This window comes from Streptomyces sp. NRRL S-1813, from assembly GCF_000719605.1.
In the GTDB taxonomy this organism is placed as follows: Bacteria; Actinomycetota; Actinomycetes; order Streptomycetales; family Streptomycetaceae; genus Streptomyces; species Streptomyces decoyicus.
This window is the reverse complement of record NZ_JOHB01000028.1, coordinates 1-56612: the sequence shown is the minus strand read 5'-3', so window position 1 is coordinate 56612 and position 56612 is coordinate 1. Positions and strand designations below refer to the sequence as shown.

The following is a 56612-nucleotide window of genomic DNA, read 5'->3' as shown; positions in this document are numbered from 1 at the left end:
CGCTGCCGACGCCCCCTGCCGCGGCGTGCACGAGCAGGGTCTCGCCCGCCTGGAGACGGGCCCGGCGGTGCAGTCCGAACCAGCCGGTCTGGTAGCCGATGTGCAGCGCCGCGGCCTCGGCGTCGTCCAGCGCCTCGGGGGCCGGGCGCACCGTCGCCGCGTCGACGACCGCGAGCTCGGCGAACCCGCCGTCGGGCAGCGGCGGCTGGGCCAGCACCCGCGCCCCGATCTCACCGGCCGCCCCCTCCCCCACGGCGAGCACCTCGCCGCAGATCTCCACGCCGGGGGTGAACGGCAGCGGCGGCCGCACCTGGTACTGGCCGCGGCACAGCAGGGCGTCGGGGAAGTTGACGTTGGCGGCCCGCACCCGCAGCAGCAGCTGCCCCGGTCCCGGCTGCGGGTCCGGCACCTCCTCCAGCCGCATCACTTCACGCGGCTCGCCGTTCGCGTGTACGCGCCATGCCTTCACCTGGTGCCTCCACAACCTTGGATACGCGGGTGGGGCGGAGGGCGCAGCGGCGCCCTCGCCAGCGACATACTAAGCGGTCGGTATCCCGCAGGGAACAGTCTCCGCCACATCACGGCGAGACGCCTCGGCACGGCCCTCGACGCCCGTACCCGGGCACTCCTCCCCCGGGCGGGCCCCGGATCCTGGCAATGACAGGGTCAGGTTCCCGCCCGCCCGATGCCGCAGACTGGGCGGCATGGACTCATCCGCCCTGGACTCCCCCGCCGAGCTGGGAAACTTCCTGCGCACCCGCCGCGCCCGGCTCCGGCCGGAGGACGTCGGACTGGTCTCCTACGGGGCCCGCCGCCGTGTCCCCGGTCTGCGCCGTGAGGAGCTGGCCCAGCTGTCCGGCGTCAGCGTCGCGTACTACACACGCCTGGAACAGGGGCAGAGCCACCACGCCTCGGAGGGGGTGCTGGACGCGCTGGCGCGGGCGCTGCGGCTGACCGACGACGAGCGGGCGCACCTGCGCGCGCCGGCCCGTCCCGCCACGGCTCGCCGCCCCGCGGTGCGCCATGACAAGGCCCGCCCCGGCGTACGGCAGTTGCTCGCCGCCGTGGCGGACGTACCGGCCCTCGCGCTCGGACCGCGCTTCGAGATCCTGGCGTGGAATCGCCTGGGGCACGACCTGATCGCCGGACACCTCGACTTCGACAGCCCCGGCCGCCCGCAGGACCGTCCCAACGCCCAGCGGCTGCTCTTCCTCGACCGGCACACCCGCGAGCTGTACCCGGACCGCGAGGAGGAGATCCGGCGGGCCGTCTCCTCCCTGCGGGTGGCCGCGGGGCAGCGCCCCGACGATCCGCAACTGGCGGCGCTGATCGGCGAGTTGTCGATGAAGAGCACCGAGTTCAGCAGCCTGTGGTCCCGGCATGTCGTCCACACCTGCACCTTCGGGACCAAGCGGTTCCACCATCCGCTGGTGGGCGGCCTGGAGCTGGACTTCGAGATGATGCAGACGCCGGACGGCTCCGGGCACGGGGTGATGATGTACACCGCGGCGCCGGGCTCACCGTCCGAGGCGGCGCTGCGGCTACTCGCCGCGGAGCGCGGACCAGAAGTCCGGGTCCTCGAACCCGAGCGCCCATAGGCCGGTGCCCCGCACCCCGTACTTCCTCAGCAGCGGCAGCTGCTCGCGGACCCCGCGCCCGTCCTGGTACCAGACCTCGTGCTCCTCACCGTCCTTGCGATAGGTGAAGTGCGGGGTGCCTGACACCTCGTCGAAGAGGTATTCGGCGTCCTCCCGCTCGCGCAGCGCCTCGGCCTCCCTCCAGGTCAGATGGGCGGCGTGGCCGGTGACCCCGCTGATCCAGTCCCAGCCGTAGCCCGGGAAGGCGACCTCGATCTTGTGCCGGGGAACGGTGTCGGTGGCGTAGCGCAGAAACTCGTCGTACCAGTCCCTGGCGGACAGCGGACCGGCCTCGCCGCCCGACCAGTGCAGGTCGTAGCCCATGATGCGGAACCGGTCGGCGTACCTGCCGAGCTGCTCGTAGTCGAAGGCCTGGCCGCTGCCGCGGACCCGGGCCAGCACCGTGACCACACACTGCTTGTCACGGTCGTGCAGCCGCGCGCACAGTTCCTTGACGAGCGCGTTGTATCCGGTGCGCACCCGGTCGCGGTCCTCCCGGTCACCGGTGAGAGCCATCGCCTCGTAGTCCAGGTCGATCCCGTCGTAGGAACGGCTCTCGACCAGCTCCAGCAGGGTGTCGACGTGGTCCCGCCGCCGCTGCGGATCGTGCATCAGGTCGGCCATCTTCTCGGCGCCGAGGGTCTCGGTCACGGTGGGCACGACATCGATCCCGGCGTCGTGCAGTCCGTCGATGATGTCGCGGCGTCCCGCGCCCGCGTGCCCCTTGATGCCGGTGCCGGAGGAGGCCTCGTACCAGAAGGGGCTGACGGTGTGCAGCTGGGAGGCGTGCCGCAGCGCGTCGCGGTAGGCGGCGTCGACGTCGCCCCAGTAGGGCAGCCAGGCCGAGCCGGTACGTCCGCCGCTCCTCGGGTCCGCCGTCGCCGTGGCCGCCGGGGCCCAGAACACGGTGAGCATGGCCACGGCCAGCAGTAGCGCAAGCCCGGTGCGCGCCCGGGTTCCTGATGCATGATCCATTTCCCGAGCGCTACCCGGTTTCTTTCCTGACGTACCGTCAGTTCCGCCGAACGGCCGCGCGGCCGGGGGCGGGCCCGGCACAAGGCCGGGCCCGGTGCACCACCGGCCCCCGGCGCTACGTCCGCCCGGCCCGCTGCTGGGCGTCCCGCAGGGTGTCGGACGGCGTCACCCATCGGGCCCGTATCACCGGGAAACCGGCTTTCTCGCATGCGTCGCAGACGAGTTCGTCGTCATCGACGACATGGCGGATCTCGCGGTCGCGGGCGATGCGGCGCAGGATCTCCAGTTTGGTGTGCCGGGCCGGGCGCCGGTCACTGTTGGGGCGCATCCACAACCGGCCCTTGGGCAGCCCGTGCCGGTCCAGCCAGGCCAGCGCGTCGCGGCGGCAGCGCTCCGGGCGGCCGGTGAGGTAGACGACCTCGCAGTCCTCGGTGCTGCGCAGCGCCAGGGCCACCCCCTCGGCGAGCGGAGGGTCCTCGGTGGCGGCCGCGAAGAAGGCCTTCCAGTCGCGTGGGGTGCGTTGCAGCAGATGCTGCCGGTGGGTGGAGTCGGCGAGCGTGCCGTCCAGGTCGAAGACCGCCAGTGGGCGTGCCGTCATGCCGTTGTCGTCCTCTTCCGTCGCCGTTGTCCGCCGGACACCTCGGGCACCGTGACCCTGACGCGGCCGGATTCGATCCCCTGTGCGAGGGAGAGGCGATCGTACGCGATCTCGGCGCAGGTCGCGGTGTCCATGCGCAGACGGATGTCGGGGCGCTCGGCCGGGCCGTCCGCGTAGCCGGGGCCGTCGTCCGGTCCGCCGGGGTCCGGACTGCCGGCGGCCGCCCCGTCGCCCCCGAGGACGACATGGAACTCGCCCTCGTCGAGGGCGATGCCGACCACCTCGATGCCGTCGGCGAAGTGCCGGGCCAGCCGCGCGACGAGGGGCACGGCGAACCAGTGGGCCCGCACCGCGTCCGTCGGGCGCTTCTCGTCGAGGGCGGGGGCGCCCCAGTCGGCGAGGGCGGCGAGTGCCGGCAGCAGCGCACGGCCGCGGGGGGTGAGCTCGTAGACGAAGGCGGCTGCGGGCGGGGCGAGCCGGCGGCGGGCGACCAGCTCGTCCCGCTCCATGTCCTTGAGGCGGGAGGCGAGCATGTCGGTACTGACGCCCGGCAGATCGGCGTGCAGGTCGGTGTAGCGGCGGGAGCCGCCCAGCAGTTCCCGGACGATCAGGAGCGTCCAGCGGTCGCCGACGGCGTCCAGGGCTCGGGCGACGGCGCAGTACTGGTCATAACTTCGACGCGGCATGACACCAGCATAGACAGAAGTTGGACTTTCCAAGTCCCCACTTGGTAAAACCAAGTACGGTGTCAACAAGTGCTGCCGCGCCGCGCGGTGAGCCAGGACCGGGAGGCCGCCGCATGCAGTTCAAGCAGTCCAGCAAGATGGCCGATGTCTGCTATGAGATCCGCGGGCCGGTGATCGAGCACGCCGACGCGCTGGAAGAGGCGGGCCACAGCGTGCTGCGGCTGAACACCGGCAATCCGGCCCTGTTCGGCTTCGAGTGCCCCGACGAGATCCTCCAGGACGTGATGCGCAACCTCTCCCGCGCGCACGGCTACACGGAGTCCCGCGGCATCCTCTCCGCCCGCCGCGCGGTGGCCCAGCACTACCAGCAGAGCGGGCTGCCGGAGGTCGACGTCGACGACGTCTACCTCGGCAACGGCGTCTCCGAACTCGTCTCGATGGCGGTCCAGGCGCTGCTCGACGACGGCGACGAGGTCCTCATCCCGGCCCCCGACTTCCCGCTGTGGACGGCCGTCACCACGCTCGCGGGCGGCAAGGCCGTCCACTATCTCTGCGACGAGTCCGCCGACTGGCTGCCGGATCTCGACGATCTCGCCTCGAAGATCACCGACCGGACCCGGGCCATGGTCATCATCAACCCGAACAACCCGACCGGCGCCGTCTATCCGCGCGAGCTGCTGGAGGGCATGCTCGATCTCGCCCGGCGCCACGGGCTGATGGTCTTCGCCGACGAGATCTACGACCGCATCCTGTACGACGACGAGGTGCACCACCACGCCGCGGTGCTCGCCCCCGACCTGGTCGTCCTGACCTTCAGCGGGCTGTCCAAGTCCTACCGCGTGGCCGGATTCCGCTCCGGCTGGCTGGTGGTCTCCGGCCCCCAGCAGCACGCCGCCGACTATCTGGAGGGCCTGGGCACCCTCGCCTCCATGCGGCTGTGCCCGAACGCGCCCGCCCAGTACGCCATCCAGGCGGCGCTCGGCGGCCGGCAGACCATCCAGGACCTGGTCCTGCCGGGCGGCCGGCTGCGCGAGCAGCGCGACATGGCCTGGGAGCGGCTGAACGAGATTCCGGGCGTCTCCTGCGTCAAGCCCAAGGGCGCGCTGTACGCCTTCCCCCGCCTCGATCCGGCCGTTCACAAGATCCACGACGACGAGAAGTTCGTCCTCGATCTCCTGCTGCGGGAGAAGATCCAGGTCGTCCAGGGCACCGGTTTCAACTGGCCGCACCCGGACCACTTCCGCATCCTCACCCTTCCGCACGCCGATGACCTCGACGCGGCGATCAGCCGGATCGGCCGCTTCCTGGCGGGCTACCGCCAGTGACACCGGGCAGCGGAGGTGCCGTGCCGCCGCGGCGGCAAAAAGCACCCCGCCCGGCACTCACTCGAACGGCCGTACCCCTCTCCCGCCCCCGTCCGCCGCTCGCCGGACCGGTCGCCGGTCCCGTCGGCCGGGCGGGAAAGCCGTCCAGGCGCCGGGAGGACGCCGGGGCGCCGTCCGTGGTCTCCCGGCCCGGACGGCCCGCTCGCCCCGTGGAAGCCCGTCCCACCGGCCGCGGCACAAACGCGCCCTTGAGCGCATCGCCCGCAGCAGATTAGGTGGAGGGCGGCAATCCTGCCGCCACCCCACCAGGGAGAGGGATTCCATGCCCGTACGGCCTGCGGAAACAGAAGCGGAGCTGGAAGCTCACCTGCGCGGAATATGCTTCAAGACGGGGCCGCCGCGCCGCATCGGAGTCGAGATCGAATGGCTGGTCCATGACGCGCGCAACCCCCGATGTCCGGTCGAACCGGCCCGGCTGCACAACGCGGCCACGACCTTGCGCGCACTTCCCCTCGCCTCCCTGCTGACCTTCGAGCCCGGCGGCCAGCTGGAGCTCAGCTCGCTCCCCGCCCGCTCCCTCACCGAGTGCATCGAATCGGTCACCGCCGACCTCGCGCTGGTCCGCCCCGCCATGCTGGCCATGGGCCTGGGCATGGCCGGCCACGGTCACAATCCGTGGCACGGCCCGCAGCGGGTGCTGACCGAGCCGCGCTACAACGCCATGGAGGAGTACTTCGACCGCTGGGGCTCCGCCGGGCGGTCCATGATGTGCGCCACCGCATCCGTGCAGGTGTGTGTGGACGCCGGGTACGAGGAGCCGGGGCCGCTCGGACACGGCCGGCGCTGGCTGCTGGCCCATCTGCTGGGCGCGGTGCTGGCCGCGGCCTTCGCCAATTCCCCGACCAGCGAGGGCTGCCCCACCGGTTACCGCACCACCCGCCAGGTCGTCTGGTCGCAGCTCGACCCGGACCGTACGCTCGCCCCGCCGCCGGGGCCCGATCCGCGCACCGCCTGGGTGAACTACGTCCTGGACGCTCCGGTGATGTGCATCCGCGCCGAGGAAGGCCCCTGGCACTCGCCGGAAGGGCTCACCTTCCGCGAGTGGATCCGGACCGGCGTGCCCCGACCGCCCACCCGGGAGGATCTGGACTACCACGTCACCACCCTCTTCCCGCCGGTACGGCCGCGCGGCCATCTGGAACTGCGCATGATCGACGCACAGTCGGGTGATGCCGGGTGGGTCGTGCCGCTGGCCGTCACGGCCGCGCTGTTCGACGACCCGGAGGCCACGGAACGGGCGTACCGCGTCGTCAAACCCCTTGCGGAGACGGCGGGTTCCCGCCCCGCGCCGCGCAATCCGCTGTGGCGGCGGGCCGCCCGCGGCGCGCTGACCGACCCGGAGCTGCACGCGGCGGCGGTGGCCTGCTTCGCCGCCGCACAGGAGGCGCTGCCACGGCTCGGCGCCTCCCCCGAGGTGCTCACGGCGGTCGCGGAGTTCACCGAGCGCTATGTGGCACGCGGCCGCTGCCCCGCGGACGATCATCTCGAGGCCCTGTACGCCGCGGAGGGCGACCTCATAGTTGGGAAGGAAAGCCAGTGACCCTCGACCCCGAGCTCCTTCGTGAACGCGCGGCCTCGGCGCTGCTCGCCGCTCGCGACCGCACCCGCCTGCTCACCACCTGCGTCGAGGATCCCGACCTCATTGCGCAGCACTCCCCGCTGATGTCCCCACTGGTGTGGGACCTGGCCCACATAGGCAACCAGGAGGAGCAGTGGCTGCTGCGCACCGTCGGCGGCCGGGACGCGCTGCGCCCGGACATCGACTCCGTCTACGACGCCTTCGAACACCCCCGCGCCACGCGCCCCTCGCTGCCGCTGCTGGCACCCGACGAGGCGCACGGCTATGTCGCCGACGTCCGCGGCCGGGTGCTGGACATCCTGGAGCGCACCCCGCTGCACGGCGCTCCGCTGCTCGACTCCGGCTTCGCCTTCGGCATGATCGCGCAGCATGAGCAGCAGCACGACGAGACCATGCTCATCACGCACCAACTGCGCCACGGCCCCGCGGTGCTCACCGCGCCCGAGCCGCCGCCCGCCCCCGACGACATCCTGCCGGCCGAAGTCCTCGTCCCCGGCGGCCCGTTCACCATGGGCACCGCCACCGAGCCCTGGGCGCTGGACAACGAGCGGCCCGCACACCGCCGGCTGGTGCCCTCCTTCCTGATCGACACCACACCCGTCAGCAACGGTGCCTACCAGCGGTTCATCGAGGCCGGCGGCTACGAGGACCCGCGCTGGTGGGCCACGGAGGGCTGGGCGCAGGTGCAGAAGCACACGCTGCGCGCGCCGCTCTTCTGGAAGCGCGACGGCGGCCAGTGGCTGCGCCGGAGGTTCGGGGTGACCGAACCGGTGCCGCCGGACGAGCCCGTGCTGCATGTGAGCTGGTACGAGGCCGACGCCTATGCGCGCTGGGCCGGACGGCGGCTGCCGTCCGAGGCCGAGTGGGAGAAGGCCGCCCGGCACGACCCGGCGACCGGGCGGGCCAGGCGCTTCCCCTGGGGCGACGAGGACCCCACACCGGCGCACGCCAACCTCGGCCAGCGGCATCTGCGGCCCGCCGCCATCGGCAGCTACCCGGACGGCCAGTCGCCGCTCGGCGTACGGCAGCTGATCGGCGATGTGTGGGAGTGGACGTCGAGCGACTTCCTGCCGTATCCGGGCTTTGCCGCCTTCCCCTACCGGGAGTACTCGGAGGTGTTCTTCGGCGACGAGTACAAGGTGCTGCGCGGCGGTTCGTTCGCGGTCGGCGAGGTCGCCTGCCGGGGCACCTTCCGCAACTGGGACCTGCCGGTCCGCCGCCAGATCTTCTCCGGGTTCCGTACCGCCCGGGACGCCGACCCGGCGGCGGACGCGTGAGGGCCCCGGCCAGGACACCCCGGGAGGCCGCTGCCTGATGTGCCGTCATCTTGCTTACCTGGGGCCGGAAGTGCCCTTCGGCCAGGTGGTCCTGGCCCCGCCGCACAGCCTGTACCGGCAGTCGTGGGAGCCGCGCCGGCAGCGGCACGGCACGGTCAACGCGGACGGGTTCGGCGTCGGCTGGTACGCGCCGGGCGACCCGGTGCCCGCCCGCTACCGGCGGGCCGGGCCGATCTGGGGCGACGATCTGCTGCCCGATCTGGCGCGGGTGGTGCGCACCGGCGCGCTGCTGGCTGCCGTACGGGATGCCACCGTCGCCGGTGCGGACGCCGAGGCCGCGGCCGCGCCGTACGCCGCCGGGCGCTATCTGTTCAGCCACAACGGCGCGGTGACCGGCTGGCCGGACTCGCTCGCCCCGCTGGCCGCCGAACTGCCGCCGCGGGAGCTGCTGCGGCTGCCGGCCCGCTGCGACGCGGCGTTCCTGTGGGCGCTGGTCCAGCACCGGCTGGCGCGCGGTGACGAGCTCGGCGACGCGCTGGCCGGCACCGTCACGGCGGTCGCCGCGGCCGCGCCCGGCTCGCGGCTCAATCTGCTGCTGACCGACGGCACCGCCATCGCCGCCACCACCTGGGGCGACACGCTGTTTCACCTGGCCGTTCCCGGAGGCGGCACGGTTGTCGCCTCCGAACCGTACGACGATTCCCCCCACTGGACCGAGGTCCCGGACCGCACCCTGCTGCGCGCCACCCGGACCGACGTCCACCTGACCCCGCTCAAGGAGTCCGCCACGTGAGCCCGCTCAGCATCACCCGCACCCTCCCTGCCGACGCCACCGCGGCCGCGCTGCGCGCCGATGTCGCCACGGGCCTGACCCGCACCCCCAAACAGCTGCCGCCCAAGTGGTTCTACGACGCGCGGGGCAGCGAGCTGTTCGAGGACATCACCAAGCTGCCCGACTACTACCCGACCCGCGCCGAGCGGGAGATCCTGCTCACCCGCGCCGATCACATCGCCGCCGCCACCCAGGCCCGCACCCTGATCGAGCTGGGGTCGGGCTCCTCCGACAAGACCCGCCACCTCATCGGCGCGCTGGGCGAACTGCACACCTATCTGCCCATCGACGTCAGCGAATCCGCGCTGGCCGCGGCGGGCGAGGCGCTGCTCACCGAGCACCCCGGCCTCAGCGTGCATGCGCTGGTCGCCGACTTCCAGCAGGGCATCGAACTCCCCGACACCCCCGGTCCGCGGCTGCTCGCCTTCCTCGGCGGCACCATCGGCAATCTGCTCCCCGAGGAGCGCTCGGCGTTCCTGCACTCCGTGCACGGCATGCTCTCCCCGGGGGATGCGCTGCTGCTCGGCACCGACCTGGTCAAGGACGAGGCCACGCTGGTCGCCGCCTACGACGATCCGCAGGGTGTGACGGCCGCGTTCAACAAGAACGTCCTGGAGGTCATCAACCGCGAGCTGGGCGGCGATTTCGACCCCGCGGACTTCGACCATGTCGCGGTGTGGAACGCCGACCGCGAGTGGATCGAGATGCGGCTGCGGGCCCGTAAGGACCTGGGCGTCAAGATCCCCGGAGTGGACCTGGCCGTGAGCTTCGCCGCGGGCGAGGAACTGCGGACCGAGGTGTCGGCCAAGTTCCGCCAGGAGGGCGTGAGGGCCGAACTCGCCGCGGCCGGAATGGAGTTGAACAACTGGTGGACGGACAGCGCGGACCGCTTCGCGCTGTCGCTGTCCTTCCGCGTCTGATTTCCGCCCCTTCCCGGCCGGCGTGACCATCCGGTCCGCCGGCCGGGTGCCGTCCGCACGCTCCCTGTGGTTCGATGCCCCGACCGCAGGTGCGCACCGGGCACGCCGCCGCGCACACACGCAGACTCGACGGACAGGGGAAGCGGCATGGGGCTGGGACTGGATCGGCGGGGTTTCCTCCGGGGCGCGGCCGGGCTGTCGGCCGCCGGGGTGCTGGCGGGCGTCGGCAGCGGGCAGTTCACGGCCGGGGCGGCCCAGCGCCGGGCGCCCGCCGTGTCCGTACAGGACTGGATGTCGGCGCTCGGCGACGCCACCCCCGTCCAGCGGCTGACGATCCCCGGCACGCATGACTCGGGCGCCCGGATGGGCGGGCCCTGGGTCGCCTGCCAGAACACCTCCGTCGATGCCCAACTCACCAGCGGTGTCCGCTTCCTGGACGTCCGCTGCCGGGCCATCGACAATGTCTTCGCCATTCATCACGGCGCCTTCTACCAGGAGCTGATGTTCGGCGATGTGCTCAACGCCTGCCGGGCGTTCCTGACGGCCCACCCCTCCGAGACGGTGCTGATGCGGGTCAAGCAGGAGTACTCGGAGGTCGGCGCCGAGGAGTTCCGCCGGATCTTCGACCTCTACCTGGACGACAAGGGCTACCGGTCGCTGTTCCGGCTCGACGCCGGCCTGCCGACGCTCGGTCAGGCCCGCGGCAGGGTGGTCCTGCTGGCGGACTCCGACGGGCTGGGCGGCGTCCGCTACGCCGATCCGCAGCTGTTCGACATCCAGGACGACTACATGGCGGAGCCGTTCGGGAAGTACCCGAAGATCGAGGCCCAGTTCCGCAAGGCCGTGACCCAGCCCGGCAAGCTCTTCGTCAACTACGTCAGCACCGCGGCCCTGCTGCCGCCCCGCTCCAACGCGGACCGCCTCAACCCGCAGGTCAAGAATCTGCTGACGGGATCGGAAGGGAGCGCCTGGACGGGCCTGGGCATCGTCCCGATGGACTTCCCGAACGAGTTCGGCCTGGCCGAGACGCTGATCCGGCACCACCTCGCGGGCCGGGGAGTGCGGCTCACGGCCTGAGCGGGAGCCACCGGGCACGCACTGGAGGGCGCGCCGGGGAAGGCCGGGTTCGGCCTCGACGGGGCACCGCGCGGTTCACCCGACCGGCCCAGCGGAGCGCGTTCCGGCGGCGCGGCCCGCCCGCTCCGCTCGGCCCGGCCCTCGGGCCCCTCGAATGGCGGGTGTGCCGGGTGTTCCGGTGCGGTTTGTGCCGTGATCTTCGACGCCTGTGCGGAATGATCCGCCAACTGACCGAACCACGGCGCGCACCCCTGCATCAGACTGGGTGAAATGTCTGGTTCCGGTGTTGCCCCCGCATCCGACGGGGTTTCGCCGGCTGATGCGGGGAGGCGGTGGCTGGTGGCGACGAGCGAACGCGGGACCGCGCCGGCGGACGGCGCCGGGGCGGACCAGGACGCCGGGATACCTTCGGCCGCGGACTGCCTCGGCCCCGGTGCGCCGACCTGCACGGGTCGCGGCCGGGCCGGCGTCCCGCTGCGGGCGACCCTGGCGCTCGGGGTGCTGACCGTGGTCGTGGGCAGCACGGCGCTGGCGCTGGGGTCCCCGTCGCGCGATCCGTTGCTGGCCGCAGGGGACACCGCCACCGGCTCCTATCTCGCGACCCGGGCCGACGGCGACCAGGCCGCCGCCGCGGTGCTCGCCGGCCCCTACCAGGAGCGTCCGGGGCCGCCGGTGACGGCACGGTACGGCGGCGGGACGGCGGCCCCGCTGGCGGCGTCCCGGCCGTTGCAGGCGGCCCCGGCGGCGCCCTCTCCGGCGGTCGGCGCGCTCTTCTCCCCCGCCGACGACGACGGTGAGCCGTTCCACCACTGCACGGCCAGCGTGGTGCACGCCCCGGCGGGCGACCTCGTCGTCACGGCCGCGCACTGTGTGCACGACGGCGGCTTCCGTACCCGGCTGGTGTTCGCGCCCGGCCTGCACGACGGGTTCGCGCCGTACGGCCTGTGGGTGCCGACCCGCATCCAGGTCCATCCGCGCTGGATCAGCGACCGGGACCCCGATCACGATGTGGCGTTCCTGCGGGTGCGCCGGGCGGGGCGGGCGGGGGGCCGTATAGAGGACGTCACCGGGGCCGAACGGATCCGGTTCGACGCGCCGGCCGGGCGCCCGGCACAGCTGACCGGCTACCCCGAGGACCAGGACACACCGGTCAGCTGCCGGCACACGGCGGACGCCCAGAGCCCGACCCAACTCCGCTTCGCCTGCCCGGGGTTCCCGAACGGGACGAGCGGCGGCCCGATGCTCACCGACCTCGACCCGGCCACCGGCACCGGGTCGCTGATCGGCGTGATAGGCGGTCTCGAAGGAGGCGGTGACGACCTCGTCTCGTACAGCAGCCGGTTCGGCAAGGACATTGCCGCGCTCTACCGGCGGGCGATCACGAAGCCGGTCCCGGGGGCCGCACAGCCCGGCTCCCGGGCCGCCGCGTCCGGTGTCATGCCCCGCGCGGCACCACGGTCCTGAGGACCGACGGCAGCGGATACCAGTCGGCGGTGGCGAAGCTCGCATGCGCCGCGGCCAGTTGGCCGACCCGGGCCAGCGCCTCCGCCTCGGTCGGGCGGGTGCCGTCGATGACCGGCGGCACGTTGTGCGCGTCGGTCATGATGAGCAGATAGTGGCGGGAGTCGTACCAGGAGGTGTCGATACTGCCGTTCAGATAGGTCGCGGCGTCACCGTCGAAGACCACGAACCAGGGGCGCAGCGCCGGGTCGGCGTAGCGCTCACGGGGGTCGCCGGGAGCGGCGCCGTGCACGGCGGGGAACGCCGTCGACTGCGCCAGTTTTCCTTGCGCCGCGAGGTCCTTGAGGTGGCCGGCGTACTCCACGTCCGTCCACAGCTTGTCGAACGGGTTCTTCTCCTCGACCGTGCCGGGTATGAGCTCGAACAGGAACTTGCCGGCCAGGTCGGCGCGCGAGGGCCAGCCGCCGGCCCGCACCGCCTCGTCGGCGGTGGCATGTCCGCCGGTGAGGTCCCCGGGGCCGTAGACCGCGTCGCCCAGCTGCTGCCGCACCAGCGCATCGAACTCGGCGGGGCCGCGGCCGCCCTTGGCGTTGAAGCCGTCCTTCATCTCGACCTTGAGCAGGATCGGACGGTGGCCGGGGTGCGCGTCGTGCCAGGCCTTCATGTCGGCCAGGCAGCCGGCGAAGTCCTGGTCCCGCTTCTTGGTGCGCAGTTCCGATGCGTTCGCGGCACCCTCGCAGTTGCTGTTGTTCCCGAGCGGGTTGCTGTGCGAGACCCGCCAGGAGCGGCCCAGCCCGTTGGACCAGAGATCGAGTTCCAGCAGGGCGGCGCCGGAGTCCAGGGCGTCCGCGAAGTAGCGGTACTTCTCCTTGTCATAGGCGTTGTGAACGCCCACGGACGTGCTGGTGCCGTATGTCGTGCCGGCCGGCTCGGCGCCCGCCGGCCCGCTCACCGCGATCACTGCCGCCGCCGCGACGGCGACCGTCCCCACACACCGCTTCCCGTTCATGTGCCCCGCTTTCCCTAGGTCTTCGGCCGTCCGGCAACCGGCTCGGACGGCCGCTTCGACCGGTCGGTCGCCCGGTCGATCGGGCAGCAGCGTACGGGAGTTCGACACAGGAGGGAGTGCGGGGGCAACGGCGGGTAGGAGAACGGCGGATCACTGGGACCGGCCGGGGAGGGCACATGACCGACAAGCACCGTACCGACAGAGCACCACGCACCGGACTGACGCTCGCGGCGACCGTACTCACCGGGACGGTCGCCCTCTACCTCTCACTCGTCGCCTTCGGCAATATCACCGACTTCGACACCAACCGGCAGTTCGTCCGCCATGTCCTGGCCATGGACACCACGTTCAAGGACCCGGAGCTGATGTGGCGGGCCCTGACCTCGCACGCGGTGCAGGACGCCGCATACCTGGCGATCATCGCCTGGGAGACGGCGGCCTCGGTGGTGCTGCTCGCGGCCACCGCGCTGTGGGCCGTCGGCGCACGACGCGGCAGCTTCGCCCGTGCCCGGCAGGTGAGCACGGTGGGGCTGCTGATGGTGCTGCTGCTGTTCGGCGCGGGCTTCCTCGCGATAGGCGGCGAGTGGTTCGCGATGTGGCAGTCCAAGGACTGGAACGGGCTGGAGGCGGCGACCCGCAACGTCACGCTGGCCGGGATCGCGCTGGTGGTCGTCCATCTGCCGGGGGCGGCGGCACAGCACGAGGGCGGGGAGTAACGCGCACGGTGCCACGGCTCGGCGCACCGCCCCACCGCGGTGCGATGATCAGGGCCTTGGTCGTGCCGTTGCCCCCGGGTCGGGCCGCCGGCCCGGTCGTGGCCTGCGGACGGTGCGCCCCCGGTGGCCGCACCACCCCGCCTCGGCCCCGGCGGGCCGGAAGATCCGGCCCGCCGGGAGCGGGCCGGGCATCAGCCCGCCGCGTACACATCCTCGATGTAGCGCCCGGAGGCGGTCAGTTCGCGCAGCCAGGCCTCGGACTCCTGCGGCGACGCGCCGGTGCACGCGCCGTGCAGCTCACGGAAGGCGGCCCGTACACCGGGCGCCATCCGGCTGCCGTCACCGCAGACATACACCCGCGCACCGGCCTGGAGCAGCTCCCACACCTCGGCGGCCTCGGCGGCGATCCGGTGCTGGACGAAACGGTGGCCGTTCTCGGGGCGCGCACTGAAGACGGGGCGCATGGAGATGACGCCGGCGGCTTCGGCCGCGGCGAACTCCGCGGCGTGCAGGAAGTCGGCGGTGGGGTCGTCGCAGCCGAAGTAGAGCCGGGCGGGGGCCCGCCGGCCCGCGGCGAGACGGTCGGCGACGGCGCCGCGGAACGGCGCGAGACCGGTGCCCGCAGCGATCAGGATGACGGGGGTGTCATCGGCCGCATCGAGGCGGAAGGCCTCACGGCAGGGCTGGACGCGGGCCAGGACGGTGTCGCCGGGCCGCAGCGCGTGCAGATGGGCCGAGCCGGTGCCACCGGGCAGCAGCGAGACCATCAGATCGGCGTGCCGGGGGTCGGCCGCGGGTGAGGACGACAGGGAGTAGTGCCGGATGCGCAGCGGCGGCAGCAGCTCCAGGACCGTCGGCCAGGGCAGGGCGCCGCGCAGCGCCGGGTGCGCCTCGATCAGGCCGATCAGGGTGCGCGGATCGTCCTCGGCGAGGTTTTCCAGCGCGAGGCGCTCGGGCGGGCAGGGGTTGTGGGCGGCGAGCTGCGCGACCTGCCCGGGTGTCGGGCGCATGCCCAACTCCAGGTGATGGGTGAGCAGTTCACGCACCGTCAGGGGCCGGTCGACGGGCAGGCTGTCGCGGCTCGCGCGGCGGCCGGAGTGCAGCGCGAGGACGGTGTCCAGGTCGGCGCCGAGGGCCTGGGCGGCCCGCTCGACGGCGGCCGGGGCGTTGGCCGGCAGCACCGCGAGATGGTCGGCGGTGCGGTAGCCGACGCCGTCCGGCAGCGCGATGCGCAGGAAGCGCTTGGGCCGCGGCCAGTCCTGTGCGGTGAGGTCATAGGCCTCGGTGACGGTCATCGGGACGAGGTCGTGGCGGGCGGCGAGCGCGTCCAGCGGGCCGCCGGTGATCTCGGTGACGGTGTAGCCGGTGTCCTCGGCGTCCGGTGCGCTCGCGCCGACGCTCTCCGGGTCGCCGTAGTGCGTGAGCAGCTGGGTGCGCAGCGCCGCGGTGAACTCCTTGACGGTGCCGCTGAGGTCGCCGGAGGCGTCGGCCTCGGCGCGCGGCAGCAGCCGGTGGGCGCCGAGTGCGTCGAGCCGGTCGTCGATCAGGGTCGGTATGTGCTGGTAGGTGGCGGCCCAGTTGCGGTCGCCGACGCCGAGGACGGCGAACGGGAGGCCGGTGGCGGCGCCGTCCTGCGCGGTGTTCAGCCAGTCGACGAAGGCGGCGGCGTCATCGGTGGGCCGGCCGTTGTAGGAGGCGGCGACGATGACCACGGGCCGGTCGGCGGGCAGCGCACCGGCGTAGGCGTCCAGTGGCGCCACATCGGCGGCGAAGCCCAGGCCGGTGGCCTCGTCGGCGAGCCGCTCGGCGAACTCGCGGCAGGTGCCGTAGTTGCTGCCGTGCAACAGCAGCAGACCGGTGCCCTGGAGGACGCGGGTCGGCAGCCCGTCATCGGTCGCGGTGTCGTCCACCGTGCCGGCGTCGCTGCCGGGGAGCACGGCCAGCGCGGCGCGGACCGCGGCCCGGTCGGCGGGCGTACGGGCGGCCAGGGTGAAGGTGAACCCGTCGGGCTTGAGGGTCAGCGTCTCCTTGATGCGCAGCCGGTAGTCGCAGTCGTCGACCAGCCGGTAGCGGTGCACCAGGAGGGCGAGCAGCATGGTCGCCTCGTGGAGCGCGAACTGCCGCCCGATGCAGGCACGTTCACCTGTCCCGAACGGCTTGTACGCATGCGGCGAACGGGCCGCCTCGGCCTCCGGGCTGAAGCGCGACGGGTCGAAGAGCTCGGGGTTGTCGCCCCAGGCCGGGTCGCGGTGCAGCATCGGGGTGAGCACCGTGACCAGTTCCCCGGCCTTGACCGGGTAGCGGCCGCCGAGCAGCGTGTCCTCGCGGGCCTGACGGCTGAAGGCAGCGGCGGTGGGCCACAGCCGCAGCGCCTCGTTGAGGACCTGGCGGGTGAACGGCAGCCGTCCGATGTCCTCGAACGAGGGGTCGGGGTCGCTCCGGTCGCCCCACAGTTCGTCCGCCTCGCGCTGGACCATGCGCAGGGCGAGCGGGTCCTTGAGCAGGTGGTAGAGGGCGAAGGAGAGCGCCCCCGAGGTGGTCTCGTGGCCGGCGATCAGGAACGTGATGACCTGGTTGCGGATGTTGGCGAGGTCGAGGGCGGGTCCGTCGTCCCCCTCGCCGCCGGCGCCGAGCATCAGCCCCAGCAGGTCGTCGTCACCGGTCTCCCCGCTCTCCGTCCGGGCGGCGATGACCTCGTCGACGACCGACGCGAGGTAGTCGGCGTCGCGCTGGAAGGCCGCGTCCGCCGCGGAGTGGTCCGCGTCGGGGTCGCGGGAGAACTTCGTCATGCTCCATTCGAGGCAGCGCACCATCGCCTCGACGAACGGGTGCGGGGTGTCGCCGCGGGAGAACGACTCGAAGTCGAAGCCGAACCCGGCGAGCCCGATGGTGTCCAGGGTCATCCGGGTCATGTCCTCGGCGACCTGGACGGGCGTGCCGTCGGCCACCCGCCGGTCCCAGGCGGCCATGACCCGGCGGGCGACCTTGAGCATCGCCGGGTGGTAGGTGCGCATCGAGCCGAGCGCGAAGGCCGGCATCAGGACCTCGTGTGCCTTGGCCCAGTTCGGCTCGTCGTTGTAGGCGGTGAACAGACCGTCACCGGCGAACTCTCTGACGTTCTCCAGGACGACCGACACGCCCTTGGCGAAGCGGGACTCGTCGGCGACCTCGGTGACCAGGTCCAGGGAGGAGAGGAACAGCGTTTCGCGGTCGCCGAACTTGCGCTTGAAGACCGGGCCGTGGATCCGGGCGAGATCCATGGACTGCTGGATGGGCGTGTGGGTGAGCCCGGCCTCCGTGAGGTCGGCCACCGGAATGCCGTCATCGGCGGCGCGTTCGTCGCTGTGGAGCGCGATGGTGTCGGTCATGTCTCCAGCGTGAGGGCCCCCACGCGGGGGTCACGCCCGGACAACTGCATGATTGTGCAGTGGTTTTTCGCTGCTCGCTCTTGCGCGCGGACCGGAGAAGGGGCAATGGACAACGGGACTGCCGACGGGGCCCCGGACACGGACGGCGACGGCAAGCCGTCCTGCGGGGGCGCACCTATCGACCCGGCCGGGCCGTACGCGGGCGGCCCGTGGCGCAACTACTTCCTGATCCTGCTGGACCGTATCCCCACACCGATCGCGGTGTGCCGGGCGCACGGCGAGGTGCTGATCGCCAATCCGGCGATGGCCGCGCAGTGGGGGACGGTCCCGGGACAGCTGCGCGGCCGCAATCTGCTGGACCTGTTCGAGCCGCGCGCGAAGGCCCAGCTCGACCGGCTCACCGAGGCGCTGCGCCTGGGGCGCCGTTCGCGCTATCCCGTCGAGGTGCGCTGGCGGGACGCGTCCGACGGGACGGAGCGGGAAGGGGAACTGACCATCGATCCGGTGGGGGACCCTTCGGTGCACCCACCGGCCCTGCTGGCGCTGCTGCGGGTCCGCGAGAGCGCCCCGTCCCCCTCGCCGCGCGGCTCGGCGAGCCCCGTGGAGGCCCGGATCCTGGCGCTGGCCGCGGGCGGCGCGACCACGGCGTCGATCGGTACGGCGCTGGGGCTGACGGTCGACGGGGTGAACTACCACCTCACCCGGCTGGCCCGCCGCTGGCGGGTGCAGGGCCGTACCGCGCTGGTCGCCAGGGCGTATGTGCTGGGCGTGCTGTCGCCGGACAGCTGGCCGCCGGCCCCCGCCTGACCGGGCCGGACGGCTCCGCGGGGCGCGGTGGTGCGGCCCGGGGAGCCGGCCGCACGCATGTACGGATAACCTCCTGGTGTGGAGGAGAACGCAGCCGCGCAGTTCGAGCGCGGAACGGACGGCCCGAAGGTCATTGTCGTCGGCATCGACGGCTCCGACTCGTCGTGGCGTGCCGCCTCGTACGCGGCAGGGCTGGCCAGGCGCCAGTCCTCGAAGCTCGTACTGGTCTACGTCCAGCCGGTGCTGCCGGCCGGGGCGGCGATGGGCGCCCCGGTCGCGGATGCGACCAACGAGGTCGCCGAGGAGCTGATGGCGGAGATCCGCCAGGCGACCGAGCGGCTTCAGGGGATCTACAGCGTGCGCTGGGAGTTCCACACCCTGCGTGGCGACCCGTACAACGGCATGGTGCAGATGGCCGACGAGCTCAAGGCCGACGCGGTGGTGGTCGGCGCCTCGGAGTCGGCCGGGCACCGCATCATGGGCTCGGTCGCGGTACGCCTGGTCAAGGCCGGGCGCTGGCCGGTCACCGTCGTCCCGTAAGGGCCGGGGCCGCTCCGCTGGTGGGGTGGCCCGCCCTGAGGCACGGTGGACAGTGGACGGGCGGAGCGCCGCCCCGACGAGGGAGACCACCGTGACCGACCGCACGTATCGCGTGACCGAGATCGTCGGCACGTCCCAGCAGAGCGTGGACGCCGCGATCAGGAATGGCATCAAGCGCGCCTCCGAGACCCTGCGCAACCTCGACTGGTTCGAGATGACCCAGGTGCGCGGACATATCGTCGACGGCGAAATCGACCACTACCAAGTCGGCCTGAAGGTCGGATTCCGGCTTGAGGACGCCGATTGACACCTCTCCCGTGTACGTATCCCGGCGAGTCCCGGCACTACTAGGGAGTCGCCTTCCTTAGTCGCTCCTGAGGGTCCATGATGATCCGCCGTCGGACCACGACGGAGCGTACGGAGGGATGACGCATGGGGCTGCGCGCTGGACAGGGCGTATTGCGCCGTAAACCGATCGAACACATTCAAGAGGCGGAAGGCACCGCGAGCGAACAGCTCACCCGGGCGCTCGGTCTGTGGCAGCTGACGGCCATCGGCGTCGGCGGCATCATCGGCGCGGGAATCTTCACGCTGGCCGGCACCGTCGCGAACGGGAAGGCCGGGCCCGCGGTCCTGATCTCCTTCCTCGTCGCGGGCATCGCGAGCGCCGCGGCAGCGTTCTCGTACGCCGAATTCGCCGGGCTGATCCCGAAGGCGGGCTCGGCCTACACCTACGGCTATGCCGTCCTCGGTGAGGTGGCGGGCTGGTTCATCGGCTGGGACCTGCTGCTGGAGTACACCGCGATCGTGGCGGTGGTCGCGATCGGCATCTCCGGCTACTTCGGCTTTCTGCTCAGCGAGCTGGGCGTCGATCTGCCCGCCTGGATGCTCGGCGCACCGGGAACGGGCCCGGGGCACCGGGTGGACCTCTTCGCCGCGGTGCTCTGTCTGCTGATCGCCTATCTGCTGACGCTGGGCATCAAGAACGCCGCACGTTTCGAGACGATCGTGGTGGGCCTGAAGGTCCTGGTGGTCATCATCGTGATCGCGGTCGGCTTCTTCCACATCAAGACCTCGAACTACCACCCGTTCTTCCCGTTCGGGGTGAGCGGCGCCTTCACCGGCGCGGCCACCGTCTTCTTCGCCGTCTTCGGCTATGACGCGATGAGCACCGCGGCCGAGGAGTCCAAGGACGCCCAGCGCCATATGCCGAAGGCGATCATGTACTCGCTGGCCGTCTCGATGGTGCTGTACGTCCTGGCCTGCCTGGTGCTGACGGGTATGCAGAACTACAAGGACATCGACCCGGAGAGCGGCTTCTCGTCGGCGTTCAAGTCGGTGGGCCTCGGCAGCCTGGCGGATGTCATCGCGGTCGGCGCGATCATCGGCATTCTGACGGTCATGTTCACCTTCATGCTCGGTGTGACCCGGGTGTGGTTCTCGATGAGCCGGGACGGTCTGCTGCCCAAGTGGTTCGCCAAGACCAGCCCCAAACACCATGTGCCGACCCGGGTGACCTGGATCGTCGGCTTCGCCTCCGCGGCCATCGCGGGCTTCCTGCCGATCGGCGAGGCCGCCGAACTGACCAACATCGGCATCCTGCTCGCCTTCGCGGTGGTCTGCGTCGCGGTGATCGTGCTCCGCTACAAGCGTCCCGATCTGCCGCGGACGTTCCGTACGCCGGGGATGCCGGTGGTCCCGGCCATCGGGGTGTGCTTCTCGATCTGGCTGATCACGTTCCTGGCCTGGCAGACCTGGGTGCGGTTCGCGGTGTGGTTCCTGGTCGGCATGATCATTTACCTCGCGTACTCCTACCGCCACTCGAACCTGGCACAGGCGGACCGGGAAAGCGCCGGCGGGGAGAGCGGCGGGAAACGGCTGTGAGCCGCGCCCGCTGACGGCGGGGACCGGCAGGACTTCGTCCACCGGTCCCCGCCGTGCTCCCGAAGCCGTCCCCGGGAAGCGGTTTTTCGGAATCAGAAGACGAACGGTCCCGGGGACTGCGGCGAGGTGGCGTTGCAGGTGGCCGTGATACCGAACACCACGACCTTCAGGGACGTGGCCTCCAGGCTGTCGCCCGCGGCGACCGTGCCGTTGAGCGGACCGGTGGAGACTTCGCTGCCGGCGGGTATCGCCGGGTTGGAGCTGCCGCTGAACTCCGTGGTCCCGGAGCCGTTCTTGGTGAGGGTGAGCGTGGAGCTGACCGAGTTCGCTCCGACGTCTATCGGGGAGGTGATCGCCGACGTGGAAAGGCTGATGGTCGCGGCCGTGCCGTCCTGGGTCGCGGTCAGCGTCGCCGTTCCGGAACCAAAACTCCCGCAGTCGAACGAGACGGTGGCGGTGTCGGGGGTCACCGCGGTCGCGGCCGGTGCCATCGCGAGCGTGCCCGCGACGGCGACCGCAACGCCAAGTGCCGTACCAAATCCGCGCGTGCCTGATCTGAGGTGTCTCATGGGGGTACCGCCTTCTTGAGGGGGGTGCAGGCTCATGGCACCGGGCCGTCGAGGGGTACGCGAGGGAACGACCGGCGGCCACGCGGGGGCCGCGGTCGGACCCCGTGCCGGACCACCGTCCAGATCTGACGGTTGGTCAGCGACCTGAATCGCTGACCATTGAGGCACGCGCCCCTGAAGAGAGCAAGGCGGACTCCTCATGATTTTTGACGTGTCTGCATCACATCGCCCCGGGACGGCGCAGGCGGCGGGGACGCCTCGGGCAGTGCCGAGGCCGCGCTTGCTGCTGCCGAGGGCAGCGGGCACCGGCGGCCCCGGCCGGCTGCTCCCCGTCAGGCGAACTGGCCGGGCTGGTAGTCCCCGGCGGGCTGCTGGATGATGACGTTCCCGCGGTTGAAGGCGTTGATGACGGCGATGGTGCACACCAGGGCGGCGAGCTGCTCCTCGTCGTAGTGCTTGGCGGCCTGCGCCCAGGCCTCGTCCGTGACGCCGCCGGCCGCGTCGGCGATACGGGTGCCCTGCTCCGTCAGCTCCAAGGCGGCGCGCTCGGCATCGGTGAACACCGTGGCCTCCCGCCAGGCCGCGACCAGGTGGAGACGCACCGCGGTCTCCCCGGCGGCTGCGGCGTCCTTGGTGTGCATGTCGACGCAGCCGGCGCAGCCGTTGATCTGGCTGGCGCGGAGCTTCACCAGTTCCTGCGTCGCGAACGGCAGCGTCGAGTCCGCAAGCGCCTTGCCCGCGGCGATGAGGTGCTTCATGGTCTTGGCGGCGACCGGGCCGGCCATGAGGTCCAACCGAGCGTTCATGCTGCACTCCTGTGTCGTGGTTGCTGATCACCTCCTTGGACGGGACGGCTGGGCGGGATGTGACATGAACGGAGGCGACAGGGACGGATATGACGCGCCTCTCCCCTGTCGCACGCGCAGCGGCGCGCGGATGCACGACGATGTTCCGTACCGCTGCCGCGGCGCCGTACCGCTCACCCGGTCCCCGACACCTGGCTGCCCTGATTGCGGAGCCCGGACCCCGGGCCCCGGACCGCGTCGTCTTCGTCACTCTCGGGACATCGGCCGCACGGCCAGAATGGCGCGGTACGCAGGATGACACGGATGCGTCGGGGTGGCAGCTTCGCCAGAAGGAACGCCAGCACCACGGCAGCGCGCGCCATGAGACGGCAGCTCAGCTCCGGCCGGCCACCCCGTTCCAGGACTTGGCTCACGAGACCACCAGAGCCTCTTCGGTGAGCTGGTCGAGGAGGCGCTTGACGCCGTGGGATGCCTCCTCCGGCGTCACCGGATACGTTCGCGCCAGGTTCGCTGCAACCCGTTCGACGCTCGACCCGGCCATCAGTTCCTTGGGAATGATCGCGCCGGTGCGATTGACTTGAAAGTACCGCCCGGTGCGCTCGTCCAGCAGCACTGTGCGCCCCCAGTTGCCCCCGCTCCCGTGCCGCGTGCACCGCGAGCACGACGACGACTGCCTGCGCGATCCGGGTCCGGACGGTGGCCGCTCCCTCCCCACCCGGCACGTCCCGGCCCCTTCTCCCACGCGCGAGGTCCTTCCCGCCTCGCGACGGGGGCCGGGCGGGCCGGAGTTACCGCCGCGCCACCTCTTGACGCGCACCTGACCGGCGCCAAGAATGAGCGCGCTCTGACAACGTTGTCGGCCCCTGAGGCCGTGTGCGGCTCCCGCATGCTCCGGCGGGCCGCTCGGCGACCCGATCCCGGAGGTCTGGATCCATGGCATGGCTCAATCGCACCCGGCTGCGCACCGCGGGCGCGGTACTGGCGGCCGCGCTCATCGGGGGCGCGCTCGCGGCCCCCGCCGCGCAGGCCGAGCCGCCCGGCGGCCCCCTCACCGACCTGGTCAACCCGTTCATCGGCAGCCGGAACGACGGCAACACCTACCCGGGCGCGGCCGTACCGTTCGGCATGGTGCAGCTCTCCCCCGACACCGGCCACACCACCGGGTACGGCTATGACGACGACCACATCCGCGGCTTCAGTTCGGTGCACATCTCCGGCGTCGGCTGCGGGCTCGGCGGCGATCTGCCGGTGCTGCCCACCACGGGCGACATCACCGAGACCGACTATGCGAAGTACGCGGCCGCCTACCGCCACGACGACGAGTCGGCCCGGCCCGGCTACTACCGCGTCGGCCTGAAGTCCTACGGCGGCATCACCGCCGAGCTGACCGCCACCGCCCGCACCGGCAGACAGCGCTACACCTTCCCGGCCACCGACAAGGCCAATGTGCTGCTCAACACGGGCCAGTCGCTGCACAAGAACGTCTCCACGCGGGTCGAGGTGCTCGACTCCCGCACCATCCGGACCGCCCTCACCGGCCGCGGCTTCTGCCAGGACACCAAGCCGTACACCGTCTACGCCCTCACCCGCTTCGACCGGCCGTTCGCGTCGTACGGCACCTGGGACGGCGACAAGGTGACGGCCGGCTCCAAGGACTCCACCGCCACCGGCCGGCACGGCGCCTATGCCCGTTTCGACACCCGCAAGGACCGGACCGTCGAGGCGACCACCGCGCTCAGCTATGTGGACGCGGCGGGCGCGGCCCGCAATCTGCGGGCCGAGGGCGGCGGTTCCTTCGACCGTACGAAGGCCGCTGCCGACGCCGCATGGGAGCGGCGGCTGGGCCTGGTGAAGGCCCAGGGCGGCGACAAGCCCCTGCGCCGCACCTTCTACTCCTCCCTCTACCGGTCCTTCCTCGCGCCGAACATCGGCAGCGACGTGGACGGCCGCTACACCGGCTGGGACCAGAAGACCCATCGCGCCAGGGGCTTCACGTACTACCAGAACTGGTCGTTGTGGGACACCTACCGCACCCAGGCGCAGCTGCTGGCGCTGCTGGCGCCGCACGAATCCCGCGATATGGCGCTGTCGGTGCTGCGGATCGACAAGGAGAGCGGCTGGCTGCCCAAGTGGGGCTACGGCACGGTCGAGACGAACATCATGACCGGCGATCCGGTCACTCCGTTCCTCACCAACGCCTATCAGCAGGGGCTGTTGCGGGGCCATGAGGAGGAGGCGTACGCGGCGCTGAAGAAGAACGCCGACGGAGTCCCGCCGGCCGATTCGCCGGCCGTCGGGCGGGAGGCCGACGCGCAGTATCTGAAGGACGGCTTCGCCCCGTACCTCAAGGGCCGCCCGCACACCAAGCCCGGCGACTCCGACTTCGACCACGGCGCCTCGGCCACCCTCGAATACGCCCTCTCCGACGCGATGCTGGCGCAGATGGCACGCGATCTCGGGCACGGCGAGGACGCCGAGCGGTATGCGGCCCGCGCGCAGAACTACCGCAGGATCTTCGACAGTTCGACCGGCTTCTTCCGGGCCCGCGACGGGAAGGGCGCCTTCACCGGGCCCGCCGACCCGGCCAAGAGCGAAGGCTTTCACGAGGGCACGTCCTGGCAGTACCAGTGGCTGGTTCCGCAGGACCTGCCGGGGATGCTGAAGCTGATCGGCGGCAAGGACAAGGCAGATGAGCGGCTGGATTCCTTCTTCGCCTACCAGAAGCTGCTGAAGGACCCGGAGAAGACGGCCCGCGAGGTGTGGGTCAACGGCCCGTACGACTACTACAACGCGGACAAGTACAACCCGCAGAACGAGCCCGATCTCATCGCGCCGTACACCTATCTCTCCACCGGGCGCCCCTGGAAGACGACGGACGTGGTGCATGCGGCGCTGACCCTGTTCACCGATGCCCCCACCGGTATGACCGGGAACGACGATCTGGGGACGATGTCGGCGTGGATGGTGCTCTCCTCGATCGGGGTGTTCCCTGTGCAGCCGGGCACCGACAGCTGGGGGCTGAGCACTCCGGTCTTCGACCGGGTGGACCTGACGCTGGACCGGCGCTACTACCCGGCCGGGCACTTCACCCTCAGCGCGCCCGGCACGTCGGCCGCCCACCGCTATGTGCAGTCGGTACGTCTGGACGGCGTCGCCCACGACCGGACGTACCTCACCACCGATGAGCTGCGCTCGGGCCGTGAACTGGCCTTCACCGTGGGCACGGAGCCGTCGGACTGGGGCACCGGCGACCATGCCGCGCCGCCGCGGGTGGGCACCTCATCCGCGCACCAGCAGCCCGATCGCCGGCCCTGACACCACCACGGCGGAGAGCAGCGCGGTGACGGCCCGCCCCCGTGAGCCGGTGAGCGACCTGCCCAGCACGGTCCCCCCGGCGGCCAGGAAGAGCTGCCAGCTCACGGAGGCGAGGGTCACGGCGGCCACGAAGGCGGCGGGGCCTGCGAGGCCGGCGGGAGTGCCCGCACCGCCGGCGAGCACGAGCGCGGAGAAGTAGAGGACCGCCCAGGGGTTGATCAACGTCAGTCCCAGGAAGGCGAGATAGGCCCGGCCGGGGCGTCCCAGGACGTCCCGTTCCGGGCCGTCCTGTGTGCCGCGGTTCCGCAGTGCGCGGACGGCGGTCCGTACCGCCATGCCGAGCAGGAGGACGGCGGCGAGCGAGCGCAGCGGACCCGCGACCGGTGCGACGGCACGGGAGAGGGCGGCGCCGCCGGCCACCGCGGCCAGCGCGTAGAGGCCGTCGGCGGTCGCCACCCCGAGCGCCGCCGAAGCACCGACCCGGAACGAGGTCCGGGCGGTGACACTCACCAGCAGCACGGCCAGCGCACCGACCGGAACGGCCAGCGCATAGCCCGCCCAGAGTCCCGGCAGAAAGGCATCGGTCAGTAACTCGGTCATGCCGTCCAGCTTCGGGCGGGGCGAGGATGTGGGTCCATCGAAAGTTTCCGCAGCACACCGTGTGGCAGATCCGTACGATCGCCCCCCTATGCTGCGCGCATGATCGATCCCCGGCTCCAGACCCTGCGCGTCCTGCACGAGCGCGGCACCGTCACCGCGACCGCCGAGGCCCTGCATCTGACGCCGTCGACGGTGTCCCAGCAGCTGCGTCAGCTGTCGGCCCGGCTCGGGCTGGAGCTGCTGGAGCCGGTGGGCCGCAAGGTGCGTCTGACTCCGGCGGCGCTGGCGCTGGTCGAGCACGCCGACGCGCTCTTCGTGCGCTGGGAGGAGGCCCGCGCGGACCTCGCGGGCTACGCGGAGGGAGTGGCCGGGCAGCTGCGCATCACGGGAGTGGCGACGGCGATCACGGGGGTGATCGCACCGGCGGCGGCGCGGCTGCGCGAGGAGCTGCCGCGGCTGGCGGTGGAGATCGGTGAGGATCCGGACGAGAACCGCTTCGAACTGCTGCTGGCCGGCCGGGCGGATATCGCCGTGGTGATTCCCGCGCCGGGCGGCCCTCTCCCGGGCTCCCGGCTTCGCCCGAGCAGGGAGTTGCCCCCGTCGGACGATGCGCGCTTCGTCCAGCAGCCGCTCCTGGAGGAGCCGCAGGATCTGCTGGTGCCGGCCGGCCATCGTTTCGCCGCGCGTGCGGCACAGGGGGTGGCGCTGACGGAGGCGGGCGCGGAGAGCTGGATCCGCGCCGGCGATCCGGCCGATCAGCATCAGCTGCTGCTGAGCGCCTGTGCCACGGCGGGGTTCACCCCGCGGGTGCGCCATCACGCGGTCGACTGGTACGCGGTCGCGGCCCTGGTCGCGCACGGCTTCGGGATCTGTCTGGTGCCGAGGCTGGCGCCGGTGCCGCAGCGGTACCCCGTCGTTCGGGTGCCGCTGCGCGGGGAACCCCTCCCCCTGCGGCGGTTCGTGGCGGCCGTGCGCCGCGGCAGCGAGCGGCAACCCCCGATCGCCCGCGGGCTGGCGGCGCTGCGCGCGGCCGCGGGCGAACGGGAGGCGAAGGGGGTGTGAGGATGGGCCGGGTGGGGACGTCAGTCCTGGAGGGCGGCCCAGAACTCGTCGAAGGACATCCGGCCGTCACTGTCGGTGTCCTTGGCCTTGATGACCGCCTCGGCGACCGGGCCGGTGACGTACGGGTCGCCCATCTCGGCCATCGCGTGCTTGAACTCCTCCGGCGTGACCTGGCCGTCGCCGTCCGCGTCGAACCGGTCGAACGCCGCCCTGGCCTTCTCTATGTCTGCCATGAGAGGTGCCCCCTTCGTGGTGCTGCGCAGTGCTGCGCGGTGCTGTTGCCTGGTGATCTGACCTGCGTACATTAGCGGACCGTCAAGAGGCGTCCGGCCGCGCCCTCCGCCGGGCCAGGTAGGGCGCGGTACGGCTGTCCGGTGCCGCCGCGACCTCGGCCGGGGTGCCCGCCGCCACGATCCGGCCGCCGTCCGCACCACCGCCGGGGCCGAGGTCGATGACGTGGTCGGCGCCGGCGACCACCCCCATGTCGTGCTCGACGACCACGACGGTGTGGCCGGCGTCGACCAGGCCGTGCAGCTGGTGCAGCAGCACCTCGGTGTCGGCGGGGTGCAGTCCGGTGGTGGGCTCGTCGAGGAGGTAGAGGGTGTGGCCGCGGCGGGTCCGCTGGAGTTCGGTGGCGAGCTTGATGCGCTGTGCCTCGCCGCCGGAAAGTTCGGTCGCGGGCTGGCCGAGCCGCAGATAGCCGAGGCCCACGTCATGGAGGGTGCGCAGGCTGCGGGCGGCCGCGGGGACATCGGCTAGGAACTCGGCGGCGGCGTCGACGGTCATCGCCAGCACGTCGGCGACGGTCCGGTCCCGGTAGGTGATCTGGAGGGTCTCGGGGTTGTAGCGGGCGCCGTGGCAGGCGGTGCAGGGGGCGTACGTACCGGGCAGGAAGAGGAGTTCCACGGCCACGAAGCCCTCGCCCTGGCAGGTCTCGCAGCGGCCGGCGGCGACGTTGAAGGAGAACCGTCCCGCCGTGTAGCCGCGGGCGCGGGCCTCGTCGGTGGCGGCGAAGACCTTGCGTACCGCGTCGAACATCCCGGTGTAGGTGGCGAGGTTGGAGCGCGGGGTCCGGCCGATCGGCTTCTGGTCGACGCGTACCAGCCGGTCGACCGCCTCCAGGCCCTCGACGCCGGTGAGTTGCGCCCGTGCCATCGGTCCGGTGCCGGTGCCGCCCCCGTCGGCGGCGTCCTGCTCCTCGCCCGCGCCGAGGTGGTCCCGTACGGCTTCCGCGAGGACACGGGTGACCAGGGTCGATTTGCCCGATCCCGAGACGCCGGTGACGGCGGTGAAGACGCCGAGCGGGAAGGTCGCGTCCAGGCCGCGCAGATTGTGCAGGGTGGCCCCGCGCAGGGTGAGTGTGCCCGAGGGGCTGCGCACGGTGCGCTCGGCGGGCGGTGCGGTGTCGAAGAGGAAGCGGCGGGTGGCGGAGTCGGCGGCGTCCGCGAGCGCGGCGACGGGGCCGCTGTGCAGCACCTGTCCGCCGTGTTCCCCGGCGTGCGGGCCGACGTCCACGATCCAGTCGGCGCGGCGCACCACGTCCATGTCGTGCTCGACGACGAACAGCGAGTTGCCCGCTTCCTTGAGCCGGCCCAGCACCGTGAGCAGCGACTCCGTGTCGGCGGGGTGGAGGCCGGCGGACGGCTCGTCCAGGACGTAGACGACGCCGAAGAGGCCGGAGCGCAGCTGAGTGGCGAGCCGCAGCCGCTGGAGTTCACCGGCGGACAGGGTGGGCGAGGGCCGGTCCATGCTCAGATAGCCCAGGCCGAGTTCGGAGAGGACCTCGATACGGGCCACCAGGTCGCGGGCCAGCACCGGCGCCACCTCGTCATCCGCCCGCCCGGCGGTGGGCCGCAGCAGCTGCGCGAGGGCGCTCAGCGGGCGGCCCGCGAGGGTGGCGATGTCATGGCCCTCGAAGGTGACGGCCAGTGCCTCCGGGCGCAGCCGCCGTCCGTGGCACACCGGGCAGGGCTCGGCGACCATGAACCCCTGGACGCGTCCCCGCAGCGTCTCGCTCTTGGAGTCGGCGAAGGTGTGCAGCACATAGCGTCTGGCGCTCATGTACTGGCCCTTGTAGGGGCGTTGGATCCGGCCCACGTCGCGGACCGGGTGCACGGTGACGACCGGCTGTTCGTCGGTGAACAGGATCCAGTCCCGGTCGGCCTGCGGCAGCTCGTGCCAGGGCCGGTCGATGTCGTATCCGAGGGCGGCGAGGATGTCGCGGAGGTTCTTGCCCTGCCAGGCGCCGGGCCAGGCGGCGACGGCACCCTCGCGGAGGGACAGCGAGGGGTCGGGGACCAGTGATTCCTCGGTGACGCGGTGAACGGTCCCCAGGCCGTGACATTCCGGGCAGGCCCCGGCCGCGGTGTTGGGTGAGAACGCGTCGGAATCGAGCCGTTCCGCTACGCCCTCCGGGTAGTCGCCGGCGCGGGAGAAGAGCATGCGCAGGGTGTTGGAGAGGGTGGTGACCGTGCCGACTGAGGAGCGGGAGGTGGGCGCGGAGCGCCGCTGTTCCAGGGCGACGGCGGGCGGCAGCCCGGTGATGTCCTCGACCTTGGGTGCGCCCACCTGGTGGATCATCCGCCGGGCGTAGGGGGCCACCGACTCGAAGTAGCGGCGCTGCGCCTCGGCGTAGAGGGTGCCGAAGGCGAGGGAGGACTTGCCCGACCCGGACACCCCGGTGAACGCGACCAGTGCGTCCCTCGGGATGTCCACATCGATGCTGCGGAGGTTGTGCTCACGGGCGCCGCGCACCCGTACATACGAGTCGGCCATCCCTCCATGATCGGGCACAGTCCTCCCGACCGGGCACAGCCCTCCCCGAGCGGGCAGGTCCTCCCTGACGGGGCCGGTCCTCCCCGGGCGGGCACAGTCCTCCCCGTCCAGGCCGGTCCTCCCCGGCCGGCCACGGTCAGCCGGCCGCCGTGGTGGCATGGATCCGCCGGCATGCCTCCTCCCAGGGCAGCGGTGTGGCGATGACCGCACGCGGCGCCCGGACCTGGCGGGGCGGCAGTCCGGCCGCGAGCACGCCGACGGCGCTGCCGTCCCGGCCGTAGAGCGCGAGGGCGCGGCGCTCCGCCCGGACCGGGACCGTGGTCTCGATCCGGTCGGCGCCCGCGGCCCCTTTCCCACAGCCGGACCCACGGCGGGTGCTCCGCGAACGCTACGTGCGGGTGGCCGACGCGCTGGGCGAGGACCCCACACGGTTGCTCGCCTGGTCGGTGGCGCGCGGCGTGGAGAGCGCCCTGTGGAGCGCCGACCACGATGATGAGGCGGGTGGGGCAGAGGAGTTGGCAGAGGCCCAGTTGCTGGCGGGCCTGGCCGGTGCTGCTCTCTGAGCCAGGGCTTCGGCGTAGTCGGATGGCGTCCGGTTCACGACGGTCTGTCGGGTGGGAAGCCCTGGGAGTAAGACAGTGTCGGTGTGTGGTCTCAGCCCCGGATCCCGAACTGGAGAAGAGGTACCACGCGTCACGAACGGGGACGTGCATCTGCTGGATCCGCTGGCCCCGACTTTACGTCGTGATCGAAGGCGTCCGGTACGAGGTCGAACCCGCCATAGCCGACAGTCCGGTCAGCGCGCTGTCCCGCGCCTGGTGCGCTGACTGTGGGGGCCGAATGCATGTACCCCTTCCGGTGCGTCACGGTGCAGAACCGTGCTGTAGGACGTGCGGGGTTTGCTGGCTGTGTGAGACATCCCTCTCCCGTCGTCGTGGCGCTGGTGGCCTGGGAAGGTTGACCATGTGGTCATGACCTCCTCGCCCCGCCCGCCGCACGTCGGTGGCCGACCGGATCCGATAGGCGGGACTACCGCGCTCGGTGGAGAGTCCGCTCCCGCCCGCGGGTACCTGCTGGACAACGCGCGCGCCGAGGCGGGCGAGCGATTCGTCTGGCTGGCCGAGCTGTTCGACGGTGTGACGCGCGGGCACTTCGATCGACTGGGGGTCAGGGCCGGCTCGCGCTGCTGGGAAGTGGGGGCCGGTGGCCCCGGTATCCCGGAGGCGCTCGCGACGGCCGTCGGTCCGACCGGGCACGTGCTGGCCACAGACATCGACCCGTCGTGGCTGAAGGCAGGCGACGGGTACGAGGTGCGCCGGCACGACGTCGCCGCTGACCCGCCCCCGGAGCCGGGGACGTTCGATCTGGTGCACGCCCGGCTCGTGCTGGTCCATGTACCCGACCGGGCTCGCGCGTTGGCCACGATGGCGGCAGCGCTACGGCCCGGCGGCTGGCTGCTGGTCGAGGACGCCGATACCGCTCTGCAGCCACTGGCATGCCTGGACGACAGCGGCCCTGCGCAGCGGCGGGCCAACCGGCTGCGCGACGCGGTCCGGGAGCTGCTGACGCGCCGCGGCGCGGACCTGCGCTACGGCCGGACACTGCCGCGGGCATTGCGTGAGGCCGGCTTGGTAGATGTCGCCGCGGCGGGCTCCTTCCCGGTCGGCGGGCTGGCCTGCGACCGGCTGGAGGCGGCGACCATCCGGCACGTGCGCGGCGAGCTGCTCGCGGCCGGCCTGGCCGACGACGCCGAGATCGACGCGCACCTGGCCGCCATCCACGCGGGCAGACTCGACCTGACACTCGCGCCGCTGATCTCGGCCTGGGGACGCCGTCCAGCCGAGCACCCTCCGGCACTCGGTTAGGTGCGGATCCAGGCGTTGTCCGACCTGCCCACAGCACTGTTCGTCGAGGGAGGCCAGGCAGCTCGCGCAGGTGCGCGCTGCGCGTCACCGGAGGCACCACCAACATCGCCGCAGCCCTCCGCCCCAACGCCCGCGACCCACGCCGCCCACTCGCCCTGCTCGGACTCACGTGATCACAAAACGCACATCACACGACTACGCCGAAGCCCTGCCCTCTGAGCGGGCACCGCGCGGCCTCGCTTGCCCGCACGCCCCCTCTGACACGGAGCGAGCAGGATTCCCCGCCGACCGGCACCTGGTCAGCGTCCAAGGCGGTCGCTCCACGGGTGCCGGCCGTATGCCTCCTCGATGGATTCTGCGAGCCATTGCCTCTGGGCGTCATCCAGTACAGGCAGAGCAGTTGCGAAGTCCAGCTCGTCCTTGGGCCGGGGCTCACCGGCTTTGTAGAACAGCTGCACTTCCGGTACGAGGTAGGGGGTGCCCTCCCCGGAGAGCGCACCCACCCGGGCAAGAGCGCGCCGCACGCCGCTGTTCCTCCGCGAAACCCATTCGGCGCCCTCGGCCTCGTCGAACATGATCTGAATCCGCCAGGGCTCCGACGTTCCTGGGCGGCACCAGACGTCGTGGACGTCCATCGGCAGGATCTCGCCACGGCCCCAGGGACGAAGCGTGCCGGGTGGATCTGCCGCCCACCATTCCCAGGAGGGCAGCGCTTCCTGGGCCGCCAGTTGATTGCGCCGCAGCAGTAGAACATCGATGTCGGCGTGCTCTCGGAATGCGTGCCCCACGGCGAGTTCGATCGCGTGGCCGCCCGCAATCCACCAGGGAATACGAACCGGAACCTGCGAGAAAAGGGCAACCACGTCGGACAGGGGCGCCGGTTCCCATGGGCCCCATGCAGTCTCGGTGCGCGTCATGCTGCCATCTTTGCCGAATCGGCACGCTCGCTTCAGATCAAGTTCGGTGACGGTACGGCGAGGTGCCGGAAGTAGACGTTGTCGGTCGCTCCCGACCAGACGCTGTCGTCCAGGAGGCCGATGCTGATGTGGGTGTCGCGGGCGCCGTGCCAACTCAGATGGGCGAAGACCACGCACTCGACTTCGTCGTCCGCATCCGGAACGGCGACCTTTCCCCAGGTTTTGACCGGCACGCCGTCCGTTGCGGAGGAGAAGTCGTAGGCATAGACGTGCTTTCTGTCGTTGGCCGCCTCTTCGTAGTCGGAGGCCAGGTAGAGATTTCTCCCGCCGTTGCCGAAGGTGCCGCCCTGGATGGCGTACACCTTGCTCGGAAGCGGGATCTCCTTCTTGAGCCTTCCGGTGTCCCGGTCGTACCCCCAGATGCGGTCGACTTCCTTGTCGATGTCCGTGTGCTCCGGACTTCCGAAGACTGAGCTGTAGACCAGTCCGTCACGCGGATTGAACGCCATCCACGGGAACTTCCACCGCTGGGGTGCGTGGGATCCCGGTGTGCGTCCGGCAAGCGGAACGATCCCTGCCGTACTCAGGCCGGTGGTCACCTTCCAGATCAGCTCCGGTTCGTCCCCCTCGACCGGAACGTAGATCTGACGTCGCTGAGGGTCGTATGTCGGCGCGCCTATGTGACCGCTGCCGGAGGGCGCGGACAGGCTCGCATACGTGGTCCGGAAGTCCAGGGACAGCTTGTGGAGGCGCTGGCTGTCCTCGGCATTGGACACGATGTACCAGTACGTGCCGTCCGTGCACATGCCCTGGAACTGATCGGTCCAACCGGCCTCATGGCTGCTGGATTTCGCGTGCGCCCATTCCGATATCCTCGGATTCGACGGCACATTCCCTACCGGAGTCGCAGCGGCGGTTCGCTCCATGCCGCCCAGCGCGGAGACCGCCAGGGCGCCTGCGCCGGCCTTACCGGACGCCTTCAATATGTCGCGGCGGTTCCATGACATCTTTTCCCCATCCCCTCTTTGCCCCACCCGTCGGTGCATGCTTTGCATGACGGAGGGAAAGTCAGTTGCTTGTTGCTTTTACCTGTTGGCCTTTCAGGCCCAGCCCGCTGTCGTGAGGGCGGTCTCGATGCCCCTCGCCGTGGTGGTGCGGCTCAGCGTAGGCCGGTCAGCGGTTTCCGCCGTCGGCATGACGCTTCCCGTGCCGGCAGTCATGGGCGGCCGCCGTACGTGAGGGAAAGCGCGCGGGGGCTTCCATGGGCGCAATGTGGGCGCCGTGCGCAGGAGAGCGTTCGTCCGGCGAATTCTGGATCGCGGGTGGTGGCGCCGCGGGGCCTCCCCACCGCCCCGGCCTGGACGGATTCCGGGAATTCAGCGTCCACTTGTCCCTGGCCGAGCTGGGAACCGTCACCCTGGGGTGAGGGAGGGCACTGGGCCCGCCCCTCAGTCCCCTCCCCCAGCGCATGCGTCGCGAACAGCCCTGGGCGCAGACCGGATCCTGGGCGCAGTCGCCAGGATGCCGGGCCCTGGAATTGAGTAGCCGATACTTCAAGCGGCCAGGGTTACGCGGGGTGGCGGTGGTGCCCAATTCCCGCTCTGGGGCGTGCGTGGGGAGCCGTGGCCCCGCCCCCGGGCCTCGACCCCCGACCCCGCCCCGCCCCGACACCGCCCCTCAGGCGACCTCGATGCCGTACTCCTGTACCAGCGCTTCCAGGCCGCCGGGGAAGCCCTTGCCGCCGATCACGAAGTCCCAGTCGCCGCCCGCGCGTTGCCGGAACGAGCCGAGCACCAGCGCGGTCTCGCCGCGCCGCCCGTCCGAGACCTCCAGCTGCCCCAGCTCCTCCCCCGACGCGTCCAGCAGCCGGATGCGGGCATCGGTGAAACCGGAGAGATCGGCGTCGGGGTTGACCTGGGGGTCGATCGCCGCGACGAGGATCAGCCGGTCGGCATCCGGCGGCAGCGACTCGAACCGCACCTGCATCGCGGCCCGGTCAGGCGCGAAGCCGGGCAGCATCCGGACCGAACCATCCGGATTGCGCGGGTTGTTGTAGAAGACGAAGTGATCGTCGCTGAGCACGCTGGTCCCCTTGCACACCAGGGCACAGACATCGAGGGCGACCTCGCCCGACCAGTTCATGCCGAGGATGTTGTGGTCCGGCGCTTCATCGGCGGTGGCGGGGCCGGACGGGGCGTCCGGGCCGAGCCGTCCGCGCAGCCCGTAGCGGCCGAGCAGATCGACGAGTTCGGGGCCGGCGATGAGGCTGAGCGGCTTGCCGTTGGCGAAGGTGTGGGCGCCGGGGCCGAACCGGGAGGTCGTCACCAGCACCCCCTTGTTGGCGCCTTCCGCCTGGACCGTGCCGTAGAGGTCGCGGACGGCGGTCGGCGGGACGGTGTTGCGGTAGCGCTTGACCTGGACAATGATCTTGCCGCCGCGGATCGGATCGGGGTCCAGTGCGTCGACATCGACCCCACCGTCGCCCGAGCGCTGGGTGGTCACGGCCTGCATGCCCATGGCACGGAACAGCTCGGCGATCAGATTCTCGAAGGCGATCGGATCCATCTCGTAGAGGTCCGGCTCGCTGTCCGTGCCGTGCGAGACGACCCCGCCGCCGACATCGGCCGGAAGGCGCCCCGGGCGCACGGCGGTCCGCTGGTCGGGGCGGGCGGCGAGCTGTCCGCGCAGCCCGTCGGTCAGACACTCCACCGCGCCGACCTGTTCGAGACGGAAGGTGTCGAAGGCGCTGCGGGACGCCATGACGGTCGCGAGATACACCTGGGCCGGGCGGCCGGTCACCGGGTCCACGTCGTCCACGAATCCGTTCAGCGCCACCGATTCCAGCGTGCCGTACGCATCGGCGGCGAAGAGATCACGCAGCACCAGCAGCACGCTCTGGGCCAGCACTTCGCGGTAGAGCGCCCGGCGCTGCGCGGCCGGCCGGGCGGTCTCCTTCTCCTGGTCGGCGGTGGGCATGTACCGGACGGACTTGGTCTCCGGGACGATGTCGTAGCCGGGGAGTTCCCAGTCCAGGACGAGTTGGCGGGCCGTGGGGTCGTAGGCGGCCGCGATCTGCCGGGGGAAGCCCTCCGGCCAGGCCGTGGAGGAGTACAGCGCGGCGGAGAAGTACTCGACGGCCGCGTCCGCGTCGCCGCCGCGCAGGCCGGAGAGCAACTCCTCGATACCGGAGTTGTGCTGCCGGATCCCGGTCAGGGTGCCCGCGGCCCATTGGTCGTACTGCTGCCGGTAGGCGGCGAGTTGGGCCTGCCGCCGGCTCTCCGCCGCCTGCGCGGTGTACCAGTCCTGTTCGTAGCGTGCGCGGGCCTCTTCCTGGGCACGGTCGCGGCGGGCGCCGAGGTGCCAGCCGCCCGTCGACGCCTCATAGCGCGCCGGGTCGGGCATCGGTACCGGGGCGGCGAGGGCGCCGGGCGCGAACTCCTCTATCTGCTCGGTGCGCCGCAGCGCGGCGGCGGAGAACGCGGGGGCGCGGCAGCCGTCGGCGAGGAGACCGGTCAGTGCGGCGATGCGGGCGTCCAGTTCCTCGGTGCGGCGGCGGGCGTCGGCCTCGCGTTGCTGCCGGTAGGCCGCCTGCCGCTCGCGGTGCATCCGCGCCATGGCGCGTTCGGCGTCCCGTGCCTGCCGTTCCTGGTCGCGCTGCTGCTGGGCTCGCGCGCGGCGCTGGGCTTCCTGCTGACGCTGCTGCTGACGCTGCGCCTCGGCCCAGACGGCCATTAATCCATGGGAACGGCGGCTCATATCGCTCTGTGTCCTCCCCCGGGGCGGCTGCCCCCCAAACCCTGTGGAAGCGGCTTCACCTGCGCTGTTGGTGAGACTTTAGCGGGGGAGCGAGAGGCCGGTCACGGTCGGGGGCGAAGATTCCGCCCCCTTCGCACGGTGCGTGCAAGCGTCCGTTCCGTAAGGGTTCCTGGCGCTGTGCGGCCTCCGCTGCGGACCTGTCTCGCAGGTCATCCGGCCACGGAGATGGACCGCCGACCGGCGGCCTCGCACGTCATCCGGCCACCGCTGCGGACCGGCCGCGTACCTCATCCGGCCACGGCTGCGGACCCGCGCGCTTGGCGTCAGCCGGCCGCCGCTGCCGACTCGCCCTGGGCATCAGCCGGCCGCCGCCCGCAGCTTCGCCGCCGTCACGGCCGGGTCGTAGCCGTCGGGAACTCCCGGCACCAGCACCACATCAGCGTCGATGTGCCGGGTGCGCAGCGGGAGGATCTCCTTGTAGGCGGGCGAGTCGTACCAGTCGCGGGCCCGCGCCAGGTCGGGGAAGGCGATGACGACAACGAACCCGGGCCAGGTGCCTTCTCTGACCTCCACCTCGGAACCGTGGACGAGGAAGTGGCCGCCGAAGGGGTCCAGGGTCGGCTGGATCTTCTCGATGTATGCGAAGACCTCCGGGTGCGGGGCGGCGGGGCGGAGGTGAGCGATGGCGTATGCGGTCATGGGACTGCCTCTCCGGGACAGGCGGCTGGTGCGTCGGCATCCACGTTTCCAGCCGTCGCCGCACGGGGCGATTACCTCCGGAGTAAGGGAGTAAGGCGGCACCGGGCGGGGCGCCGGCCGGCGGCGACCAGGTGCCGCGGTGAGCGCTCTCCGGCCGTCTCTTGTCGTACCCTGCTTGTAGGTTTGTCCGGGTGAACCGTACGGATCGTCTCTACGCCCTGGTCGAGGAACTGCGGGCCGTCGCGCCTCGCCCGCGAAGCGCGCGCTGGCTGGCCGGTCATTTCGAGGTCAGCGTGCGCACGGTCGAACGGGACATCAACGCGCTTCAGCAGTCAGGAGTGCCGATCTATGCCGAGCCCGGCCGCACGGGCGGCTACTGCCTCGACAAGGCGCGCACGCTGCCGCCGGTCAACCTGACGCCCGGCGAGGCCGTCGCGATGGCGGTGGCGCTACGGCAGCTGGAGGGCACGCCGTTCCGGGGGCCCGCGGGCTCCGCGCTGCGCAAGCTGGTCGCGGCGATGCAGGGCGACGATGCCGCCGCGGCCCGCGACCTGGCCGGCCGCATCCACCTGCTCGGCGACGCGGGCACCATACCGTCGGTACCCCGCCTGGTGTCCGACGCGCTGTCCAGCCCCCGCGTCCTGCGCATTGGTTACGGCGACCGCGAGGGTGCCGCCACAATGCGCGAGATCGAACCACTCGGCTACGTCGGCACGGCGACCCACTGGTATCTGGTGGCCTGGTGCCGGCTGCGCGACGCCGTGCGCGCCTTCCGCACCGACCGGATCTCCTCGGTCACGATCACCGCCGAGGTGCCCCCGCCACGCTCACTGCGCGGCGAGGATCTCGACATCCCGTACGGGATCGTCCGTCAACTCACCTTGAGTTGACAGCCGGGCCCCGGCCGACCGGCCCGGCCCACCGAGGGGCGTCGGCCGGCGGCAGCATGGCTCAGGGTTGCGCGAAAGGCGGCTTGAACACCGCGAAGTGGTTGCCGGCCGGGTCGAGCAGATGCGCGAAGGTCACCCCGGCCGGGTTGGACTGCGGCGCGCGCAGGACCTTGCCACCCGCGGCCTCGGCCCGTCGGCACGCAGCCTCGACGTCCTCGACGAGCAGGGTGAACACCGCATAGTTGGGCGTCTTTCCCTTTGTCGCGAAGAGCCCGCCGTGCAGTCCCTGCGCGTCGCCCGTCGTGAAGATCTGGTACGCCGGGTCCGTGCTCTTCGTGTCGTCGTGCGAGAGCGTCCAGCCGAACACGTCACCGTAGAACCGCTCCGCGGCTGCCGGGTCGTCGGTGCCGATCTCGAACCAGCCGATGCCATTGAATCCAGGCATGTCATCCCTCTCGTGTTGCGCCAGGGGTGTCCCGGCTCGTCCTACCTTCGAGGGCGGCGACGACAACCCCCTGTCGGTGTTTCCGCCACTCGACCGGCCGGCTCGAAGCGTGGCGCCGACGGACACGGTCCGCTCGCCGGTACCTCGCCGGTCCTCGTCAATGCCTCGCCGGTCCTCTCCGACGCCTCGCCGACCGCGACGTTCCGTGTGAGGACGGCCGGCCGACGCACCGCCCTCTGGTGCGCCGCCCGGCGGTCCGGTACCTGTCAGCAAGAGTCCCCTCACCCACGCCACGCCCGTCACGCACGTCACGCTTCGTCACGCACGCCACGGAGGGATCCCGCCATGGACGACCTCGTGCACTTCCGGGCCGCCGGCACCAGCCTGGTGCTGGATCTGTCCGGTTCCGGTCTGCCGCGCATCGTGCACTGGGGCGCCGACCTCGGCGCGCTCGCGCCCGGCCGGCTGACCGGGCTGCGCACCGCCGATGTCGCGCAGACCGTCTCCAATGCGCTGGATGTGCCGGTGCCGTTGAGCGTGCTGCCGCAGCAGTCCGGGGGCTGGCTCGGCACCCCGGGCCTCAGCGGGCACCGGGAAAGCTCGGCCGCCGCACCCGCGTTCACGGTGCGCACCAGGTCCGTAGCGGAGGAGAGCCGCCGGCTGACCGTCGAGGCTGCGGACGCGGAGGGCGGCTTGGCGCTCACGCTGGAGACCGGGCTGACCGACGCGGGGCTGGTGCGGCTGCGTGCCGCCGTCACCGACACCGGCGACGACCCGTACCACCTCGCCGAGCTGACCCCCGCCCTGCCGGTGCCCGCGCAGGCCACCGAGCTTCTCGATCTCACCGGCCGCCATCTGCGCGAACGCGCCCCGCGGCGGCATGCGTTCACCCTCGGCACCCGGAGGCGTATGCGTACGTCCTCCAGCGGCTGGACACCCTGCTGCGCGAGCACCGCATCGACTACCTCAAGTGGGACCACAACCGCGACCTCGTGGACGCGGCCGCGCACCTCCAGACGACGGCCGCCTACCGGCTGATGGATCGGCGTCTCGCTGAAGCTCCACTTCGGCCTGGCGCGGACCCGGGCCTGGCTCGCGGAGGTGGCGGCGCTCGACGCGACACTGGCCGCCCTCCCCCGCCCCGCGAGTTCTCCGGCGAGATCGTCGCGGTGGGCGCGGGTGTCACGGAGTTCGCCGAGGGCGACGCGATCGCCGCCGACCCGGCGATCTACTGCGGCTCCTGTCACTTCTGTGCCCTCGGCCGCGGCAACCTCTGTGAGCAGTGGGGCACCATCGGCATCACCGTCGACGGTGCCTGCGCCGAGTACGTCAAGGTGCCGGCGCGCAACTGCTACCGGCTGCCGGAGACCGTCGCGCTCGCCCATGCCCCGCTGATAGAGCCGCTGTCGACCATCGTGCGCGGCTTCGACCTCGTCGCCCCCAAGCTCGGCGACCACTTCCTGATCTACGGCGCGGGCACCATGGGCCTGCTCTACCTCCAGGTCGCCCAACGGGCCGGCGCCGCCTCCGTCTCCGTCGTCGATCTGAACGAGGACCGGCTGGCCGTGGCCCGCAAGCTCGGTGCCGATGCCGTCGCCACCGGCGCGGACGCGCTGGCCGCCGCCCACCCGCGCAGCTGGGAGGTGGTCACCGACTGCACCGGAAACATCCGGGCCATCGAGGACGGGCTGACCCGGCCCGTCCGCGGCGGCACCTTCCAGCAGTTCGGCTGCGCGCCCGACCAGGAGGAGGCGCGGTTCTCGCCGTTCCGCATCTACAACGACGAGATCCGGATCGTCGGCAGCATGGCGATTCTGCACAGCTACGGCCGCGCCGTAGAACTTCTCGGCAAGGGCTTCATCGACTCCGAAACCATGATCACGCACCGCTTCGGACTCGACGAGGACGCCACGGCGCTGGCCACCTTCCAGCAGGGCTCCGGCCGCAAGCTTCAGATCGTCCCGAACGGGCCGCTCACCTGAACCTGACCTCGGCGAGGGCGGCCGCCGCGGCCCGTGGGCCGGGCCCGGCGGGGACGGCCTCGGGCGACGGGTCAGCCGTCGCCCAGCGCCACCACCTCCGTGCCCGCCAGCAGAAAGGCGCCGACGCCGAAGTCGGCGGTGGAGTCGTAGGTGACCGGCTGACTGGATTCCGGCCGGTCGCCGACGTTCTGCACATGGCCGAGGAAGCCGTCGGGGTGCACGGCGGTGTCCACCATCGCGTTCCACGCCCGCGCCACGACCGGGCGATAGCGCTCGCGCGGAACGAGCCCGGCACGCAGCGCATACGCCGTCCCGTAGGTGAAGAAGGCGGTGCCACTGGTCTCCGGACCGGGCAGCTGCGCGGGATCGGCGAGGTTCACATTCCAGAACCCGTCGGACCGCTGGACGGCCCGGAGCGCGGCCAGTTCCCTGACCAGGGTGGCGCGGTAGGCGCGGACCGGGGCGAAGGTGTCGGGGAGGACGGCGAGCACCTTGGCGTGGGCGCCGGCCACCCAGCCGTTGCCACGGGACCACAGGACGGGTCTCCCGTCGGGGGACGAGATGCCGCCGGGCAGGAACCGCTTGTCGCGGTACCACAGGCCGCTGCCGGGGTCGTAGAGGCCGGGGCCGCCCTCGGCGCTCTTGGTGTGGGTGTAGAGCGTGTGCATCGCGTCCCAGTAGGCGGGGTCGGCGCGCAGCGCGCCGAGCCGGGCGAACGGCGGCATCGCCATGTGCAGCGCGTCGTCCCACCACCAGTCGTCGTGCCGCTCGGCCGAGGTGTCGACCATGCGGCGCAGGGAGTCCTCAATGGCGGCGATCTTGGCCGGATCCGGTGCGGTGTCCAGCGCATGGAGATCGAGGTAGGCCTGGCCCGCGCAGTGGTCATCGGCGTGACGGGTGGTGACGCCGTTGTGCAGCCCGTACGCATGGCGCTCCGCCCAGCCGCGCGCATAGGCGAGGTAGCGGGGCTCACGGGTGAGGCGGTGCAGGGCCAGCAGTCCGCTGAAGAAGGTGGCACGGGCCCACTGGTTGTCACCGGGGTCGGCGTGCGCGCCGATCCAGTGGTCGGCGACCCGGCGCAGTACGGCGACGGTCTCGGCACGGGCCGGCAGCCGGTCGGCGCGGCGGCGGCCCGGCGCGGCGGCGGCCCGGCGGGCGGACAGCGCGGCGCCTGCCGTCAGTGCGGCGCCGGTGGCGAGGAATTGCCGACGTTCCATGAACACACCCCTCAGCAACGGAAGTTCACGCATGCGGGCTCAGTACCGTCAGGCCCTGCGTGCACGGACACTCAGTCATTCACGTACGCGAACAACGTTCTTTCATGTGTGTGTAGCGAGGACATCGTGGCAGTCAACTCCCGGATGTGGAAGGGGGGTTCGAGACCCGCACGGCTCGCCACCGGCAACACCCCGGAACGGCTTGCTCCGCGCGGCGCCGCCCGCCGGGACCTCGATTTCCGGCAGCCGGCCCGAAGGCAAGAAACCCGCCTTACCCCTCCGGTATTGCCTGGATGCCTTTATGGCATTACCTTTGACGCCGTGACTACCGGGTCGGCCATGTGCCACGAGCGAGTGAGTTTCCCGGTCACCACGTGACCGCGAGGCGGGCGACCAGAGGCCCGCCCCTCTCCTCCTCCAGTGTTTGCGCGTTCCGCGCATTTTGCCTGCTGCGGAATTTTGCCTGCATGCGCACCGCGCTGCCGGGCACTTTCCGTCTGCACGCACCCTTCCTCTTCCCTCTTTCCGCACCGCGGTCGAGTTCCTGTCGACCCCGGTCCATGCGCCCTGCCCACCGAGCGGTTCTTCGCTCGTCGACCGGGCTCTGCCGCCATGCCCGCGTAAATCCGCGGGCCCCTCTGCCTTCATCCATCCTGGAGAAAACACCGAATATGCCGATCGATTTCAACCGACAGATCATCGAGGAGTTCCGTGCCAACGGCGGACGCGTCGGCGGCCCCTTCGAGGGCGGCCGCCTGCTTCTGCTGACCACCGCCGGCGCACGGTCGGGCGCCCCGCACACCACCCCGCTCGGCTACCTCCCCGACGGCGGCGGACGCGTCCTGGTCATCGCCTCGGCCGCGGGCGCACCGAAGCACCCGGCCTGGTTCCACAATCTGGTCGCCCATCCCCGCGTCACGGTCGAAGCAGGCATCTTCACCTACGAGGCGCAGGCGATTGTTCTGGAGGGCGCCGAACGCGACCGGGCTTTCGCCCGCGCGGCCGAGACCGATCCGGGGTGGTCGGAGTACCAGGCCAAAACGGATCGCATTCTTCCGGTGGTGGCTCTGGAGGAAATCCCCGCCGGTCCGCCGAATATCAGGGCCGACTCACCGGGTGCCGCACTCAAGGCCGTGCACGACGGGTTCCGGCGGGAACTCGCCCTCATCCGCAAGGAAATGGCGGAATCGGGCCCCGGTCTCGGCGTCCAGCTCCGGGTGAATTGCCTGGCCCTCTGCCAGGGGCTGCACAACCACCACACCGGTGAAGATGCCGGAATGTTCCCGATGCTCGGCCGGCATCACCCCGAACTCGCTCCGGCGCTGGAGCGGATGCAGCAGGAACACAAGAAACTCGCGGTCCTCCTCGACGCACTGCAACAGGCCATCTCCGCCGAGGGCGCGGATCCCCGGTCGGTGCTCTCCGAGGTCGAGCGTCTCACGGAGGAGGTGGAGAGGCATCTGGCCTACGAGGAGGAGCAGTTGATCCCGGTCTTCGACGGTTCGGCCTGCTGAACCGAGGCGGCCACGGGCGGGGTGCGGCGTTCAGATCGCACCGTCGTGCCCCGCCCAGTACGGGTCCCGCAGCCGCCGTTTGAAGAGCTTCCCCGACTCGTCGCGCGGCAGCAGCTCCTCGAAGACCACGGCCCGGGGGACCTTGTATCCGGCGAGCCGCTCACGGACATGGGCGCGTACCGCCTCGGCGCTGAGCAGCACGCCGGGTTCGGTCTCCAGATGGGCGGCGAGAACCTCGCCGAACTCCTCGTCGGGGATACCGAAGACGGCCACGTCCCGGATCCCGTCGAGGGCGAGCAGACAGCCCTCGATCTCCGCGGGGTAGATGTTGACGCCCCCGGAGATAACCATGTCGTTCCGGCGGTCGCTGAGGTGGAGATAGCCCTCCGCGTCGAGATGACCGATGTCTCCGATGGTGACGTAGCCGGGCAGGCCCGGGGCTTCCATGGCGACGCGCCGGTCCGGATCGCCCAGGTAGGTGAAGCGGGGCCAGCCGTCACCGGGTTTGAGGTAGATGTCGCCGGTGGCGCCGGCCGGCAGCGGTGTTCCGTCGGGGCCGAGGACCGCGACCCCGCAGGTGCCGGTGGCCCGTCCGACGGTGCCGGGGTGGGCCAGCCACTCCGCGCTGTCGCACCACGTCACGGCACCGGTCTCGCTGCCGCCGTAGTACTCCCGCAGTACCGGCCCCAGCCAGTCGATCATGGCGTGTTTGACATGCGGCGGGCAGGGCGCCGCAGCGTGCACCACGGAGGTGAGCGAGGACAGGTCGTAGCGCTCGCGGATGTCCTTGGGCAGGCGCAGCAGCCGGACGAACATCGTGGGCACGACCTGCACCTGCTCGATGCGGTGCTGTGCGATCAGCCGCAGGAATTCCTCGGCGTCGAAGCGCGGCATGAGGGTGATGTCCAGCCCGGCCGCGAGGGCGAGGACGGCGTGCTGGCTGGGAGAGGCGTGGTAGAGCGGGGCGGGGATGAGCGTACGGCCGCCGGGGGCGACGGCGAAGCGCTCCAGGAACAGCCGCACGCCTTCTTCGAGCTGGTCCGGGGAGACGGGTTCGCGCAGAACTCCCTTGGGCCGCCCGGTGGTTCCGGAGCTGTAGATGACGGTGGGCGGGCGCTCGCCGGCGGCCTGTCCCAGCGGTTCGTAGCCTTCCAGCCACCGGTCGAGCAGCGGGTGTGCCCCTGAGGGCGGTGGTGCGGTGAACCCGCAGGCGGCCGCGACACCGGCGGGAACGGCGGCCTCGACGATCCGTACCCCGTCGGGGAGCACGGCGGTCACCGCGTCCAGCAGGTCGGTGTGCGCAAAGACGGCCTTGCTGCCGCTGTCGGAGAGCACATGCCGTAGGTCGTCATGCCGGAAGTGCCAGTTGACGGGCACCGCCGAGGCGCCCAGCAGGGCGGCCCCGGCGGTGATCTCCAGATGGGCGGGCTCGTTGCGCAGCACCACCGCGATCCGGTCGCCGGGCTCGACTCCCGCGTCCTGGAGCCCGGTGGCGATCCGTGCCGCACGGTCGAGGAAGGACGGATAGTCGCGTTCATGGCCCGCGCAGCGGATCGCCGGAGCACCGGCGACGGATGGGGCGACGGCTTCCATGGTGCCTCCAGTGAGTGGCGACCGGACCGCTCATTGAACCGGCAAGTCCGCTGGTTTTCCAGGGCACTGACTCTGCGTCAAGGTCCTGGGGGCTGTCGGCCGTGTCTATCTCGGCCACCCGTCCCCCACACCTGCTTAGGTCCGAGGTCTCATGGCCCACCACCCGACAACACCCCCAACTTCCGCCAACTTTGCGCAAGGTGCTCCGATGTTTGTCGCGTCCGGGGTCTTCCGGTCCCGGTGCCGGCGCTGCACCATGCGGGATGGCACAGGAGGCACGTACGTGACCAACTGACCCGAGGAGCGAGCGATGCACAGCCGCACAAGACCGTTCCGGTTGCTGGGACTCATGGGGGTGCTGGGCGCCCTGCTGCTGACCGCCGGCGCCCCCGGGGCCGCCGCGAAGCCCCCGCCACGGCCCGCCGCCGGCCCCGGCACCAACCACGCGACCGACGATCCCTTCACCTCGTCGCGCACCTCCTGGTGGCGCCAGGACCGCTTCGGGATGTTCATCCACTTCGGCGCGTACTCGAACCTGGAAGGCGAGTACACCCGGCCCGACGGCACGGTGTGCCGCAACGCGGAGTGGATCAAGCGCGAGTGCCGGATCCCGAACGAGGAGTACGAGAAGCAGGCCGCCACCTTCAACCCGTCCGCCTTCGACGCCAAGGCGATCGTCCGGGCCGCCAAGGACGCCGGGCAGCGCTACATCGTCATCACGTCCAAGCACCACGACGGCTATGCGATGTGGCCGACGAAGCAGAACACCTGGAACCTGCGCGATCACTCCTCCTTCGACCCGCACCGCGACATCCTCGCCGAGCTGAAGCAGGCCGCCGACGCCGCCGGGATCAAACTCGGCTTCTACTACTCGATCTGGGACTGGCACGATCCGGACTTCGCCGGTCCGGCGACCTTCCCGCGCTACAAGAAGCGGATGTACGCCCAGCTCAGGGAGCTGGTCGACCACTACGACCCGGCGCTCTTGTGGTTCGACGGCGAATGGGACGCGGACAACCCCACCAACCGCTGGTCACGCCAGGACGGCGCCGACCTCCAGGCGTACCTGCACGGCCTGAACCCCGACCTGATCGTCAACAACCGGGTCGGCAAGCGCGAGGTGGTCGACGGCGACTTCGGCACGCCGGAGCAGGAGATCCCCACGGAGCCGGTCGACGGGCAGCTGTGGGAGAGCTGTATGACGCTCAACGACCACTGGGGCTTCGCCAAGTACGACACCAACTGGAAGCCGTCGGCGACCGTGGTGCGCAATCTGCTGGATGTGGCGAGCCGCGGCGGCAACTATCTGCTCAACGTAGGTCCCGACAAGCTCGGGCGCATCCCGCAGCCGTCCGTCGACCGGCTGCGCGAGACCGGCCGGTGGCTGGGCGCGCACGGTCAGGGCGACGCGGTCCACGGGGCCGGGCACACCGGGCTGGTGGCGGACCCGTCCTGGGGCGCGGTCTCCCGCCGGGGCAATGAGCTGTATGCCTCCGTCACCGCCTGGCCGGCCGCCGGAGCATCCCTGCACCTCACCGCCAAGGGGCGGTTCGAGATCACCGCGGCCCGGGTGCTCGGCAGTTCCCAGCAGGTGAAGGTCACTCCGGCCGGTGACGGCTTCGACCTCACCCCGTCCGGTACGGCCACCGGTCCGCTCGCGAGCGTCATCCGGCTCACGATCAAGCCGCCGGCCGCGGCGCCCGCCGGCACCGGCAAGGGGCTGACGGCGCAGAGCTGGACGAACGGCTCCTTCTCCGGCCCGCCCGCGGTGACCGCCGTCGATCCGACGGTGAACAAGTCCTACCGCTTCGACGGATCGCCGGATCCGTCGATCCCCGCCGATCACTTCAGCACCCGCTGGACCGGCAGCATCCAGCCGCGCTTCGACGAGACCTACACCTTCACCACGGTCTCCGACGACACCGTGCGGCTGTGGATCGACGGCAGACCGGTGATCGACAGCACCACCCCGCACGAACCGAAGGCCGACAAGGGCACCGTCACCCTGAAGGCCGGTCTCCGGCACAGCATCCGGATCGACTACACGGAGCGGACCGGTGAGGCCCATATGAAGCTGTTGTGGTCCAGCCCGAGTCAGCCCCAGCAGATCGTGCCGCAACGTCAGCTCTACGCCGACTGACCCGGCCGTCCTGGGTGTCCTGGGTGTCCTGGGTGTCCTGGGTGTCCTGGCCGTATGCGCGGTGCCGACCGGCGGGTGGGGAGAGCCCTGCCCCCGGTTGGGCCGTTCGGGTCAGGCCGAGCCCCCGGGGCCGTCGGGTGAGCGCCGTGCGCCGGGGCGCCGTTGTCCGTGCCCGCTCCTATTCTCGGGGAGCATGAACCACGACGAGATCCTGCGGACCCATGGCGAGGCCCTGGCGCTCTTCGGAACCCGGGTGCATGCCGTCCGCGACGACCAGTGGGACGGCCCGACGCCGTGTACGGCATGGTCGGTGCGCGATCTGGTGAACCACCTCACCGCCGAACAGCTGTGGGTGCCCCGCCTGGTGCGCGACGGCGCGACGATCGCGGACGTCGGTGCGGAGTATGACGGAGAGGTGCTCGGGGAGGATCCGGCGGCGGCCTGGGACCGCGCGGCGGTGGCCGCCGTCGCGGCGTTCTCGGAGCGCGGTGCGCTGAACCGCACGGTCCAGCTGTCGTACGGCTCCGGTCCGGCCGATGCGTACTGCACCCAGATGATGGCCGATGCGGTGGTGCACGCCTGGGATCTGTCCCGTGCGATCGGCGCCGATGAACGACTGCCCGGCCCTCTGGCACGGGCGGCGCTGCGTGAAGTGGAGCCGTATGCCTCCGAGCTCAACGCCTCCGGGCTCTTCGCCGCTGCGGTGGAGCCGCCGGCGGGCGCCGACGAGCTCACCCGGCTGCTGTGTCTGCTCGGGCGCCGGCCCTGACCGCGGAAGGAGGAGGCCCACGGGTCAGGGACGGCGCCCGAGCGATCCGTCGATTCAGTCGATGCCGCGGAAGATATTCGGTTCGGCGGGATCGTCGTCGCAGCCCGCGAGGCGCACGGGAGCGCAGCGGTCCCAGGCTTCCAAATTCCGGACTTCCTTGATCCGACCGGGCCGCTCGCCCTGTTTCAAACGGGGCTGCTTGTGTTGAGCCTTGTGCAATGCCACCACGCACTCCTTCTCCAGAGGTATTGGTTCCGACGCGGTGGCGCCTTTTTCACAAACCGGGAGGTCAGCCAAGGTTTGTGGCGTTCCCGCGACGGGCCAATGGTGTTGGCGTCTCCCAGAAAGGTCGTCCGTCGCCCCTCAGAGTAACGACGCCGCACTCCGCGCGCTCGACGTTTTCCGTCGACAAAGGCGCGCCATCGGAAGGTGCGGATACGGCGCCCAAGGGCGGCGGGGCAAAAGGGCGAAATGTGTGATGCACATCACTCACTCCAATGGCCCTCAGGTTGCTGCATTCGCCCCGATCCCTACGCTGGAGAGTGAGCCGGGGATCCCCCCTGTGTCGCCGCGCGCCATGCCGCAGGGCAGGCGGCGGCAGTGCTACCCATGGGCGGGTGGCATGGTTTTTGGATTCCGGATACTGGCTGGGGCGGCTGGTCTTCCAGCGCATGCTGGCCGTTCTCTATGTGGTCGCGTTCCTCGCGGCGGCCCGGCAGTTCCGGGCCCTCATCGGGGCGCGCGGCATGCTGCCGGTGCCCGAGTTCCTCGCACGGGTGACGTTCCGCGCGGCGCCCTCGGTCTTTCACTGGCACTACTCGGACCGCTTCTTCGCCCTGTGGTCATGGTGCGGGGCACTGCTGGCCGCGGCCGTGGCGGCAGGGGCCGCGGACGCCGTGCCGCTGTGGGCGGCGATGCTGCTGTGGGCCGTGCTGTGGGCGATGTATCTGTCGATCGTGAATGTCGGGCAGACCTGGTACAGCTTCGGCTGGGAATCACTGCTGCTGGAGGCGGGCTCGCTCGCGGTGTTCCTCGGCAATGCCGGGATCGCTCCCCCGGTGCCGGTCATATGGCTGCTGCGCTGGGTGCTGTTCCGGGTGGAGTTCGGGGCCGGGCTGATCAAGATGCGCGGCGACCACTGCTGGCGGGATCTGACCTGTCTGTACTACCACCACGAGACCCAGCCGATGCCCGGCCCGTTGAGCTGGTTCTTCCACCATCTGCCTGCGCCCCTCCACCGGGTCGAGGTGGCCGCCAACCATGTCGCGCAACTCGCCTTCCCCGTCGTGCTCTTCACCCCGCAGCCGATCGCCGGATGGGCCGCGGTCGCGATGGTCGTCACCCAGCTGTGGCTGGTGCTGTCCGGCAACTTCGCCTGGCTGAACTGGGTGACCATCGCGCTCGCCATGTCGGCCGCCGCCCCGCTGTGGGGGAAGCCGTCCGCGCCGCTTCCCCCGCCCCCCGTGTGGTTCGAGGTCCTGGCCCTCCTCGCCACGGCCGGGGTCCTCGTGCTCAGCTACCGTCCGGCGCGCAATCTGCTGACCCGGCGGCAGATGATGAACACCTCCTACGAGTCGCTGCATCTGGTCAATTCGTACGGCGCGTTCGGCAGCATCACACGAGTCCGCCGGGAGATCGTCGTGGAGGGGACGGCGGACGCGGTGACCGGGCCGGACACGGTCTGGCTTCCGTACGAATTCCGCGGAAAGCCGGGCGAGGTACGACGGCTGCCCCGCCAGTACGCGCCGTATCACCTGCGGCTGGACTGGCTGATGTGGTTCGCCGCCCTGTCACCGGCCTATGCGCGGGCGTGGTTCGTGCCGTTCGTGGCGCGGCTGCTGGAGAACGACCGGGACACGCTGCGGCTGCTGCGCGGCAATCCGTTCCCCGATCTGCCGCCGGCCCGGATCAGGGCCCGGGTCTTCCGTTACCGCTTCACGACCTGGCGGGAACTGCGGGAGACCCGAGCGTGGTGGCATCGCACCGAGGAGCGGGAGTTTCTGGCGCCGATGGCGCGGTCAGCTCTGTACGGAAGGCGATGACCATGTCGCGGGCGTGGCGCAGCCCGATGCGCGCGAACTCCGATTCCAGGGAGCCGAGTTCGGCCAGGGTCTCGTCCCGGTCGCGGCCGAGGCGGGCACGGGACTTGGCGAGCCCGAGCCGGGAGAGCGCCACCCCGCGGGGCTCCTGCATCTCGCGGAACTCCCGCAGCGAAAGGGTGTACGTCTCGCGCGCCGACTCGTAACGGCCCGCCCGGTAGAGCACGTTGGCGCGCATCTTGTGGTTGTACGCGAGCGCGCTGGCCAGGTCCATGGTGCGGCAGATGGCCTCCGCCTCGGACAGCAGGTCCAGCGCCCGGTCGGTCTGGCCCTGTACGGACAGGACGTCGGCGACGCCGCGCAGCGACCAGGCGCGCCCGCGGAAGTCGTCCGCCTCGGCGGCGATGCGGGCGGATTCCTCGAACAGCTCCAGGGCCTTGTCGTAGCCGCCGGTGTTGCGATGCATCTGGGCTATCCCGGACATCGCCCAGACCATGTGCCGGGCCTCGCCGTGCGCCCGCCCCTGTGCGAGCAACTGCTCGTGGAGCTCGGCGACCGCGGCGTAGTCGCCTTGTATGCGGCCGGTCTCGGCGAGTCCGGCGAGCGAGTAGCCGTGGGCGAGGCGGTCGCCGCTGCCGTCGGCCAGCGTGACGGCATGGGTGAGCAGCCGGCGGGCGAACGGGAGGGACCCGCACTGGCGGGCCAGGGTGCCGCCGCTCCACAGCGCCCAGGCCATGGCGCCCCGGTCACCGGCCGTGCGGGCACTGCGGTAGCTCTCCCGCCAGGCGTCGCCCGCCTCCGCCACCCGTCCCAGCCGCCGGTTGGCCTCGGCGACCGCGAGCGCGGCCCGGGACCTGTCCAGTGCGGTGCCGGCGTCGGCGTGTGCGCGGCTCGCCGTCGCCAGCACCTCCTCGTAGGAGGAGTTCACGCTCAGTGCCGCACCCAACTCGCCCTGATATTCCGGGGCGAATGCCTTGCCGTACATATATCCGTGGCCTCTCGATCATCTTTGTGCCTTGATCAAAAAACTACGAGCAATGAGGGGTGCGGCGAATCAGTCCGCGTATGGGTTGTGTTGTACGACTCGAGTGCTACGGAGGGGGGTGGTGGTCATCATGAGGATGTAGGGGGATGTCAGGGTCACCCGGCCGTTCCGATGCCGCCCTTGCGTTGCACGGCCCGCAATCCGGGTTGCCTCGCTTGCCGGAGCGGGCGGGGAGGGGCCACCCTGCTGGCACGACCACGACCACCCGATCACGGACCACTGATCTCCGAGCACCGAGGTGTGGCATGAGCGCAGCACGCAGGGGAACACAGGCCGGGACCGGGATCGATCGCAGGCGGTTCCTCGGTACCGTCGCGGCGGGGCTGGCCGCGACCGGCGGGGTGGGGTCGCTGACGATGGGGGATCCGGCGCCCGCGCACGCCACCCGCCGTCCCTCGCGGCGCCCGCGCCGCGACCGGCCGCTCTTCCTGGGGACCTACACCTCGGCAGCGGGCGGCGGGAGCGGCGTCGGACTCGGTACGTACGACACCGCGACCGGCCGGATCACCGCCACCGGGGTCGTGGCCGGGGTCGCCGACCCCTCCTACCTCGCACTGGCACCGTCCGGCGGTACCCTCTACGCGGTCGACGAGCAGCAGCAGGGCGCGGTGACCGCGATGGCGCCGGCACCGGACGGCCCGCCAACGGTGCTGGGCACCCGGCCCACCGGCGGCGCCGGGCCCTGCCATCTGTCGGTGCATCCCAGTGGACGCTGGCTGCTCACCGCCAACTACCTCTCCGGCAGCCTGGCCGTGCATCCGCTCGACCGCACCACCGGCGTCCCGGGCGAGCGCACGGACCTGGTCACCCATTCCAGCCCGCCGCCCGGCCCCGGCCAGGACGGGCCGCATGCCCACCAGATCATCACCGCCCCGGACGGCCGGCATGTGCTGGCGGTCGACCTCGGCAACGACACGGTCTACACCTACCGGCTGGACGGGACGGCCGGGAAGCTTACCCAGGTGGCGTATGCCACGCTGCGGCCCGGCGCCGGACCCCGGCATCTGACGTTCCACCCCTCGGGCGCCTTCGCGTATCTGGCGAACGAGGTCGACAACACGGTCGTGGTATGCCGCTACGACCGCCGAAGCGGGCGGCTGACGCCCGGTATGCCGCAGTCCACGGGTACCGGTCCGGGCATCAGCTATCCGGCGCAGATCCTGGTCACCCGGGGCGGCCGCTTCGCCTTTCTCGCCAATCGCGGTCACAACAGCCTCACCCGTTACGCCGTGGAGGCGGCGGGGGCACGGCTGCGGCTGCTGGACACCGTGCCGGTGGGCGGGGACTTCCCCCGGCAGATCGCCTTCTCACCGGATCAGCGCTGGCTGTTCGCGGCGAACCAGAAGTCGGGGTCGGTCACGGTGTTCGCGGTCGACGCCCGGACCGGGGCGCTGCGCAGTACGGGCGCACCGTTCACGGCTCCGGTCCCGGTGTGCGTCCTGCCGCTGTGAGCCCGGCGCACGGGCCGCCACGGCACCCCGCCTGCTGAAACACTGCGGCAACAGCGCTGCATGGTTGGCCGATTAGCGTCGCCTCCCATGAGCACGGGAACGGTACGGGACGACAGCACCGCAAGGACCGGGACGCCGACGGCGCCGGGCGGCCTTCAGCAGGGACTCGAACGCCGCCATATGCAGCTGATCGCGCTGGGCGGGGTCATCGGGGCCGGACTGTTCGTCGGCAGCGGGGTGGTCGTACGGTCCACCGGTCCGGCCGCGGTGCTGTCGTTCCTGGCGGCCGGCGTGCTCACCGTCCTGATCATGCGGATGCTGGCCGAGATGACCGTCGCCCGTCCGGCGCTGGGGTCGTTCTACGCCCATGTCCGCGAGACCCTGGGGCTGCGTGCGGGCTTCACGGTCGGCTGGCTGTACTGGTACTTCTTTGTGATCGTGGTCGCCGTCGAGGCGGTGGCCGGCGGCCGGATCGTCCAACTGTGGCTCCCCGGCGTCCCGTTGTGGGCGGTCAGCCTGGTCCTGATGGCGCTGCTGACGGCGACCAACATGGTCTCGGCCCGGTCCTACGGCGAGTTCGAGTACTGGTTCTCGTCGGTGAAGGTCCTGGCGATCGTGGTGTTCCTCTTTCTCGGCGCGCTGTACGTGCTGGGCCTGTGGCCGGACGCCCCCGGCGGGCTGGGCCATCTGACGGCGCACGGCGGGTTCGCGCCCGAGGGCGTCGGCGCGGTGCTCGCCGCCGTCGTGCCCTGCATCGGGTTCTTCACCGGCGCGGAGATCGTGACGATCGCGGCCGCCGAGTCGGTCGAACCGGAGCGGGCGGTGGCGGATGCGATCCGCTCGATCGTGCTGCGGGTGGTGGCGTTCTATGTGCTGTCGATCTTCCTGGTCGTCACGGTGGTGCCCTGGACGTCCAAGGCGATCGAGGTGAGTCCGTACGCGGCGGTGCTGGACCGGCTTGCGGTTCCCGCGGCCGGCACGGTCATGAACGCCCTGGTGCTGATCGCCGTGCTGTCCTGCCTGAACTCCGCGCTCTACACCTCCTCCCGGATGCTGTTCGCGCTGACCCGTCACGGGGACGCGCCACGCGGATTCACCAAGGTCAGCGCGAGCGGGGTACCGCGACGGGCACTGCTGGCGGGGACCTCGGCCGGCTATCTGTCGGTGATCGCCGCCTGGATCTCGCCCGATGTCGTCTTCCAGTTCCTGATCAACTCCTATGGCGCCATTGCCCTGTTCGTCTATCTGGCGATCGCGGTCGCACAGGTACGGATGCGGCGGAAGCTGGAGCGTACGGAGCCGGAGCGGCTGACGCTGAAGATGTGGCTGTTCCCGTGGCTGAGCTGGGTGACCATCGCGCTGATGGCAGTGGTGATCGGGGCGATGGCGTTCCTGCCGGACAGCCGGTCGCAGTTCTGGCTGAGCCTGCTGACGGTGGGCGTGGTGCTGACGGGGTACGAGCTGCGCCGCAGGAACGGCCCGGCGGCCGGCCCGGCGCGGCCGCAGGACGCAGGTGCGGACGAGGCGAAGGAGGCGGAGGAGGCGCAGCCCCGGAAGCGCACCACCTCGCCCTCGGACGTCTGAGCCGCGCCCGGTCATCGACGTGCCTACGGGGTGTCCGGCAGGTCGTGGTTGAGCTCGGCGGTCAGGGCGTCCAGGGTTTCCAGCCGCTCGGCGGAGTCCGCCATCAGTCCGGCCGCCGCGACGAGGATCAGCTCGGTGACGGCCACCTCGTGGGTGAGCGGCGCGATCGGCCCGGCCGCTTCGCGGGGCAGCCGGACGAGCACCTCGGCCTGGTCGGCCAGGGGTGATTCCCAGGCATCGGTGACGAGGACCAACCGGGCGCCGCGCGAACGGGCCGCACGGACGAATGCGGCGGTGCTGTGCGCGTACCGGCGGAAGTCGTAGGCCACGATCAGATCCGACGGTCCCAGGTCCACCAGCACCCGGGCCCGGGCGGCAGCGGTGTCCGGCACACGGGCCACGCCCGGACGGAGGCCTGCCAGCTGCCGGACGAGGTAGTCGGCGGCCAGTTCACTCAGCGAACCGCCCACACCCCACACTCTGCCGGCCTCGGCCAGGAACCCCCCGATACGGGCGAGCAGCGGCTCGGTCGCAGCGGCCAGCGTGCTGTCCAGCCCGGCGCGCAGTTCCTCCGCGGCCCGATGGGTGATCGCCGGCTCTTCGCGCGGAGCCGTCGTCACGAACTCCCGCAGCCGCGACCGGTCGTGCTCGCGCGCGTGGTCCCGGACCGCGGCCTGGAAATCGGCGAAGCCGTCCCAGCCCAGCCGGTGGAACAACCGGGAGGCCGTCGGCGGGCTGACCTGCGCGCGGTCCGCCAAGGCCCGCAGCGACCCCAGCGCGGCGAACGGATAGTCGTCCAGCAGCACCCGCACGATGGCCCGCTCGCCTCGCGGCAGCTCCGCGTACACCTCACTGAGCCGCGTCATCACTGGGTCCGTCGCCATAGTGCCGAATGTTACGCACCCCGGGCGAGGACGTTCGAAGCGTTTCACCAGGCGCTCCCTCAGCGCGAGGGTGAATAACGAGACGGCAACGAGACGGTACGAACGTTTCACACCACCGCCATGTTCGGCCTTACAGTAACAATCGTGACTCCGTTCGTTTCCCTACCGGACCGGTGAGAACAGTGATCGCTTCCACCACGGCAGGCTCCCGCCACTGGCAGGGCCTGATCAGCGCATACCGGCCCTGGCTGCCGGTCAGTGACAGCACGCCCGTCGTCTCCCTGCACGAGGGCAACACGCCGCTCCTGCGTGCCGAGCATCTGTCCGCCCTCACCGATTGCGAGGTGTGGCTGAAAGTCGAGGGCGCCAACCCCACCGGCTCGTTCAAGGACCGCGGCATCACCGTGGCCGTCAGCAAGGCCCTGGAAACGAGCCCGGACAGCACGATCGTGTGCGCATCGACCGGCAACACCAGCGCCTCGGCCGCCGCCTACGCCGCACGGGCCGGACTCCCGGCCGTCGTCCTGGTTCCCCGGAGAAACGTGGCGCTCGGCAAGCTGGCCCAGGCCGTCCGTTACGGAGCAAAGATCATCAAGGTCGACGGCTCCTTCGACGACTGTCTGCGGATCGCCCGGGAGCTTTCCGCGCATCACCCGGTCACCTTGGTCAACTCGGTCAACGACCACCGCCTCGCAGGCCAGCAGACCGTTGCCTTCGAGATCATCGACGCCCTGGGCGACGCCCCGGACATCCACTGCCTGCCCGTCGGCAACGCCGGCAACATCACCGCCATCTGGCGCGGCTACACCGCCTACGCCGCCGCGCACCTGTCCACCGGCCGCCCCCGGATGTGGGGCTTCCAAGCCGCGGGCGCGGCCCCCCTGGCCAACGGGGCCGTCGTCGCCCGGCCGCAGACCGTGGCCAATGCGATCCAGATCGGCAACCCCGCGTCCTGGGACGGGGCAGTGTCCGCGCGCGAGGAATCGGGCGGCCTGATCTCCGCCGTCACCGATGAACAGATCCTCAGCGCCTACCGGCTGCTCGCCCGGCGGGAGGGCGTCTTCGCCGAACCCGCCTCGGCCGCCGCCATCGCCGGTCTGCTCACGGAACACGGCCGAGGACGGCTCGACGCCGGCCGGCGGATCGTCATCACGGTCAGCGGAAACGGCCTCAAGGACCCGGAGACCTCGATGCTGGGCGGCCATGAATCCGTCGAGACCTCGCCCCGCACCGCCGATGTCGCACAGGCCATGAATCTGACGTCGCCCTGACGCTCCGGTCGGCGGGCCGGGCCGGGAGGTGATCCATTACTTACTGCCGGTTTACGGCCCCTTTGGGAAGGATGGTGAGGCTTCACAACTGTCGCGTGCCTTGAGGCATCTGAGGAAGGACCCGCAGTGCACCTACTCGTCACCCCGGTATCAGTGGCCTTGCCCGCTTCGTCGGGCCATCGGGGCTGACCCGCCATGGCAACCTCCTCCCAGCTGCCCACTTCGGTGACCGCGCCTCCGAAGCCCACCTGGAGTCCCGAGCCGCAGCGCCGCCCCGCGCCGTGGTTGCGGCCGACCATCCGCATAAGGCTCGCACTGCTGTACGGCGGCATGTTCCTGATGGCCGGCATCGTGCTGCTGACGATCATCTACATTCTGGCGGCCAACACCCTCAAGGAGGCCCCGGAGTTCAGGGTGTTCGGCAGCAACGTCCGGGTGGGCAACATCAGTTGCCCCGACCTGCCGTCGGTCGGGACGGTCGACGAGATCAACTCGGCGATCGGCACCTGCATCCGCGACCAGCGCGCCATGGCGCTGCACAGCTTCCTGAACCGGTCCCTGATCGCTCTGGTGTGCCTGACGGTGGTGGCGTTTGCTTTCGGTTATGCGATGGCGGGGCGGGTGCTGTCCCCGTTGGGGCGGATCACGCGTACCGCGCAGCGGGTGGCCGGGT

Annotated in this window: 49 protein-coding genes and 1 pseudogene (1 of these 50 running past the window's edge); 28 read left to right on the top strand and 22 right to left on the bottom strand. The window is 71.3% G+C overall.

The genetic code is table 11. From position 1 onward, the window contains the following. Positions 1-469, bottom strand: the start of a protein-coding gene (locus IF67_RS0129920; protein WP_030990936.1) for an NADPH:quinone oxidoreductase family protein. 530 nt of this gene lie to the left of the window's left edge; only the first 469 of its 999 coding nucleotides appear in the window; its start codon is at positions 467-469; its stop codon lies beyond the left edge, outside the window. Positions 470-704: 235 nt separating this feature from the next. On the opposite strand from IF67_RS0129920, the gene IF67_RS0129915 reads away from it, so the two are divergent. Continuing rightward, positions 705-1598: a helix-turn-helix transcriptional regulator gene (locus IF67_RS0129915; protein WP_030990934.1), complete on the top strand. Its 894-nt coding sequence runs from the start codon at positions 705-707 to the stop codon at positions 1596-1598. Here the strand turns inward: IF67_RS0129915 and IF67_RS0129910 are convergent. The 3 genes from IF67_RS0129910 to IF67_RS0129900 all read right to left on the bottom strand — a co-directional run bounded on the left by IF67_RS0129910 (position 1542) and on the right by IF67_RS0129900 (position 3896). Next, a complete protein-coding gene (locus IF67_RS0129910) occupies positions 1542-2612 on the bottom strand; it encodes a glycosyl hydrolase family 18 protein (protein ID WP_030990932.1) in 1071 nt (356 codons plus the stop codon). The two genes, IF67_RS0129915 and IF67_RS0129910, sit on opposite strands and share 57 nt — an antisense overlap. Positions 2613-2727: 115 nt before the next feature. Beyond that, positions 2728-3210, bottom strand: coding sequence for a nucleotidase (locus IF67_RS0129905; RefSeq protein WP_030990930.1), 483 nt, complete (start codon positions 3208-3210; stop codon positions 2728-2730). After that, positions 3207-3896 carry a winged helix-turn-helix transcriptional regulator gene (locus IF67_RS0129900; protein WP_037840024.1) on the bottom strand — a complete coding sequence of 230 codons (690 nt, stop codon included), beginning with the start codon at positions 3894-3896 and terminating at the stop codon, positions 3207-3209. The genes IF67_RS0129905 and IF67_RS0129900 overlap by 4 nt, the downstream gene beginning before the upstream one ends. Positions 3897-4009: 113 nt before the next feature. Here IF67_RS0129900 and IF67_RS0129895 point away from each other — a divergent pair, with 113 nt between their 5' ends. From IF67_RS0129895 to IF67_RS0129865, 7 genes are all read left to right on the top strand, one after another. Continuing rightward, a complete protein-coding gene (locus tag IF67_RS0129895) occupies positions 4010-5221 on the top strand; it encodes a pyridoxal phosphate-dependent aminotransferase (RefSeq protein WP_030990927.1) in 1212 nt (403 codons plus the stop codon). A 322-nt stretch (positions 5222-5543) separates the two neighbouring features. Continuing rightward, positions 5544-6821, top strand: a complete 1278-nt coding sequence (gene egtA / locus IF67_RS0129890) for an ergothioneine biosynthesis glutamate--cysteine ligase EgtA (protein ID WP_037840023.1) — start codon at positions 5544-5546, stop codon at positions 6819-6821. Continuing rightward, entirely contained in the window at positions 6818-8137 is a 1320-nt protein-coding gene (egtB, locus tag IF67_RS0129885) for an ergothioneine biosynthesis protein EgtB (protein ID WP_030990923.1), read from the top strand. The genes egtA and egtB overlap by 4 nt, the downstream gene beginning before the upstream one ends. A 37-nt stretch (positions 8138-8174) precedes the next feature. Next, positions 8175-8930 carry an ergothioneine biosynthesis protein EgtC gene (gene egtC / locus IF67_RS0129880; RefSeq protein WP_030990921.1) on the top strand — a complete coding sequence of 252 codons (756 nt, stop codon included), beginning with the start codon at positions 8175-8177 and terminating at the stop codon, positions 8928-8930. Continuing rightward, the gene (egtD, locus tag IF67_RS0129875) at positions 8927-9889 is read left to right on the top strand and encodes an L-histidine N(alpha)-methyltransferase (RefSeq protein WP_030990918.1); all 963 of its coding nucleotides are present in this window, start codon (positions 8927-8929) and stop codon (positions 9887-9889) included. The genes egtC and egtD overlap by 4 nt, the downstream gene beginning before the upstream one ends. Positions 9890-10036: 147 nt before the next feature. Then, positions 10037-10966: a phosphatidylinositol-specific phospholipase C gene (locus tag IF67_RS0129870; protein ID WP_030990916.1), complete on the top strand. Its 930-nt coding sequence runs from the start codon at positions 10037-10039 to the stop codon at positions 10964-10966. 339 nt (positions 10967-11305) lie between these two features. Beyond that, positions 11306-12430, top strand: a complete 1125-nt coding sequence (locus IF67_RS0129865) for a trypsin-like serine peptidase (protein ID WP_030990914.1) — start codon at positions 11306-11308, stop codon at positions 12428-12430. On the opposite strand, the gene IF67_RS0129860 is transcribed toward IF67_RS0129865, so the two are convergent. Then, on the bottom strand, positions 12402-13436 hold the full coding sequence (locus tag IF67_RS0129860) for a phosphatidylinositol-specific phospholipase C domain-containing protein (protein ID WP_030990913.1): 1035 nt from the start codon (positions 13434-13436) through the stop codon (positions 12402-12404). The two genes, IF67_RS0129865 and IF67_RS0129860, sit on opposite strands and share 29 nt — an antisense overlap. 176 nt (positions 13437-13612) lie before the next feature. On the opposite strand from IF67_RS0129860, the gene IF67_RS0129855 reads away from it, so the two are divergent. Further along, positions 13613-14152 (top strand): DUF2165 domain-containing protein, encoded by a 540-nt coding sequence (locus IF67_RS0129855; RefSeq protein WP_030990912.1) that lies wholly within the window; start codon positions 13613-13615, stop codon positions 14150-14152. Between the two features lie 191 nt (positions 14153-14343). Here the strand turns inward: IF67_RS0129855 and IF67_RS0129850 are convergent, their stop codons facing one another. Beyond that, positions 14344-17520 carry a bifunctional cytochrome P450/NADPH--P450 reductase gene (locus IF67_RS0129850; protein WP_030990911.1) on the bottom strand — a complete coding sequence of 1059 codons (3177 nt, stop codon included), beginning with the start codon at positions 17518-17520 and terminating at the stop codon, positions 14344-14346. Positions 17521-17625: 105 nt separating this feature from the next. Here IF67_RS0129850 and IF67_RS0129845 point away from each other — a divergent pair, with 105 nt between their 5' ends. The 4 genes from IF67_RS0129845 (at position 17626) to IF67_RS0129830 (ending at position 20751) form a co-directional block, all read left to right on the top strand. Next, entirely contained in the window at positions 17626-18327 is a 702-nt protein-coding gene (locus IF67_RS0129845) for a PAS domain-containing protein (RefSeq protein WP_030990909.1), read from the top strand. A gap of 78 nt (positions 18328-18405) precedes the next feature. Continuing rightward, entirely contained in the window at positions 18406-18867 is a 462-nt protein-coding gene (locus tag IF67_RS0129840) for a universal stress protein (RefSeq protein WP_030990907.1), read from the top strand. Positions 18868-18958: 91 nt separating this feature from the next. Continuing rightward, positions 18959-19174, top strand: coding sequence for a dodecin (locus IF67_RS0129835; protein WP_030990904.1), 216 nt, complete (start codon positions 18959-18961; stop codon positions 19172-19174). A 125-nt stretch (positions 19175-19299) separates the two neighbouring features. Beyond that, positions 19300-20751 (top strand): amino acid permease, encoded by a 1452-nt coding sequence (locus IF67_RS0129830; protein ID WP_030990902.1) that lies wholly within the window; start codon positions 19300-19302, stop codon positions 20749-20751. Positions 20752-20843: 92 nt separating this feature from the next. Here the strand turns inward: IF67_RS0129830 and IF67_RS0129825 are convergent, their stop codons facing one another. The 3 genes from IF67_RS0129825 to IF67_RS43950 form a co-directional block, all read right to left on the bottom strand. Next, positions 20844-21320, bottom strand: coding sequence for a hypothetical protein (locus IF67_RS0129825; protein ID WP_030990901.1), 477 nt, complete (start codon positions 21318-21320; stop codon positions 20844-20846). 332 nt (positions 21321-21652) lie between these two features. After that, complete coding sequence (locus IF67_RS0129820) at positions 21653-22126, bottom strand: carboxymuconolactone decarboxylase family protein (RefSeq protein ID WP_030990899.1); 474 nt, start codon at positions 22124-22126, stop codon at positions 21653-21655. A gap of 409 nt (positions 22127-22535) precedes the next feature. After that, positions 22536-22739 (bottom strand): PqqD family peptide modification chaperone, encoded by a 204-nt coding sequence (locus tag IF67_RS43950; RefSeq protein ID WP_030990898.1) that lies wholly within the window; start codon positions 22737-22739, stop codon positions 22536-22538. A 320-nt stretch (positions 22740-23059) separates the two neighbouring features. Here IF67_RS43950 and IF67_RS0129810 point away from each other — a divergent pair, with 320 nt between their 5' ends. Next, a complete protein-coding gene (locus IF67_RS0129810; protein WP_030990896.1) occupies positions 23060-25441 on the top strand; it encodes a GH92 family glycosyl hydrolase in 2382 nt (793 codons plus the stop codon). On the opposite strand, the gene IF67_RS0129805 is transcribed toward IF67_RS0129810, so the two are convergent. Continuing rightward, positions 25406-26041 carry a LysE family transporter gene (locus tag IF67_RS0129805; RefSeq protein WP_030990894.1) on the bottom strand — a complete coding sequence of 212 codons (636 nt, stop codon included), beginning with the start codon at positions 26039-26041 and terminating at the stop codon, positions 25406-25408. The two genes, IF67_RS0129810 and IF67_RS0129805, sit on opposite strands and share 36 nt — an antisense overlap. Positions 26042-26140: 99 nt before the next feature. Here IF67_RS0129805 and IF67_RS0129800 point away from each other — a divergent pair, with 99 nt between their 5' ends. After that, a complete protein-coding gene (locus IF67_RS0129800) occupies positions 26141-27103 on the top strand; it encodes a LysR family transcriptional regulator (RefSeq protein WP_030990893.1) in 963 nt (320 codons plus the stop codon). Between the two features lie 20 nt (positions 27104-27123). Here IF67_RS0129800 and IF67_RS0129795 read toward each other — a convergent pair whose 3' ends face one another. Together IF67_RS0129795 and uvrA are read right to left on the bottom strand one after the other, a co-directional pair. Next, complete coding sequence (locus tag IF67_RS0129795; RefSeq protein WP_030078061.1) at positions 27124-27336, bottom strand: EF-hand domain-containing protein; 213 nt, start codon at positions 27334-27336, stop codon at positions 27124-27126. A gap of 82 nt (positions 27337-27418) precedes the next feature. After that, a complete protein-coding gene (uvrA, locus tag IF67_RS0129790; protein ID WP_030990891.1) occupies positions 27419-29878 on the bottom strand; it encodes an excinuclease ABC subunit UvrA in 2460 nt (819 codons plus the stop codon). A gap of 317 nt (positions 29879-30195) precedes the next feature. Between uvrA and IF67_RS0129780 the strand changes: the two genes are divergently transcribed. Further along, positions 30196-30441, top strand: a complete 246-nt coding sequence (locus IF67_RS0129780; RefSeq protein WP_107050323.1) for an aminoglycoside phosphotransferase family protein — start codon at positions 30196-30198, stop codon at positions 30439-30441. A gap of 408 nt (positions 30442-30849) precedes the next feature. After that, positions 30850-31743, top strand: a complete 894-nt coding sequence (locus IF67_RS0129775; protein ID WP_078889713.1) for a methyltransferase domain-containing protein — start codon at positions 30850-30852, stop codon at positions 31741-31743. Positions 31744-32042: 299 nt separating this feature from the next. On the opposite strand, the gene IF67_RS0129770 is transcribed toward IF67_RS0129775, so the two are convergent. The 4 genes from IF67_RS0129770 to IF67_RS0129750 form a co-directional block, all read right to left on the bottom strand. Further along, on the bottom strand, positions 32043-32660 hold the full coding sequence (locus tag IF67_RS0129770) for a nucleotidyltransferase domain-containing protein (protein ID WP_030990886.1): 618 nt from the start codon (positions 32658-32660) through the stop codon (positions 32043-32045). A 32-nt stretch (positions 32661-32692) separates the two neighbouring features. Continuing rightward, the gene (locus IF67_RS0129765) at positions 32693-33667 is read right to left on the bottom strand and encodes a hypothetical protein (RefSeq protein WP_158713182.1); all 975 of its coding nucleotides are present in this window, start codon (positions 33665-33667) and stop codon (positions 32693-32695) included. 670 nt (positions 33668-34337) lie between these two features. Then, positions 34338-36416, bottom strand: a complete 2079-nt coding sequence (locus tag IF67_RS0129755) for a restriction endonuclease (RefSeq protein ID WP_107050321.1) — start codon at positions 36414-36416, stop codon at positions 34338-34340. A gap of 357 nt (positions 36417-36773) precedes the next feature. After that, on the bottom strand, positions 36774-37115 hold the full coding sequence (locus IF67_RS0129750; RefSeq protein WP_030085621.1) for a DUF1330 domain-containing protein: 342 nt from the start codon (positions 37113-37115) through the stop codon (positions 36774-36776). A gap of 191 nt (positions 37116-37306) precedes the next feature. Between IF67_RS0129750 and IF67_RS0129745 the strand changes: the two genes are divergently transcribed. Continuing rightward, entirely contained in the window at positions 37307-38005 is a 699-nt protein-coding gene (locus IF67_RS0129745; protein ID WP_030990882.1) for a helix-turn-helix transcriptional regulator, read from the top strand. 61 nt (positions 38006-38066) lie between these two features. On the opposite strand, the gene IF67_RS0129740 is transcribed toward IF67_RS0129745, so the two are convergent. Beyond that, positions 38067-38450, bottom strand: coding sequence for a VOC family protein (locus IF67_RS0129740; protein ID WP_030990881.1), 384 nt, complete (start codon positions 38448-38450; stop codon positions 38067-38069). A gap of 345 nt (positions 38451-38795) precedes the next feature. On the opposite strand from IF67_RS0129740, the gene IF67_RS0129735 reads away from it, so the two are divergent. Beyond that, complete coding sequence (locus tag IF67_RS0129735; protein ID WP_030990879.1) at positions 38796-39488, top strand: glycoside hydrolase family 36 N-terminal domain-containing protein; 693 nt, start codon at positions 38796-38798, stop codon at positions 39486-39488. Then, a complete protein-coding gene (locus IF67_RS0129730; RefSeq protein ID WP_078889712.1) occupies positions 39488-40432 on the top strand; it encodes a zinc-binding dehydrogenase in 945 nt (314 codons plus the stop codon). The genes IF67_RS0129735 and IF67_RS0129730 overlap by 1 nt, the downstream gene beginning before the upstream one ends. Before the next feature lie 71 nt (positions 40433-40503). Here the strand turns inward: IF67_RS0129730 and IF67_RS0129725 are convergent, their stop codons facing one another. Beyond that, complete coding sequence (locus IF67_RS0129725) at positions 40504-41649, bottom strand: glycoside hydrolase family 88 protein (protein ID WP_030990876.1); 1146 nt, start codon at positions 41647-41649, stop codon at positions 40504-40506. Positions 41650-42320: 671 nt separating this feature from the next. Here IF67_RS0129725 and IF67_RS0129720 point away from each other — a divergent pair. After that, on the top strand, positions 42321-43163 hold the full coding sequence (locus IF67_RS0129720; RefSeq protein WP_030990874.1) for a nitroreductase/quinone reductase family protein: 843 nt from the start codon (positions 42321-42323) through the stop codon (positions 43161-43163). Between the two features lie 30 nt (positions 43164-43193). Here IF67_RS0129720 and IF67_RS0129715 read toward each other — a convergent pair whose 3' ends face one another. After that, the gene (locus tag IF67_RS0129715) at positions 43194-44756 is read right to left on the bottom strand and encodes an AMP-binding protein (RefSeq protein ID WP_030990871.1); all 1563 of its coding nucleotides are present in this window, start codon (positions 44754-44756) and stop codon (positions 43194-43196) included. Between the two features lie 310 nt (positions 44757-45066). Here IF67_RS0129715 and IF67_RS0129710 point away from each other — a divergent pair, with 310 nt between their 5' ends. Next, complete coding sequence (locus IF67_RS0129710) at positions 45067-46896, top strand: alpha-L-fucosidase (RefSeq protein ID WP_030990869.1); 1830 nt, start codon at positions 45067-45069, stop codon at positions 46894-46896. Positions 46897-47089: 193 nt separating this feature from the next. Beyond that, positions 47090-47665 (top strand): TIGR03086 family metal-binding protein, encoded by a 576-nt coding sequence (locus tag IF67_RS0129705; RefSeq protein WP_030990867.1) that lies wholly within the window; start codon positions 47090-47092, stop codon positions 47663-47665. A 54-nt stretch (positions 47666-47719) separates the two neighbouring features. On the opposite strand, the gene IF67_RS43945 is transcribed toward IF67_RS0129705, so the two are convergent. After that, a complete protein-coding gene (locus tag IF67_RS43945) occupies positions 47720-47890 on the bottom strand; it encodes a hypothetical protein (protein ID WP_158713181.1) in 171 nt (56 codons plus the stop codon). A gap of 392 nt (positions 47891-48282) precedes the next feature. Between IF67_RS43945 and IF67_RS0129695 the strand changes: the two genes are divergently transcribed. Then, entirely contained in the window at positions 48283-49707 is a 1425-nt protein-coding gene (locus IF67_RS0129695; RefSeq protein WP_030990865.1) for a lipase maturation factor family protein, read from the top strand. On the opposite strand, the gene IF67_RS0129690 is transcribed toward IF67_RS0129695, so the two are convergent. Beyond that, on the bottom strand, positions 49601-50689 hold the full coding sequence (locus IF67_RS0129690; RefSeq protein WP_037840022.1) for a tetratricopeptide repeat protein: 1089 nt from the start codon (positions 50687-50689) through the stop codon (positions 49601-49603). The two genes, IF67_RS0129695 and IF67_RS0129690, sit on opposite strands and share 107 nt — an antisense overlap. A gap of 305 nt (positions 50690-50994) precedes the next feature. Between IF67_RS0129690 and IF67_RS0129685 the strand changes: the two genes are divergently transcribed. Together IF67_RS0129685 and IF67_RS0129680 are read left to right on the top strand one after the other, a co-directional pair. Continuing rightward, positions 50995-52200: a lactonase family protein gene (locus IF67_RS0129685; RefSeq protein WP_030990863.1), complete on the top strand. Its 1206-nt coding sequence runs from the start codon at positions 50995-50997 to the stop codon at positions 52198-52200. Between the two features lie 87 nt (positions 52201-52287). Continuing rightward, positions 52288-53784 (top strand): amino acid permease, encoded by a 1497-nt coding sequence (locus IF67_RS0129680; protein WP_234341417.1) that lies wholly within the window; start codon positions 52288-52290, stop codon positions 53782-53784. A gap of 23 nt (positions 53785-53807) precedes the next feature. Here IF67_RS0129680 and IF67_RS0129675 read toward each other — a convergent pair whose 3' ends face one another. Beyond that, positions 53808-54668, bottom strand: coding sequence for a MurR/RpiR family transcriptional regulator (locus IF67_RS0129675; protein WP_078889709.1), 861 nt, complete (start codon positions 54666-54668; stop codon positions 53808-53810). A 185-nt stretch (positions 54669-54853) separates the two neighbouring features. Between IF67_RS0129675 and thrC the strand changes: the two genes are divergently transcribed. Together thrC and IF67_RS0129665 are read left to right on the top strand one after the other, a co-directional pair. Then, positions 54854-55939, top strand: a complete 1086-nt coding sequence (thrC, locus tag IF67_RS0129670; protein WP_051818722.1) for a threonine synthase — start codon at positions 54854-54856, stop codon at positions 55937-55939. A 195-nt stretch (positions 55940-56134) separates the two neighbouring features. Continuing rightward, positions 56135-56612, top strand: a pseudogene (locus tag IF67_RS0129665) (HAMP domain-containing protein); the annotation flags it as partial.

Bases quoted from the DNA above. Each gene is read 5' to 3' on its own strand.
- IF67_RS0129705 (WP_030990867.1), top strand. From the start codon at position 47,090: ATGAACCACGACGAGATCCTGCGGACCCATGGCGAGGCCCTGGCGCTC.
- IF67_RS0129855 (WP_030990912.1), top strand. From the start codon at position 13,613: ATGACCGACAAGCACCGTACCGACAGAGCACCACGCACCGGACTGACG.
- IF67_RS0129820 (WP_030990899.1), bottom strand. From the start codon at position 22,126: ATGAACGCTCGGTTGGACCTCATGGCCGGCCCGGTCGCCGCCAAGACC.
- IF67_RS0129755 (WP_107050321.1), bottom strand. From the start codon at position 36,416: ATGAGCCGCCGTTCCCATGGATTAATGGCCGTCTGGGCCGAGGCGCAG.
- IF67_RS0129740 (WP_030990881.1), bottom strand. From the start codon at position 38,450: ATGCCTGGATTCAATGGCATCGGCTGGTTCGAGATCGGCACCGACGAC.
- IF67_RS0129685 (WP_030990863.1), top strand. From the start codon at position 50,995: ATGAGCGCAGCACGCAGGGGAACACAGGCCGGGACCGGGATCGATCGC.
- IF67_RS0129775 (WP_078889713.1), top strand. From the start codon at position 30,850: ATGACCTCCTCGCCCCGCCCGCCGCACGTCGGTGGCCGACCGGATCCG.
- IF67_RS0129800 (WP_030990893.1), top strand. From the start codon at position 26,141: ATGATCGATCCCCGGCTCCAGACCCTGCGCGTCCTGCACGAGCGCGGC.
- IF67_RS0129730 (WP_078889712.1), top strand. From the start codon at position 39,488: ATGGATCGGCGTCTCGCTGAAGCTCCACTTCGGCCTGGCGCGGACCCG.
- IF67_RS0129765 (WP_158713182.1), bottom strand. From the start codon at position 33,667: ATGTCATGGAACCGCCGCGACATATTGAAGGCGTCCGGTAAGGCCGGC.
- IF67_RS0129750 (WP_030085621.1), bottom strand. From the start codon at position 37,115: ATGACCGCATACGCCATCGCTCACCTCCGCCCCGCCGCCCCGCACCCG.
- IF67_RS0129735 (WP_030990879.1), top strand. From the start codon at position 38,796: ATGGACGACCTCGTGCACTTCCGGGCCGCCGGCACCAGCCTGGTGCTG.
- IF67_RS0129825 (WP_030990901.1), bottom strand. From the start codon at position 21,320: ATGAGACACCTCAGATCAGGCACGCGCGGATTTGGTACGGCACTTGGC.
- IF67_RS0129830 (WP_030990902.1), top strand. From the start codon at position 19,300: ATGGGGCTGCGCGCTGGACAGGGCGTATTGCGCCGTAAACCGATCGAA.
- IF67_RS0129690 (WP_037840022.1), bottom strand. From the start codon at position 50,689: ATGTACGGCAAGGCATTCGCCCCGGAATATCAGGGCGAGTTGGGTGCG.
- IF67_RS0129900 (WP_037840024.1), bottom strand. From the start codon at position 3,896: ATGCCGCGTCGAAGTTATGACCAGTACTGCGCCGTCGCCCGAGCCCTG.
- IF67_RS0129725 (WP_030990876.1), bottom strand. From the start codon at position 41,649: ATGGAACGTCGGCAATTCCTCGCCACCGGCGCCGCACTGACGGCAGGC.
- egtC (WP_030990921.1), top strand. From the start codon at position 8,175: ATGTGCCGTCATCTTGCTTACCTGGGGCCGGAAGTGCCCTTCGGCCAG.
- IF67_RS0129905 (WP_030990930.1), bottom strand. From the start codon at position 3,210: ATGACGGCACGCCCACTGGCGGTCTTCGACCTGGACGGCACGCTCGCC.
- IF67_RS0129675 (WP_078889709.1), bottom strand. From the start codon at position 54,668: ATGGCGACGGACCCAGTGATGACGCGGCTCAGTGAGGTGTACGCGGAG.
- IF67_RS0129715 (WP_030990871.1), bottom strand. From the start codon at position 44,756: ATGGAAGCCGTCGCCCCATCCGTCGCCGGTGCTCCGGCGATCCGCTGC.
- IF67_RS0129860 (WP_030990913.1), bottom strand. From the start codon at position 13,436: ATGAACGGGAAGCGGTGTGTGGGGACGGTCGCCGTCGCGGCGGCGGCA.
- IF67_RS0129915 (WP_030990934.1), top strand. From the start codon at position 705: ATGGACTCATCCGCCCTGGACTCCCCCGCCGAGCTGGGAAACTTCCTG.
- IF67_RS0129910 (WP_030990932.1), bottom strand. From the start codon at position 2,612: ATGGATCATGCATCAGGAACCCGGGCGCGCACCGGGCTTGCGCTACTG.
- IF67_RS0129895 (WP_030990927.1), top strand. From the start codon at position 4,010: ATGCAGTTCAAGCAGTCCAGCAAGATGGCCGATGTCTGCTATGAGATC.
- IF67_RS0129710 (WP_030990869.1), top strand. From the start codon at position 45,067: ATGCACAGCCGCACAAGACCGTTCCGGTTGCTGGGACTCATGGGGGTG.
- IF67_RS0129795 (WP_030078061.1), bottom strand. From the start codon at position 27,336: ATGGCAGACATAGAGAAGGCCAGGGCGGCGTTCGACCGGTTCGACGCG.
- egtA (WP_037840023.1), top strand. From the start codon at position 5,544: ATGCCCGTACGGCCTGCGGAAACAGAAGCGGAGCTGGAAGCTCACCTG.
- IF67_RS0129845 (WP_030990909.1), top strand. From the start codon at position 17,626: ATGGACAACGGGACTGCCGACGGGGCCCCGGACACGGACGGCGACGGC.
- IF67_RS0129850 (WP_030990911.1), bottom strand. From the start codon at position 17,520: ATGACCGACACCATCGCGCTCCACAGCGACGAACGCGCCGCCGATGAC.
- IF67_RS0129870 (WP_030990916.1), top strand. From the start codon at position 10,037: ATGGGGCTGGGACTGGATCGGCGGGGTTTCCTCCGGGGCGCGGCCGGG.
- uvrA (WP_030990891.1), bottom strand. From the start codon at position 29,878: ATGGCCGACTCGTATGTACGGGTGCGCGGCGCCCGTGAGCACAACCTC.
- IF67_RS0129680 (WP_234341417.1), top strand. From the start codon at position 52,288: ATGAGCACGGGAACGGTACGGGACGACAGCACCGCAAGGACCGGGACG.
- IF67_RS0129810 (WP_030990896.1), top strand. From the start codon at position 23,060: ATGGCATGGCTCAATCGCACCCGGCTGCGCACCGCGGGCGCGGTACTG.
- IF67_RS0129720 (WP_030990874.1), top strand. From the start codon at position 42,321: ATGCCGATCGATTTCAACCGACAGATCATCGAGGAGTTCCGTGCCAAC.
- IF67_RS0129805 (WP_030990894.1), bottom strand. From the start codon at position 26,041: ATGACCGAGTTACTGACCGATGCCTTTCTGCCGGGACTCTGGGCGGGC.
- IF67_RS0129770 (WP_030990886.1), bottom strand. From the start codon at position 32,660: ATGACGCGCACCGAGACTGCATGGGGCCCATGGGAACCGGCGCCCCTG.